This is a genomic window from Pseudomonas sp. GW823-FHT05G12, from assembly GCF_058795575.1.
The window spans coordinates 3,188,291-3,241,218 of record NZ_CM179501.1 but is presented as its reverse complement, the minus strand read 5'-3'; the positions used below and the strand labels follow the sequence as shown (position 1 = coordinate 3,241,218).

At 60.4% G+C, this 52,928-nt stretch carries 62 protein-coding genes and 1 pseudogene (2 of these 63 running past the window's edge); 34 read left to right on the top strand and 29 right to left on the bottom strand.

Translation table 11 applies throughout. The annotated features are described in order from the left end of the window. The 4 genes from AC3RCM_RS14750 to AC3RCM_RS14735 form a co-directional block, all read left to right on the top strand. Positions 1–289: the final stretch of a DAHL domain-containing protein gene (locus tag AC3RCM_RS14750; RefSeq protein WP_492628985.1), read on the top strand. The gene continues 1,526 nt to the left of window position 1, outside the view; only the last 289 of its 1,815 coding nucleotides appear in the window; its start codon lies off the left edge, out of view; it ends in the stop codon at positions 287–289. Continuing rightward, positions 286–1,689 (top strand): ATP-binding protein, encoded by a 1,404-nt coding sequence (locus AC3RCM_RS14745; RefSeq protein ID WP_064490628.1) that lies wholly within the window; start codon positions 286–288, stop codon positions 1,687–1,689. Before AC3RCM_RS14750 ends, AC3RCM_RS14745 begins: the two co-directional genes overlap by 4 nt. Before the next feature lie 157 nt (positions 1,690–1,846). Next, positions 1,847–2,260 carry an alternative ribosome rescue aminoacyl-tRNA hydrolase ArfB gene (arfB, locus tag AC3RCM_RS14740; protein WP_010953846.1) on the top strand — a complete coding sequence of 138 codons (414 nt, stop codon included), beginning with the start codon at positions 1,847–1,849 and terminating at the stop codon, positions 2,258–2,260. Positions 2,261–2,526: 266 nt separating this feature from the next. Then, positions 2,527–2,892, top strand: a complete 366-nt coding sequence (locus tag AC3RCM_RS14735) for a histone-like nucleoid-structuring protein, MvaT/MvaU family (protein WP_014591145.1) — start codon at positions 2,527–2,529, stop codon at positions 2,890–2,892. Positions 2,893–3,033: 141 nt separating this feature from the next. Here the strand turns inward: AC3RCM_RS14735 and AC3RCM_RS14730 are convergent, their stop codons facing one another. Next, positions 3,034–4,416, bottom strand: coding sequence for an aminotransferase-like domain-containing protein (locus AC3RCM_RS14730; RefSeq protein WP_336086141.1), 1,383 nt, complete (start codon positions 4,414–4,416; stop codon positions 3,034–3,036). 121 nt (positions 4,417–4,537) lie between these two features. On the opposite strand from AC3RCM_RS14730, the gene AC3RCM_RS14725 reads away from it, so the two are divergent. Then, positions 4,538–5,407 carry a DMT family transporter gene (locus AC3RCM_RS14725; RefSeq protein WP_064490626.1) on the top strand — a complete coding sequence of 290 codons (870 nt, stop codon included), beginning with the start codon at positions 4,538–4,540 and terminating at the stop codon, positions 5,405–5,407. A gap of 111 nt (positions 5,408–5,518) precedes the next feature. Here AC3RCM_RS14725 and AC3RCM_RS14720 read toward each other — a convergent pair whose 3' ends face one another. The 7 genes from AC3RCM_RS14720 to oxdA form a co-directional block, all read right to left on the bottom strand. Then, the gene (locus AC3RCM_RS14720) at positions 5,519–6,781 is read right to left on the bottom strand and encodes a GTP-binding protein (RefSeq protein WP_336085995.1); all 1,263 of its coding nucleotides are present in this window, start codon (positions 6,779–6,781) and stop codon (positions 5,519–5,521) included. Then, complete coding sequence (nthB, locus tag AC3RCM_RS14715) at positions 6,778–7,440, bottom strand: nitrile hydratase subunit beta (protein ID WP_064490624.1); 663 nt, start codon at positions 7,438–7,440, stop codon at positions 6,778–6,780. The genes AC3RCM_RS14720 and nthB overlap by 4 nt, the downstream gene beginning before the upstream one ends. A 41-nt stretch (positions 7,441–7,481) precedes the next feature. After that, positions 7,482–8,063 carry a nitrile hydratase subunit alpha gene (gene nthA / locus AC3RCM_RS14710; RefSeq protein WP_064490623.1) on the bottom strand — a complete coding sequence of 194 codons (582 nt, stop codon included), beginning with the start codon at positions 8,061–8,063 and terminating at the stop codon, positions 7,482–7,484. A gap of 88 nt (positions 8,064–8,151) precedes the next feature. Beyond that, the gene (locus AC3RCM_RS14705) at positions 8,152–9,666 is read right to left on the bottom strand and encodes an amidase (RefSeq protein ID WP_492628984.1); all 1,515 of its coding nucleotides are present in this window, start codon (positions 9,664–9,666) and stop codon (positions 8,152–8,154) included. Positions 9,667–9,855: 189 nt separating this feature from the next. Next, positions 9,856–10,380: a group I truncated hemoglobin gene (locus AC3RCM_RS14700; RefSeq protein ID WP_129932433.1), complete on the bottom strand. Its 525-nt coding sequence runs from the start codon at positions 10,378–10,380 to the stop codon at positions 9,856–9,858. Positions 10,381–10,434: 54 nt separating this feature from the next. After that, positions 10,435–11,301, bottom strand: a complete 867-nt coding sequence (locus AC3RCM_RS14695) for a transporter (protein WP_492628983.1) — start codon at positions 11,299–11,301, stop codon at positions 10,435–10,437. An 82-nt stretch (positions 11,302–11,383) separates the two neighbouring features. Further along, complete coding sequence (gene oxdA, locus AC3RCM_RS14690) at positions 11,384–12,442, bottom strand: aliphatic aldoxime dehydratase (RefSeq protein ID WP_492628982.1); 1,059 nt, start codon at positions 12,440–12,442, stop codon at positions 11,384–11,386. A 529-nt stretch (positions 12,443–12,971) separates the two neighbouring features. Here oxdA and AC3RCM_RS14685 point away from each other — a divergent pair. Continuing rightward, on the top strand, positions 12,972–13,913 hold the full coding sequence (locus AC3RCM_RS14685; RefSeq protein ID WP_409320013.1) for an AraC-like ligand-binding domain-containing protein: 942 nt from the start codon (positions 12,972–12,974) through the stop codon (positions 13,911–13,913). An 85-nt stretch (positions 13,914–13,998) separates the two neighbouring features. Here the strand turns inward: AC3RCM_RS14685 and AC3RCM_RS14680 are convergent, their stop codons facing one another. From AC3RCM_RS14680 to AC3RCM_RS14670, 3 genes are all read right to left on the bottom strand, one after another. Continuing rightward, a complete protein-coding gene (locus tag AC3RCM_RS14680) occupies positions 13,999–14,475 on the bottom strand; it encodes a nuclear transport factor 2 family protein (RefSeq protein ID WP_010953850.1) in 477 nt (158 codons plus the stop codon). A 53-nt stretch (positions 14,476–14,528) separates the two neighbouring features. Next, complete coding sequence (locus AC3RCM_RS14675) at positions 14,529–15,107, bottom strand: TetR/AcrR family transcriptional regulator (RefSeq protein WP_492628981.1); 579 nt, start codon at positions 15,105–15,107, stop codon at positions 14,529–14,531. A gap of 113 nt (positions 15,108–15,220) precedes the next feature. Beyond that, a complete protein-coding gene (locus AC3RCM_RS14670; protein ID WP_064490617.1) occupies positions 15,221–16,111 on the bottom strand; it encodes a LysR family transcriptional regulator in 891 nt (296 codons plus the stop codon). 105 nt (positions 16,112–16,216) lie between these two features. On the opposite strand from AC3RCM_RS14670, the gene AC3RCM_RS14665 reads away from it, so the two are divergent. Next, positions 16,217–17,224: a zinc-binding alcohol dehydrogenase family protein gene (locus tag AC3RCM_RS14665; protein WP_492628980.1), complete on the top strand. Its 1,008-nt coding sequence runs from the start codon at positions 16,217–16,219 to the stop codon at positions 17,222–17,224. Positions 17,225–17,338: 114 nt separating this feature from the next. Continuing rightward, positions 17,339–17,725 (top strand): putative quinol monooxygenase, encoded by a 387-nt coding sequence (locus AC3RCM_RS14660; RefSeq protein ID WP_129932428.1) that lies wholly within the window; start codon positions 17,339–17,341, stop codon positions 17,723–17,725. A 109-nt stretch (positions 17,726–17,834) separates the two neighbouring features. Here AC3RCM_RS14660 and AC3RCM_RS14655 read toward each other — a convergent pair whose 3' ends face one another. From AC3RCM_RS14655 to AC3RCM_RS14645, 3 genes are read right to left on the bottom strand one after another with little or no spacing between them, the layout of a single operon-like run. After that, the gene (locus AC3RCM_RS14655) at positions 17,835–17,978 is read right to left on the bottom strand and encodes a hypothetical protein (protein ID WP_177429898.1); all 144 of its coding nucleotides are present in this window, start codon (positions 17,976–17,978) and stop codon (positions 17,835–17,837) included. Between the two features lie 56 nt (positions 17,979–18,034). Continuing rightward, the gene (locus tag AC3RCM_RS14650; protein WP_492628979.1) at positions 18,035–18,946 is read right to left on the bottom strand and encodes a magnesium transporter CorA family protein; all 912 of its coding nucleotides are present in this window, start codon (positions 18,944–18,946) and stop codon (positions 18,035–18,037) included. A 3-nt stretch (positions 18,947–18,949) separates the two neighbouring features. Then, positions 18,950–20,530 (bottom strand): RimK family ATP-grasp domain-containing protein, encoded by a 1,581-nt coding sequence (locus tag AC3RCM_RS14645; RefSeq protein ID WP_336085970.1) that lies wholly within the window; start codon positions 20,528–20,530, stop codon positions 18,950–18,952. A 94-nt stretch (positions 20,531–20,624) separates the two neighbouring features. On the opposite strand from AC3RCM_RS14645, the gene AC3RCM_RS14640 reads away from it, so the two are divergent. Beyond that, a complete protein-coding gene (locus tag AC3RCM_RS14640) occupies positions 20,625–21,719 on the top strand; it encodes a GNAT family N-acetyltransferase/peptidase C39 family protein (protein ID WP_064490613.1) in 1,095 nt (364 codons plus the stop codon). 96 nt (positions 21,720–21,815) lie between these two features. Further along, a pseudogene (locus tag AC3RCM_RS14635) lies at positions 21,816–22,475 on the top strand (helix-turn-helix transcriptional regulator); the annotation flags it as partial. A gap of 62 nt (positions 22,476–22,537) precedes the next feature. On the opposite strand, the gene AC3RCM_RS14630 reads toward AC3RCM_RS14635, so the two are convergent. Next, positions 22,538–23,416 carry a LysR family transcriptional regulator gene (locus tag AC3RCM_RS14630; RefSeq protein WP_014591125.1) on the bottom strand — a complete coding sequence of 293 codons (879 nt, stop codon included), beginning with the start codon at positions 23,414–23,416 and terminating at the stop codon, positions 22,538–22,540. A gap of 107 nt (positions 23,417–23,523) precedes the next feature. Here AC3RCM_RS14630 and AC3RCM_RS14625 point away from each other — a divergent pair, with 107 nt between their 5' ends. After that, on the top strand, positions 23,524–24,525 hold the full coding sequence (locus tag AC3RCM_RS14625; RefSeq protein ID WP_064490611.1) for a zinc-dependent alcohol dehydrogenase family protein: 1,002 nt from the start codon (positions 23,524–23,526) through the stop codon (positions 24,523–24,525). A gap of 196 nt (positions 24,526–24,721) precedes the next feature. On the opposite strand, the gene AC3RCM_RS14620 is transcribed toward AC3RCM_RS14625, so the two are convergent. From AC3RCM_RS14620 to AC3RCM_RS14605, 4 genes are all read right to left on the bottom strand, one after another. Next, complete coding sequence (locus tag AC3RCM_RS14620; RefSeq protein ID WP_019438508.1) at positions 24,722–25,237, bottom strand: GrpB family protein; 516 nt, start codon at positions 25,235–25,237, stop codon at positions 24,722–24,724. A gap of 118 nt (positions 25,238–25,355) precedes the next feature. Further along, positions 25,356–25,904 carry a histidine phosphatase family protein gene (locus AC3RCM_RS14615; protein WP_081273118.1) on the bottom strand — a complete coding sequence of 183 codons (549 nt, stop codon included), beginning with the start codon at positions 25,902–25,904 and terminating at the stop codon, positions 25,356–25,358. A 17-nt stretch (positions 25,905–25,921) separates the two neighbouring features. Beyond that, positions 25,922–26,950, bottom strand: coding sequence for an SDR family oxidoreductase (locus AC3RCM_RS14610; RefSeq protein ID WP_492628978.1), 1,029 nt, complete (start codon positions 26,948–26,950; stop codon positions 25,922–25,924). Positions 26,951–26,953: 3 nt separating this feature from the next. After that, positions 26,954–27,142, bottom strand: a complete 189-nt coding sequence (locus AC3RCM_RS14605) for a hypothetical protein (RefSeq protein WP_129932425.1) — start codon at positions 27,140–27,142, stop codon at positions 26,954–26,956. A gap of 117 nt (positions 27,143–27,259) precedes the next feature. Between AC3RCM_RS14605 and AC3RCM_RS14600 the strand changes: the two genes are divergently transcribed. After that, the gene (locus tag AC3RCM_RS14600; protein WP_492628977.1) at positions 27,260–28,141 is read left to right on the top strand and encodes a LysR family transcriptional regulator; all 882 of its coding nucleotides are present in this window, start codon (positions 27,260–27,262) and stop codon (positions 28,139–28,141) included. Positions 28,142–28,206: 65 nt separating this feature from the next. Here the strand turns inward: AC3RCM_RS14600 and AC3RCM_RS14595 are convergent, their stop codons facing one another. Next, the gene (locus AC3RCM_RS14595; protein ID WP_020190213.1) at positions 28,207–28,650 is read right to left on the bottom strand and encodes a winged helix-turn-helix transcriptional regulator; all 444 of its coding nucleotides are present in this window, start codon (positions 28,648–28,650) and stop codon (positions 28,207–28,209) included. Between the two features lie 114 nt (positions 28,651–28,764). Between AC3RCM_RS14595 and AC3RCM_RS14590 the strand changes: the two genes are divergently transcribed. The 4 genes from AC3RCM_RS14590 (at position 28,765) to AC3RCM_RS14575 (ending at position 32,391) form a co-directional block, all read left to right on the top strand. Continuing rightward, entirely contained in the window at positions 28,765–29,763 is a 999-nt protein-coding gene (locus AC3RCM_RS14590) for an NADP-dependent oxidoreductase (protein WP_492628976.1), read from the top strand. A gap of 46 nt (positions 29,764–29,809) precedes the next feature. Next, on the top strand, positions 29,810–30,604 hold the full coding sequence (locus AC3RCM_RS14585) for an SDR family NAD(P)-dependent oxidoreductase (protein ID WP_020190215.1): 795 nt from the start codon (positions 29,810–29,812) through the stop codon (positions 30,602–30,604). Positions 30,605–30,644: 40 nt separating this feature from the next. Further along, positions 30,645–31,712, top strand: coding sequence for an alkene reductase (locus tag AC3RCM_RS14580; RefSeq protein ID WP_064490605.1), 1,068 nt, complete (start codon positions 30,645–30,647; stop codon positions 31,710–31,712). A 199-nt stretch (positions 31,713–31,911) separates the two neighbouring features. Then, positions 31,912–32,391, top strand: a complete 480-nt coding sequence (locus tag AC3RCM_RS14575; protein ID WP_104887557.1) for a MerR family transcriptional regulator — start codon at positions 31,912–31,914, stop codon at positions 32,389–32,391. Between the two features lie 15 nt (positions 32,392–32,406). Here the strand turns inward: AC3RCM_RS14575 and AC3RCM_RS14570 are convergent, their stop codons facing one another. Then, positions 32,407–33,333, bottom strand: coding sequence for an acetoacetate decarboxylase family protein (locus AC3RCM_RS14570; RefSeq protein ID WP_104887885.1), 927 nt, complete (start codon positions 33,331–33,333; stop codon positions 32,407–32,409). A 114-nt stretch (positions 33,334–33,447) separates the two neighbouring features. Then, the gene (locus AC3RCM_RS14565) at positions 33,448–34,251 is read right to left on the bottom strand and encodes a type 1 glutamine amidotransferase domain-containing protein (protein ID WP_064490604.1); all 804 of its coding nucleotides are present in this window, start codon (positions 34,249–34,251) and stop codon (positions 33,448–33,450) included. Between the two features lie 300 nt (positions 34,252–34,551). Here AC3RCM_RS14565 and AC3RCM_RS14560 point away from each other — a divergent pair, with 300 nt between their 5' ends. Both AC3RCM_RS14560 and AC3RCM_RS14555 read left to right on the top strand, forming a co-directional pair. Further along, on the top strand, positions 34,552–35,808 hold the full coding sequence (locus tag AC3RCM_RS14560) for an NADH:flavin oxidoreductase/NADH oxidase family protein (RefSeq protein ID WP_064490603.1): 1,257 nt from the start codon (positions 34,552–34,554) through the stop codon (positions 35,806–35,808). A gap of 167 nt (positions 35,809–35,975) precedes the next feature. Beyond that, positions 35,976–36,518 (top strand): AAA family ATPase, encoded by a 543-nt coding sequence (locus AC3RCM_RS14555; RefSeq protein ID WP_020190221.1) that lies wholly within the window; start codon positions 35,976–35,978, stop codon positions 36,516–36,518. 62 nt (positions 36,519–36,580) lie between these two features. On the opposite strand, the gene AC3RCM_RS14550 is transcribed toward AC3RCM_RS14555, so the two are convergent. Continuing rightward, positions 36,581–37,039 (bottom strand): hypothetical protein, encoded by a 459-nt coding sequence (locus tag AC3RCM_RS14550; RefSeq protein ID WP_274145253.1) that lies wholly within the window; start codon positions 37,037–37,039, stop codon positions 36,581–36,583. A gap of 230 nt (positions 37,040–37,269) precedes the next feature. Continuing rightward, positions 37,270–38,169: a LysR family transcriptional regulator gene (locus AC3RCM_RS14545; protein ID WP_064490601.1), complete on the bottom strand. Its 900-nt coding sequence runs from the start codon at positions 38,167–38,169 to the stop codon at positions 37,270–37,272. A 93-nt stretch (positions 38,170–38,262) separates the two neighbouring features. On the opposite strand from AC3RCM_RS14545, the gene AC3RCM_RS14540 reads away from it, so the two are divergent. From AC3RCM_RS14540 to AC3RCM_RS14510, 7 genes are all read left to right on the top strand, one after another. Further along, complete coding sequence (locus tag AC3RCM_RS14540; protein WP_020190223.1) at positions 38,263–39,210, top strand: ketopantoate reductase family protein; 948 nt, start codon at positions 38,263–38,265, stop codon at positions 39,208–39,210. Beyond that, positions 39,207–39,605 (top strand): VOC family protein, encoded by a 399-nt coding sequence (locus AC3RCM_RS14535; protein WP_010953899.1) that lies wholly within the window; start codon positions 39,207–39,209, stop codon positions 39,603–39,605. Before AC3RCM_RS14540 ends, AC3RCM_RS14535 begins: the two co-directional genes overlap by 4 nt. Continuing rightward, positions 39,602–40,057, top strand: a complete 456-nt coding sequence (locus AC3RCM_RS14530; RefSeq protein ID WP_060537967.1) for a MaoC family dehydratase — start codon at positions 39,602–39,604, stop codon at positions 40,055–40,057. Before AC3RCM_RS14535 ends, AC3RCM_RS14530 begins: the two co-directional genes overlap by 4 nt. Continuing rightward, positions 40,054–41,286 (top strand): CaiB/BaiF CoA transferase family protein, encoded by a 1,233-nt coding sequence (locus AC3RCM_RS14525; RefSeq protein WP_064490600.1) that lies wholly within the window; start codon positions 40,054–40,056, stop codon positions 41,284–41,286. The genes AC3RCM_RS14530 and AC3RCM_RS14525 overlap by 4 nt, the downstream gene beginning before the upstream one ends. Then, positions 41,283–42,101, top strand: coding sequence for a shikimate dehydrogenase (gene aroE / locus AC3RCM_RS14520; protein ID WP_064490599.1), 819 nt, complete (start codon positions 41,283–41,285; stop codon positions 42,099–42,101). The genes AC3RCM_RS14525 and aroE overlap by 4 nt, the downstream gene beginning before the upstream one ends. A 4-nt stretch (positions 42,102–42,105) precedes the next feature. After that, the gene (aroQ, locus tag AC3RCM_RS14515; RefSeq protein WP_010953903.1) at positions 42,106–42,543 is read left to right on the top strand and encodes a type II 3-dehydroquinate dehydratase; all 438 of its coding nucleotides are present in this window, start codon (positions 42,106–42,108) and stop codon (positions 42,541–42,543) included. A 241-nt stretch (positions 42,544–42,784) separates the two neighbouring features. Then, positions 42,785–43,042, top strand: coding sequence for a hypothetical protein (locus AC3RCM_RS14510; RefSeq protein ID WP_014591103.1), 258 nt, complete (start codon positions 42,785–42,787; stop codon positions 43,040–43,042). Positions 43,043–43,093: 51 nt separating this feature from the next. On the opposite strand, the gene AC3RCM_RS14505 is transcribed toward AC3RCM_RS14510, so the two are convergent. The 3 genes from AC3RCM_RS14505 to AC3RCM_RS14495 all read right to left on the bottom strand — a co-directional run bounded on the left by AC3RCM_RS14505 (position 43,094) and on the right by AC3RCM_RS14495 (position 44,962). Further along, positions 43,094–43,786 carry an anti-sigma factor gene (locus tag AC3RCM_RS14505; RefSeq protein ID WP_492628975.1) on the bottom strand — a complete coding sequence of 231 codons (693 nt, stop codon included), beginning with the start codon at positions 43,784–43,786 and terminating at the stop codon, positions 43,094–43,096. Further along, entirely contained in the window at positions 43,783–44,331 is a 549-nt protein-coding gene (locus AC3RCM_RS14500) for a sigma-70 family RNA polymerase sigma factor (protein WP_064490597.1), read from the bottom strand. Before AC3RCM_RS14500 ends, AC3RCM_RS14505 begins: the two co-directional genes overlap by 4 nt. 103 nt (positions 44,332–44,434) lie before the next feature. Further along, positions 44,435–44,962 (bottom strand): DUF3455 domain-containing protein, encoded by a 528-nt coding sequence (locus tag AC3RCM_RS14495; RefSeq protein WP_064490596.1) that lies wholly within the window; start codon positions 44,960–44,962, stop codon positions 44,435–44,437. 216 nt (positions 44,963–45,178) lie between these two features. Here AC3RCM_RS14495 and AC3RCM_RS14490 point away from each other — a divergent pair, with 216 nt between their 5' ends. From AC3RCM_RS14490 to AC3RCM_RS14480, 3 genes are all read left to right on the top strand, one after another. Further along, positions 45,179–45,466 (top strand): hypothetical protein, encoded by a 288-nt coding sequence (locus AC3RCM_RS14490; protein WP_012052457.1) that lies wholly within the window; start codon positions 45,179–45,181, stop codon positions 45,464–45,466. A gap of 403 nt (positions 45,467–45,869) precedes the next feature. After that, complete coding sequence (locus AC3RCM_RS14485) at positions 45,870–46,238, top strand: hypothetical protein (RefSeq protein WP_010953909.1); 369 nt, start codon at positions 45,870–45,872, stop codon at positions 46,236–46,238. Between the two features lie 200 nt (positions 46,239–46,438). After that, on the top strand, positions 46,439–46,747 hold the full coding sequence (locus AC3RCM_RS14480) for a hypothetical protein (RefSeq protein WP_064490595.1): 309 nt from the start codon (positions 46,439–46,441) through the stop codon (positions 46,745–46,747). Positions 46,748–46,972: 225 nt separating this feature from the next. Here the strand turns inward: AC3RCM_RS14480 and AC3RCM_RS14475 are convergent, their stop codons facing one another. Then, positions 46,973–47,173, bottom strand: a complete 201-nt coding sequence (locus AC3RCM_RS14475) for a hypothetical protein (RefSeq protein ID WP_020191126.1) — start codon at positions 47,171–47,173, stop codon at positions 46,973–46,975. Between the two features lie 169 nt (positions 47,174–47,342). On the opposite strand from AC3RCM_RS14475, the gene AC3RCM_RS14470 reads away from it, so the two are divergent. Then, the gene (locus AC3RCM_RS14470; protein WP_064490594.1) at positions 47,343–47,702 is read left to right on the top strand and encodes a hypothetical protein; all 360 of its coding nucleotides are present in this window, start codon (positions 47,343–47,345) and stop codon (positions 47,700–47,702) included. 42 nt (positions 47,703–47,744) lie between these two features. Here AC3RCM_RS14470 and AC3RCM_RS14465 read toward each other — a convergent pair whose 3' ends face one another. Then, entirely contained in the window at positions 47,745–47,951 is a 207-nt protein-coding gene (locus AC3RCM_RS14465) for a hypothetical protein (RefSeq protein ID WP_020191128.1), read from the bottom strand. A 226-nt stretch (positions 47,952–48,177) separates the two neighbouring features. Here AC3RCM_RS14465 and AC3RCM_RS14460 point away from each other — a divergent pair, with 226 nt between their 5' ends. From AC3RCM_RS14460 to AC3RCM_RS14440, 5 genes are all read left to right on the top strand, one after another. Next, complete coding sequence (locus tag AC3RCM_RS14460; RefSeq protein ID WP_019438486.1) at positions 48,178–49,158, top strand: quinone oxidoreductase family protein; 981 nt, start codon at positions 48,178–48,180, stop codon at positions 49,156–49,158. A 13-nt stretch (positions 49,159–49,171) separates the two neighbouring features. Beyond that, entirely contained in the window at positions 49,172–50,020 is an 849-nt protein-coding gene (locus AC3RCM_RS14455) for a TauD/TfdA dioxygenase family protein (RefSeq protein WP_012052451.1), read from the top strand. Between the two features lie 54 nt (positions 50,021–50,074). Then, on the top strand, positions 50,075–51,127 hold the full coding sequence (locus AC3RCM_RS14450) for a beta-keto acid cleavage family enzyme (RefSeq protein WP_409322047.1): 1,053 nt from the start codon (positions 50,075–50,077) through the stop codon (positions 51,125–51,127). 127 nt (positions 51,128–51,254) lie between these two features. Further along, complete coding sequence (locus AC3RCM_RS14445; protein ID WP_064490592.1) at positions 51,255–52,535, top strand: MFS transporter; 1,281 nt, start codon at positions 51,255–51,257, stop codon at positions 52,533–52,535. Between the two features lie 4 nt (positions 52,536–52,539). Then, positions 52,540–52,928, top strand: the 5' portion of a protein-coding gene (locus AC3RCM_RS14440; protein WP_409320008.1) for a DsbA family protein. 265 nt of this gene lie beyond the right edge of the window; 389 of the gene's 654 nt are visible here — the first part of the coding sequence; the start codon lies at positions 52,540–52,542; its stop codon lies beyond the right edge, outside the window.

Below are 52,928 nucleotides of genomic sequence, written 5' to 3'. Positions count from 1 at the left end.
CCCCGGCAGCGACCCGCGGACGATGATCCTCAGGACGCGCATCGTTGAGGGGGGCTTCCTGGAAATGAGCGTGCTGGACGAAGGCGAAGGCATTGCCCCTGAAAACCTGCAGAAGATCTTTGCCCATGGCTTCACCACGCGCAAGGACGGGCATGGCTTCGGCTTGCACAGTTGTGCCCTGGCCGCCATCGAGATGAATGGTCACCTGACCGCACACAGCGACGGCCCTGGCTTGGGTGCTGTCTTTACCCTGAGGATCCCGCTGATCGCGGTGACGGAGCCTGCATGAGTGACATGATCAATCGCCGGATCCTGCTGATCGATGACATGCCGACTATCCACGAGGACTTTCGCAAGATCCTTGCCCCGGCCAGATCGCAGAACTCTGAGCTGGACGAGATGGAAGGGTTGTTGTTCGGCGAGCAGGTCAAGAACGAACGACCGGTATTCGAACTCGATTCAGCCTATGGCGGTGAGGAAGGTCTCGGCCTGCTGAAGCGTGCGCTGCAGGCCAGCAAGCCCTACGCGTTAGCCTTCGTCGACATGCGAATGCCAGGTGGATGGGATGGCGCTCAGACCATTGAGCACCTGTGGGAAGAGGACCCGCTGTTGCAGGTAGTTGTCTGCACTGCCTACTCGGACTATTCCTGGGATGAGTTGCTCGACCGGCTGCAGGCCCACGATCGCTTGCTGATCCTGAAAAAACCGTTCGACAACATCGAGGTCCAGCAAATGGCCAGCACCTTGCTGACCAAGTGGGAAATGACCCAACGAGCCTCGCTGAAAATGCACCAGCTCGAACAGCGGGTAGAGCGGCGTACCCAGCAACTGACCCAGGCCAGCGAGGCGCTGCAGCTGGAGATCGAGGAGCGCAAGCAGCTGGAAAGCCAACTGGTGCAATCGGAGAAGCTCGCCTCGTTGGGGCAGATGGCCGCCGGCGTAGCGCACGAGATCAACAATCCGATCGGTTTCGTGTCCTCCAACCTGGGCACTCTGGGAGGGTACTTCCAGCAACTGGCAGCGATGCTCGACGCCTATCGCGAGGCCGAACTGATGCTCGGCGCAAACGAAACCACTGGGCGCTTGCAAAGGCTTCGTGAGCAGACGGAACTGGAGTTCCTCATGGAAGACATCCCGATCCTCATCAAGGAGTCCAAGGACGGAATCGGTCGAGTGGCGCATATCGTCAAGGACCTCAAAGACTTCTCGCGCGTTGATAGCGCTCAGCAGTGGCAATTAGCCGATTTGCAGCAGGGCATTGACTCCACGCTTAACATCGTCGCGAGCGAGCTGAAACATAAAGCCGACCTGGTAAAACGGTACCAACCGTTACCCCCTGTCGAATGCCTGCCGTCGCAGATCAACCAAGTGATAATGAACCTGGTGCTCAACGCCGCCCAAGCCATGGGCCCCGAGCGGGGCACCATCACATTGGGCACTGCTCATCAAGGCGCCTGGGTGTGCATCGAAGTTGCAGACACAGGCGCGGGGATAGCACCGGAGAACATCAAGAAAATCTTCGATCCTTTTTTCACCACCAAGCCCGTCGGCCAAGGTACAGGGCTAGGCCTGTCCCTTTCCTATGGCATTGTAAAGAAACACGGTGGGGAGATAACCGTATCAAGCCAGGTCGGAGTGGGAACAACGTTTCGTGTACAACTGCCGGTAAAGCAGAGCGCAACGCTGTGATGGCGCACGCGTTCTAGCTCTGGCTGGCATGAAGTGCACGGCCCCGACGAGGGGAGTGCTCGCTTGGGTCGGCTTGCGCACTGATTCAAAGAACCCTGCATTGTGCTATGGGGGAGCGGCGCAGTCTGTGATAATGGGCAATGACAAGGGCCCTATCATGCTGACTATCTCCAATAACGTGCATCTGCCAGATGCCGAAATCGAACTCACATACATCCGCGCGCAAGGCGCGGGTGGGCAGAATGTCAACAAAGTGTCCAGCGCGGTACACCTGCGCTTCGACATCCCGGCCTCATCGTTGCCCGAGTTTTACAAGGCGCGGCTGCTGGCGCTGCGTGACAGTCGCATCACCGGCGACGGCGTGTTGATCATCAAGGGCCAGCAGTACCGCACTCAGGAGCAGAACCGTGTTGACGCATTGGCGCGTCTTGCCGAGTTGATCATCACCGCAGGCAAGACCGAAAAGAAACGCCGCCCCACCAAGCCGACCCTCGGCTCGAAGACCCGCCGCCTCGAAGGAAAAGCCAGGCGGAGCACTGTCAAGGCGGGGCGGGGTAAGGTGGAGTTCTAGTGTCTGTATGAACAGCGTTGAGACGAAGTTCAGGCAAGGCGAAAACAGCCGAGGAAGCGGAGTTTACGGGTTGTAATTGAGCATTCCGAGGCTGTTTTCAACGCGGCCTTACCGAGTATCAAGGTATTTCATACAGCGCCAAGAAGGAGATATACCCAATGTCGTCGAGCTGACGGTAGATCTTTGCCGCTGATTTTTAATTTTGGTTTGAACTTGAACTGCGTTAGGATTCTCTAAACAGCATCCACGTATTCAGGAGTATGCACATGTCGCGTTTGGCAGAGTTTAGACAGCTTGAACAGAAGTTGGCGGCCCAGTTGGCCGAACTGGAAGCCATGAAAAGCAGCGGTGAGCTTCAGAAAGAGATCGAGTTCGAGACCAAGCTGCGTGACCTGCTAAGCAAATACGGTTACAGCCTGCGCGATATCATCAACATCCTGGATCCTCAGGCCAGTCGCCGGTCCGCAGCTCCTGCGGCTACAGAGAAAGCCCCACGCCGTGCTCGGCAAGTGAAGCAGTACAAGAACCCGCATAATGGAGAGGTCATCGAGACCAAGGGTGGCAACCACAAGCTGCTCAAGGAATGGAAAGCCCAGTACGGGGCAGAAGAAGTGGAATCCTGGGTGTCCTGATTTGTGCTGATGTCGCCCTCATTGCACTAGCTGAAACACTTTGTCCCTTTTCGAGGAAGCGACAGCGTCGCCTCCTCGAAACAGGGCGTTCATCGTGGGTGGGCGGAATGAGCTGACGTGGTTAAACAGGAAGTTTCGCCACTAAGCGCTCAGTGTCCGTTTCAATACTTCGTAAATTTTGGCATCAGCCGATTGGGCGACATTGAAACGGAGGAAGTCACCCGCAGCCATCGACTGGCTGAACGCATTTCCGGGCGCCAGTACTACACCTTCATTCAAGCAAGCCCGAGCCAGCGTTGCTGCATCCTTGCCTTGAGGAAGTTGGCACCAGACGTACATGCCTGACTGGGGCGTTATCCAGGGCTTGATACCAATGGCTTGAAGCCTCGCTACCGTTCTGTCCATAGCCTCGGCCAGCCTGAGGCGAACACTTTCCATGTGTTTCCGGTACCCGCTATCGGTAATCGCCAGATGGATGATGTCCGCGGCCAGGCGGCCACCCCCGAATGTGGTCGCAATCTTGAGATCGACCAGGCTCTCGATCCAGTCACTGCGAGCCGCGATGTAGCCGCATCTAATCGAAGCAGAGATGGTCTTTGAAAAGCTACCTATCTGGATGACACGAGAGAGGCCATCGAAGGCAGACAGCCGTGGCGCTGGTGCATTCTCGAAATCCCCGAAGATATCGTCCTCTACGATCACCAGGCTGGAGGTGTCGGCCAGCTTCAGCAACCTGTGTGCCGTGACCGGAGACAGTGTGGCGCCGGTCGGGTTGTGGATGCCTGAATTGGTTATGTACAACCGGGGAGAATGCGCGAGCAGGGCAGCGCCAAAAGCATCGATGTCCGGGCCCGTCGCGGTGTAGGGAACGCCTACGATGTTCACCCTGTGCGCTTTCAGCAATGCGTGAAAATTGAAATAGCAGGGGTCGTCGACCAGCACAGTGTCCCCCGGCTCCAGCAGAAAACGGCAGATCAGGTCGATGGCGTGGGTGCCGGACTCAGTGAGCATGATCTGTTCAAGTGGGGCTTCGATCCCGATGCCTGTCAGCTTCCGTGACAAGAATTGCCTGAGCGGCAGATGCCCAAGTGGCGAGGCATACTCCGTCAGTTTCGACGTGTCGGAACGGGCAACGGTGCGAAGCGCTTTGCGCAAGCCGGCATCGAACATCCACGAGGCAGGTAGCCACCCGCACCCTGGTTTCAATGCATCGCTAGCGGTGTCAAGAGACTGGCGCGAGATCCACAGCGGGTCCACTTCACGATCAAGCCTTGGGCCGAGTTCGGTGAGTACCAAGGGCGCCACTGGCCCGGCTACGTAAAAGCCGGAGCCAGGACGAGAATTGAGTACACCCTCAGCCATCAACCTTTCATAGGCCTCAAGCACCGTAGAAACCGACACCTGCATGGTCTGAGCCATCGCACGCACCGAGGGAATTCTCGCACCTGGTGTGTAGGTTCGAGAGGCTATCCGCGACTGGATTTCACCCATGACAGTTCGAATTCGCGTTCCGTCCCGTTTCATCGCACCCTCAACTGTGCTGGATTCATATGCATAACAGTTTGGTTTAAGTGTATTGGATTGTACATGGTCTGGGTGAGCCTGTCGGTGATGTACTGAGCCTTGGCTTATCGAGGACTTACCGATGGAAAAATCAGCAACCGGGTGGATCAACGGTTTCATAGGCGTCGCCATTTTTGCGGGTTCGTTGCCGGCAACCCGAGTGGCAGTGGCCGACTTCGAACCGACGTTTCTCACCTGTGCCCGGGCAACAATTGCCGCCATGCTGGGCGCGCTTTTTCTGATCGTGCTACGCCAGCCTCGACCCAAACGGCGGGATCTGTCGCCTTTGGCCGTAACAGCGCTCGGCGTTGTTATCGGTTTCCCGCTACTGACAGCATTTGCCCTTCAGCACATAAGCTCTGCTCACTCCATTGTCTTTGTCGGGCTCCTGCCATTGTGTACCGCAGGATTTGCGGTTTTGCGGGGCGGTGAACGACCTCGGCCATTGTTCTGGCTGTTCTCGTTGACAGGTGCCGGGTTGGTCGCTGGCTATGCGTTGATGAACGGAGGCGAGGCGTCGGCGGTGGGCGATCTGCTGATGTTGGCTGCGGTTGTGGTCTGTGGGTTGGGCTATGCCGAAGGAGCGCGCCTCTCGCGGACATTGGGTGGTTGGCAGGTGATCAGCTGGGCGTTGCTGGTAGCGTTGCCGTTCATGCTGCTGCTGACGGTAGTCAATCTTCCAGCCCCTGATGACTTTGCCAGGGTAAGTGCCCCTGCGTGGTTCAGCTTTGGCTACGTTTCACTGTTCAGCATGCTGATCGGGTTTGTGTTCTGGTACCGAGGGCTCGTCCAGGGGGGGATTGCGGCAGTGGGCCAATTGCAACTCTTTCAGCCGTTCATGGGGCTTGGGCTGGCAGCGTTGCTTCTGCACGAGCATGTCAGCTTGACGATGCTGCTCGTGACGCTGGGGGCTGTCATCTGTGTTTATGGGGCCAGGAAGTATGCCCAATAGATGAACAGCCAGGCAGAGCGCAATGTCGAGCTGATGGGGTTAACGGGGCCGGTTGTCTCGCCACTGCAAAACGGTTGCCGACTTTCGGCGAGACGTACTCCGCACCTCCAACTAGAAAATGGCATCAGCCGGTAATGACTGCGTCTTGCTGGCCGACAAGGCCCGGTTGTCGAACGCGCTGGCCCCCGGCAACCTTGCCCAGGCCAACGGACCGATGGCGATTTCTTCTGCACTCAACAGGCAATGGTCGAGTTCGCGTTGCAGTGTCTGGGTATCCAGGTCCTGGCCAATGAACACCAGCTCCTGACGGCAATCGCCGACGATGCTGTCCCACTTGGCCATGATGCCCTGCAAGCGATACTTGTCCTGCGGCCACTGTGACGGGTCGATGAAGTTCCACCAATGGCCAACGTAGTCCCATTGAAACTGCTGGCCGCTGTGTACCAGCAAGCCGATTTCGCGGTGGCGGCTGGCAAGCCAGAAATAACCTTTGCTGCGCAGAAGACGGCCGTTGCGCCAGGGCCGGGCGAGAAAATCAAGCAAGCGTTGCGGATGGAACGGGGCGCGCGCTCGGTACACCCATGACGTCACGCCATAGGTCTGCGACTCGCCGGCCGGGGCGTCGTGCGCGTCCATCTGTTTCATCCAGCCGGGCGCTGCGGCAAGGCTGGGCAAATCGAACAGCTGGGTGCCGAGGATGCTCGACAGCGCGACGTTGCCGGCCACCATCGGCAGGATCTGTGCGCCTGGATTGAGCCCGGCGAGAACTGCCAGCAGGGCCTGGTACTGCGCCTCATCGACCAGGTCGCGTTTGTTGACCAGAATCACGTTGGCATACTCGACCTGCTCGATCAGCAGATCGGCCAGCGGGCGCCTGCTGTCATCCGTGGCGACGTCGGCCCGCGCGACGGTTTCGGGTGAGTCGAGCATGGCCATGAACTGGCTGGCATCGACCACCGTCACCAGCGTATCCAGCCGCGCCAGTTCGCTGAGGCTGAAACCGTTGGCGTCGAGAAAGGCAAAGGTCTCGGCGACTGGCATCGGCTCGGAAATCCCGGTGGACTCGATCAACAGGTAATCGAAACGCTGCTGGCGCGCCAGCGCGCTGATCTGCTCAAGCAGGTCGGCGCGCAGGGTGCAGCAGATACAGCCGTTGCTCATCTCTATCAGTTCATCCTGGCCACGATACAGCGCAACGTCGCGCTGGACCTGGGCGGCATCGATGTTGACCTCGCTCATGTCATTGACGATAACCGCCACCTTCAGGCCCTGGCGGTTGCGCAGGATGTGGTTGAGCAGGGTGGTCTTGCCTGCGCCGAGGAAGCCTGAAAGGACCGTCACCGGCAGCCGGCCTGCCTGGGCGCCGGCAATCATGCGCGCACCACTCGCGGGCTTTCGACCTTGTCCAGATAGCTTTCGAACAGGTCTACCACCACCAGGCCGTCGTCCGCGGCATCGCCCCACAGGTCCCGCACGCGGAACTCGACATGGTAGGTCGGTTGATGCGCAGCGCTCTGGTCGCCATGGCCAATCGCGTCCGGAAACGGCCACTGTTCAGTGGTCCGGTGCAGCACTACGCCTTGCTTGCCGCGCACATATGCAGGCATGCGCACATGCCCGGCCACGTATTCATCGCGTACGATGACCCGGTCGCCCACTTCAAAAGGCGCTCGCCCGGTAATTGCAGCACGCCCTTGCGCATGGGCGGGGTTGGCCAGCTTGAAGTGCGAGCCGAGTGCTTCATCCAGTTCGGCCTGTGTGATGACGCCTGTTTCGACCAGCAGCGTGGCAGTGGCGATCACATAACGCTCGTAGTATTCGGTGCCGACGTGCTGGCGCACGTCAATGCGTTCGACGGCATGACGTATCTCGTCGACGCTGAACTTGTTCAGGTGGTCGACGCCAATGAACATCAGGCTGTAGGCAAGGTGTTCCCAGTCCTGCTTGAACACCTGCTTGTAGCTCAGGCTGTTGATGCGGTGGGGCACTTTGCCAAAGCCCTGGAAACCGCCGAGATCGTGAAAGCCATCCATATTGAACACTCCGGAAGTTGAATGGGGTTGGGCGGCCTTGCTCAGCCAACGCGGGGCAGGGCGACGCCGATCAGCACATCCTTGGTCACCAGTTGCCGCAACTGCTCTTCGTTCATATGCTCTGAGCCCGCTGGTCGTTGCGGCAGCACCAGGTAGCGGCTTTCAGCGCTGGTGTCCCAGACCTTGACCACCATGTCGCCGGGCAACTCAGTGCCCAGCTCGCGCAATACCGTGCGCCCCTCCCGGACCAACCGCGCACGGAACTCGAAGCCCTTGTACCACTCAGGTGGCAGGCCCAGCACCGGCCAGTTCGTGCAGGAGCACAGGCTGCAGACGATCACGTTTTTCAACTGCGGGGTGTCTTCCAGGGCGACGATGTATTCGCCCTGTGGGCCGGTGAAGCCGAACTGGGCGCAGGCGGCCGTACCGTCCTTGAGCAGCAGCTCGCGAAACTGCGGATCGACCCAGGCCTTGGCGACGATGCGCGCGCCGTTTTCCGGGCTCCAGCCGTGTTCCATCAGCTGGGTGAGCTGTTCAATGTAGCCCTCGGGGATGAGGTCTTTGCGCTTGAGCACTGCAAACAATGCGCGCGCGCGCTCACCAGGGGTTGAAGTTGCCGTCATGGGATTACTCCTCTCGTCCAACACGGTTGTTGAAATCTGTTGTTGTGCCAGCGGTATTTTTTCAGGGGCGCAGCGCCTGCTGCCTGGGTCACAGCGTGCGCCAGTCCACCGCGGCCTCGAACGCTGCCGCGGCCTGATAGATCGTGCCTTCGGCATAGTGCTTGCCGACCAGCATCAGCCCCACCGGCAGGCCGTCGACCAGGCCGCAAGGGATGGACATGGCCGGGTGACCGGTGATGTCTTGTGCGGCGGTATTGCCGAGCATCTCCAGCGCGCGCGAGACACTCTCGGTGATCGAGCAACCTGGCGCTGGCAGCGGCTGGGCGATGATGGGCACGGTTGGCATTACCAGCAGGTCGTAGCGCTCCAGCGCCTTGTCGTAGCCGGCGCGCGCGAAACGGGCGATGTTCTGCGCCTTCGCGTAGTAACGGCCGTGGTAGTGTTCCAGGCCAAACTGGCCAACCAGCATGCACAGCTTGAGCGAGGGCGACAGGGCGTCGGCCTGGGTCCGCCAGCCGGCCTGCTTGTCGAGCAAGGCGACGTCGTACAGGCCCTTCCAGTTAAAGCCCGCGCCGTTGCCGTGCATCATCTGCATGGTCAGGCCTTCGCAGCCGATCGGGCTCCATAGCGAGCCGGCCAGCGTATGCTCGGGAACCGATACTTCCTCGACCACTGCGCCCAACGCCTCGAAGCGGGCGATGGCGCTGCGCACCTTGTCGCCAACGCGCTGATCAAGGTTAGCGAGCTGGAAACCTTGCTGGAGGATGCCGATACGCAGCCCGCGTACACCGCGCTCGAGGTAGTTGCCATAGGTATCGACTTCGGGCACGCCTTGGCGTGGGTCAAGCCCGTCGGCACCGGCCATGACTTCGAGCATGAGCGCGTTGTCGCGCACGTTGCTGGTCATCGGGCCGACATGGTCGAAGGTGGCCTCGATCGCCATCACCCCGGTGTACGGCACCAGCCCGAAAGTCGGCTTCATGCCATAGATGCCGCACCACGCTGCGGGAATACGCGCCGAACCGCCCTGATCGCCGCCCACCGCCAGGTCAACTTCGCCCGCCGCAACCAGCGCGGCGCTGCCCGACGACGAACCGCCGGTGCTGAAACCAGGGCGCAATGGGTTGTGCACGGGTGCCGGGTCCGAGGTGTGGCTGGCGCCGGACAGGCAGTAGTGCTCGCAAGTGGCCTTGCCGAGGATGGTCACCCCGGCGTCGAGCAAACGCGTAACTACAGTGGCATCGAATGACGGCACAAAACCGGCCAGTGGCGCGGCACCGTTCATCATCGGCACGCCCGCCAGCGAGATGTTGTCCTTGAGTGCGACTGTTTTGCCGAGCAGTTTGCCGGTGCTGGCGCCCATCACCTCGGTACGGTAGTACCAGGCGTTCAACGGGTTCTCCCGGCTGGAGGGGCGGTAACCCGCAGTGCGCTCGTAGCGCACCAAGGGGATGAAGTCCGGCAGTTCGTCGACCAGGTCATAGGCGTCGAGGCTTGCCTGCATGAGCGCCAGGTATTCGCTGGCTTGTTCGGGGGTCAGCTGCATGTGCAGGCGGTTGGCGAGGGCCTGCAACTGTTCGAGCGTCGGGCGGATGATGGCCATGGGGTGTCCTGTTTCCGGTGGCAGGCCGCAGGGGCCGGTAAATGACTGTTCGAGAGGCTCGCCGCGGCTGGGCCTGGTAACAAGCTAGCGCCAGCGCGCGAGCGGTACTTGGTTGAGCAGGACAGTCGCTTTGTTGAGCAGGACTGCGTTGCGCCAAGTGGAGTGCGTCCTGAATGTGGCCGGGTGGGCTTACGGCTCCAGCTTGGGCACGGCTGCCTGCTCAGCCGAATCGGTGCGTGCGGGCCACACTACGCCGACGCTTTTCATGCCTTTGGCCGGGTCCATCGTGGGGTTGGCCAACACCACATCGCGGTAGGAGGGGCTGCCGATCACGGCGGGTTTGAACTTGACCAGGAAGTCGTTGACCTCCTTGCGCAGTTCCGGTGACAGGTTGTAGTCGTTGTAGCACTCCTCCAAGCAATCCAGCGTGGCTTGCCAATGAACCTCGGTAAGCCCCATGCCGCGGTGTGCGGTAACCATGTCCCGGCCGCGGTACTTGGCGCTGCCACCCCAGTGTTGCGAGAGGAAGTCGACGAAGTTGATGTGTTCCTTCTGGAAGGTCGATTCGGACATGTGTGCCCAGATATGACCGATCGCCGGGTGGGCCATGGTCTTGCGCAGTACCGCGCCGGCGAACTGGTAGATAGCGTCATAGCCGCCGAGGCGGGTATACAACGAAGGTTGCGGTTCAGGGGTTGCCTGTTGATCAGTCATGTACTGGTGCTCCGTATCTGCTGGGGAGGCTTGCTGGTGCCAACGGGCCTTGGGTTAAAAGACCCGCACGTACCTGAGGTTCAGGCGGAAGTTTTCCTTGGGGCCGTTTTCTACCGCGAGGTCACGGCCCAGTTGCACCTGCAGCTGGTCCTTGGCGGTGAAGAACTTGTTCGCGGTGACGCGCAAGTTGGTGGTTTCGGCGCGGTCGTCCTGCGCTATTCCGTCAATCTGGTTTTCCCCGCCCCAGGCGTGACCGAGGCCAATTGCCAGTGAAGTGCCTGGGTCTACGATGTAGCGCCCCATCAGTTGCGCCCCGTAGGAAACCTCCTGTTCACGGCGCGCAGAGCTGGAGCCGAAGTCGTCGTTGTCGCTGTACCAGATGGCATCACCGACCAGGTCGACAGCCCATTTTTCGCCCAAATGTTTGACGTAGGCGGCCTGCAGATCGACCTTCCAGCGGTTCTCGCCAAGGTTGAGCGCGTCGTCGCGGTCGTAAGTGCCAGTGGGGGCGGTGAGGTAAACGGTGGCGCCAAGGATGTCGTTGGCCTCGTTCAAGCGGTACTTGAGCGGTGCCGTCAGGGTGAGGTCGCCAACGCCGCTGGTGTCGCCCAGGGCCGAGGCATCGCCGCTGCTCGATACGCGGCCGAACGGCAGCAGAAATTGCGGCTCCAGGGTCAGTCGATCAGTCAATTGATAGACGTGCAGCAGCCGCAGGATGCCGACGTTGGAGGTCAGGTTGAAATCGGAGCTGACTTTGTGGCCGTTGGCGTAAGCGCTGTCGGTGGTGGAATGCTGGTAATAGACCACACCGATCGTTGCACCCACCGGCAGCGCTTCATAATCACCCGGATCAACTTCGAACGCTTGCGCACACACGCTTGGCACGGCTGCCGCGAGCATCAGGTAACGGAGCTGTTTCATGGACAGAGGTCCTTTATTCTGGGCAAAAAGAGCCCCACTGCCGCAGGGACGGCAGGTGCGGGGCTAAACGTGGAGTTGGGGGCTAGTTGGAACTGACTTTTGCGTCGCGCAACATGCCGGTGTGTGGGTGGCAGTTGATGTATTCGAACACCTGGCTGCTTGCATCCGACACGGAGACTTCGTGATAGAGCCGCAACTTCTCGAGCCCTGCCGCTACCCGAAAGAAGGTGACGAAAATACGCAGATGAGTGGGGTGCGATTCCGCCCAGCGTTCGAGTTTCTCCAATGAACGCCAGTGGCCGATGTTGTAACTCATGTCGAGCAAATTGCCGTTCGCGTCGATATTGCGTACAAAGCGATTGCTGTAACAGCCCAGCGGCTGGCCGTTATCGCGCAGAAAATCCATACCATCCTGCAAGGTCGGCAAGATTTCATCCAGGTACAGCGAGCGCTCAGCCGCTTCTGCCGCTGCCCAGTCCTGGCCCGAGCGAATCAAGGCAATATTGTCATGGCCGATCACCACCACCCGACCGCCTTTGGCCGGGTCGCCAGCCACGACTCGCAGTTCGCCGTTCGGCTTCATCCAGTCCGTTTGCGACACCGGGAAACGGTCGCGCATCGAGCCCCAGTAACCGTGTTCCTCAATCTCGCCACTGGTGTTGTCCATGATCGCCCCGACCCCGGGCAAATCGCTCTGGAACGCATACAGCGTCTCGAACTGCTCGGCCCGCGGCGCGGTGATTTCGCGGTAGTAACCAAGGCCATCATTCAGGCGTTGCGGCGACCTCCACCAGCCATCCACCTCAGGCGAGCGTAACCAGCGGCAGTAAGCGCCGGTATCTTTCCAGTAGCCGACGATCATCAGGTTGTCGTAGCCGCTGCTGTCGGTGTGGTGCGTCAGGTCGTGAGTCAGCGGGCCGTCGTTCAAGCCAAAGCTGTCGAGAATCTCGCGCATCGCCTGCAAGGCCCGCTCACGCTGACCATCACCCTGGTACTGCACCCCCAGATAGGCCATCACGACTTGCGTCAGCTGCTCATCAGCGCGGCCGACCCACATCGGGAAGGGCGGCTGGTAATCATCAGGCACCCGGCGCGATAACGTGCGCGGGCACATGAGGTGTTTGTCGATTGCAGATTCCATCACAGGCTCCTTGTTATTTTATGTTCAGAACACGCTCAGCATTGCCTGGTGCGTTCGCCAGCCGGGCGCGCAGTGCACACGCGGCCCACTCGAGCACCCACGATAAAAACTCTTCGGGCGCCAGGTCGTGCCTATACAGCCACCTGAACTCGTCGGCGATTCGCTGTTGTTGTAATTGCATGGGCTACCTCATCAGCGCAGTTGCTGGAAACAACGTGAGGTCAAAGTTAGGGAGGACTGGGCAACGTCGCTTTGTTCGCAAGGACAATCGTTTGGTTGGAAACGACAGCGCCGTAACACCCGCTTGAGCACGAACCGCGATGGTGCAGCGGCCAGAGAAAAGCTGCGTTTTTGCCCTGAAATGGGGAGCAATATTGGTGCTTTTGGAAAGCGCCAGTTGGCACTATGAGGACGAAGGCTGTGAGGGCTGCAGCCTGTGCCAGCGGATACCGCTGGCGTGAATATTGCCTATGCGAACCTTTGTAACAGTGCCCCTTTTTCAAGTTGCCACATGAAGGTGAGCGCCATCATGGCTGAGACCAACCACTATTCGACCCTTGCCGTTTCGCCATCCCGTCGCTTTGATTACTGGCGGGAGGTGGTCTGCCGCCATTGTTTGTCGGCAGACAGCAAACCCTCCTCGCAGAGCAACTTCGAGGGTGCGCTGCAGGTCAACGGCATCGGCCCGTTGGATGTCACGACGCTGTCGTCGCCGCTGCACCACTGGGTGCGCTCCGAGCAACACCTGCGCAGCGACCCCGCCGAAGACATATGGTTGGGAGTCACCCTCGACGGTTACGGCGAAATTGAACAACACAACCGCAAGGCCAGGCTCACGGCTGGCAATGTGTTTCTTTACGACGCAACCCAACCGTTTCGATTCAGCCTGGGTGGTACCGAAAACCACCTTATCCGCATCCCCCGGCCGTTGCTCGCACAGCGTGTCCCGCACATCGCTGACATCACCGCGCTGGTGCTGGAAGAGGGGCGCCCCGGAGTGATCCCGTTGCGGCAGATGATTGGCCAGGCGGCCAGTTCTGCGCCGTTGTTGCAGGACGAAGGCGTCTCCCGACGGTACTCCAACACCATCATCGACCTGCTGGTGCTCAGCCTTGAGTTGCAGGACCTGAAGACTACCCATCGGGAGCTGGATCTTTATGGGCGAATCATGAATTACATTCAACGCCATTTGACTGAGCCGGAGCTGTCGATCGAGTCGATTGCCCTGGCACATCACGTGTCGACACGGACGGTGACACGGGCGTTTGCCCGGTATCAGAAGTCACCGGTTGCCGAGATCTGGAAGGAGCGGCTGAATGCTAGCCGCGCGGCGATTGAGTGTGGGCAGGTAAAGAGTGTTTCGCAGGCGGCCTTGGAGTTTGGTTTTTCAGACTTTTCGCATTTTAGCCATGCGTTTCGCAAGGCGTTTGGCGTGGCGCCGCATTCGTTGTTACCGCGCAGTAGGGGGTGAGAATTGAAACCTGCGCTTGGCCATGCTCTGTGCCCCTCAAACAAAAAACCTGACCCCCTATGTAAAGGATCAGGTTTAACCTGACTTACAGGCCCAGTTCAGTCAGCCCTGGGTGATCATCCGGACGGCGACCCAGTGGCCAGTGGAACTTGCGCTCGCTTTCCTTGATGGGCATGTCGTTGATGCAGGCGAAACGGCGGTGCATCAAGCCATCGGCTTCAAACTCCCAGTTTTCGTTGCCATAGGAGCGGAACCAGTTGCCCGAATCGTCGTGCCACTCGTAGGCGTAACGGACGGCGATGCGGTTGTCGGTGAAGGCCCAGAGCTCTTTGATCAAGCGGTAGTCCAGTTCTTTCTTCCACTTGCGAGTTAGGAAGTCCCGTGCTTCTTCACGGTTGTTTGCAAACTCGGCACGGTTACGCCATTGGGTGTCCACCGTATAGGCCAGGGCAATCTTTTCGGGTTCGCGGGTATTCCAACCATCCTCAGCGAGTCGGACCTTTTCAATCGCCGATTCGCGAGTGAAAGGAGGAAGTGGCGGACGAGTGTGTTCGTTGGACATGGTGGTGCCTCCAATCTTTTGAATGGTTCAGTTGAGTGGGTATTTCTTTAACTTCAAGCGCTTGCGCGCTGCACGTCCTTGAGCAAAACCTTTGCGATTTCTCGTGCACTGTCGAGCGCGGTGTGATCACCCATGACGTGGGCCACGGTTATCGTGCCCTCTATAATCAAAAGAAGTTGCTTGGCCAAGCCAGTCGGATCGTTAACACCTAATTCGCTGGTCAGTTCTAGCGTGTAGTCCAGCAGCTTTTGTTTATGCAGTTTTGCGATCTGTCGAACAGGATCGTCTGCGTCACCCACCTCTCCGGCGGTGTTGATAAAAGCACATCCGCGAAAACCCTCTGACTCGAACCAACTTTTGAGGGCATCAAAAATGCCAAGGATGCGTGCCTCTGGCGTTTGCGCTTTTTCGCATTCACTTCTGAACCACGTCATCCAGCGTATATCGCGTGCATTGAGTGCCGCCGCTGCTACGTCGTCTTTATTCGCAAAATAGCGATAAATACTTTTACGGGCGACGCCCGAGGTCTTTACCAAGAGGTCCATGCCCGTGGCGTGAATCCCGTTCTCGTAAATAAGCTTCTCGGCAGTCGCCAGGATTTTTTCGCGTGTATCGATCATTGGCTTATCCATGTAGTCAGAGTAGAACGATCGTTCTCCCTGGTCAAGCAGCTCTTGAAATTATTCGATTGCGTGCAAGCGGGGCGCCGGCGTGCGTTCGATCAGAGTGGTTGGCTTCGCGCTGATCAGTCGCGCTCCAGTTCGGCGAAGCGGCTGGACAACCAGGCGTGCAGGTGCCTTACCGCAGGCGACAACTGCTTGCGGTGCGGGCACACCAGGCTCAGTGGCATGGCGGGCCCGGGGTGATCCTGCATGAGCACGACAAGTCTTCCCGCCAGCACATCGTCGCTCACATCCAGCCAGGACTTGTAGGTTATCCCTTCGCCGGCCACGGCCCAGCGCCGGGCAATATCGGCGTCGTCGCAGAGCAGGGCGCCACGCACTTGGACGGTCTGCGTTCCCAGTTGCCACTTGTCGTAGACCCGCCCCTGCTGCATGTACAGCAGGCACTGGTGTTCGAGCAGATCTTCGGGGGCTTGCACGGTGCCTTGCCGCGCCAGGTACTCGGGCGAGGCCACCAGCACCTTGCGGTTCCAAGGTGCCAGTGGCAGGGCTATATAGTTGGCGTCGGCGTTCAGGCCATAGCGGATGGCGATATCTACCGGATCGCGAAAAAGATCGGCGATCTGGTCGGAGAGAAACAAGCGCAGGTTCAACTGTGGATGCTCTCGGCGAAACGCCGTGAGCCAGGGCAACAGCACGTTGCGGCCCAGATCGGAGGGTGCAGCCACCTGCAAGGTTCCGCTGAGCTGGGCGCTTTCCTGACGCAGGTTGTCGCGCCCGTGCCTGAGGGCTTCCAGGGCGACAAGGGCCGAGGGCAGGTACTGCTCGCCTTCGGCTGTGAGGCGCAAGCTGCGCGTGGTGCGGGCAAACAATCGCACATCCAGTTCACGCTCCAGGCGCTTGACTGCCTCGGCTGCCTGGCCAGGTAGCAGGTCGGCCTCGTGGGCCGCCGCGGTAAAGCTGCCCAGCGCAGCGCTGCGAACGAAGATACCCAGGTCGTCGAGACGGATCATTATCACTCCTGCAATGAAAGTGTTGACGGGCAGGGCCCGTTTTTCCCGGACGCCTGGCACGCCAGACTCGATGCCAAATCAAACCACATTCAGCAGTGAGTGCCTATGAAAGCGATCAGTTTCATCCACAAAGGCTTGCCTATCGAAGACCCTGCGTCTCTCCAGGACATCTTCATGCCCAAGCCCAGCCCTGGGCCCAGGGACATTCTGGTCGAGGTCAAAGCCGTGTCGGTCAACCCCGTAGACACTAAGGTACGCGCGGGAACTTTCACGGGAGAGCCGAAAATACTCGGCTGGGACGCGGCCGGTATCGTCCGCGAAGTCGGGCGTCAGGTGACCCTGTTCAAGCCCGGAGACCAGGTGTACTACGCCGGTTCCATCGCCAGGCCCGGCAGCTACAGTGAATATCACCTGGTTGACGAACGCATCGTCGGGCATCAACCGCGCAGCCTGGGTGCGGCGCAGGCAGCCGCGCTGCCGCTGACGGCCATCACCGCCTGGGAACTGCTGTTCGATCGCCTGGGGATCGCGGAGGGCGGCGGGGAGGGCGATGCCCTGCTGATCGTTGGCGCTGCCGGCGGCGTCGGTTCGATGCTGGTGCAGTTGGCCCGGCAACTGACCCGCCTGACGGTTATCGGCACGGCCTCCCGCGCCGAGACCAGCAACTGGGTACGCGAACTGGGCGCCCATCACGTCCTCGATCACAGTGCACCGCTGCAAGGGCAGCTGCGGGCCCTGGGGATCGAGTCGGTCAGCCATGTCGCCAGCCTCACCCATACTGATCAGCACTTCGCGCAACTGGTTGAAGTGCTGCGCCCCCAAGGTCGCCTGGGCGTGATTGACGACCCGCAGATCCTGGACGTCATGCCGCTCAAGCGCAAGTCGCTGTCGCTGCACTGGGAGCTGATGTTCACCCGCTCGCTTTATGAAACCGACGACATGGTGCGCCAGCACGAGCTGCTCGAGCGCGTGGCCGGGCTGATCGATCAAGGCATCCTGCGTACCACCTTGGGCGAGCATTTCGGCGCCATCAATGCCGCCAACATGCGCCGTGCCCATGCGCTGGTCGAGAGTGGCAAGGCGCGCGGCAAGATCGTCCTGGAAGGCTTCTGAAACCTGTTTGACAGACAACGGCGGACCGGTCGATCCGGTCTGCCATGAGCATGCTTGAACGAACCGTGTTTCTCCGCGCCGCGCACATTCCCGGCGCTACGCCCGGTGAAACTCATGCACACATTGAAGCAGGCAGTACCGCGCCTGCTCTTTGCCACTGACCAGGAGCTTGATGTGAACCGACAAGATTACCCCCTCGTTTCCCTCGCCATCCTCAAGGCCAAGCCAGGCCAGGCCCCAAAGCTGAAAGCGGCCTTGCTGGCATTGATCGAACCGACTCGGGCGGAGCCCGGCAACCGCGACTACATGTTGTTCGAACGCAGCGACGAGCCTGGGACGTTCTACATGCGCGAGGCGTTCGACCATCAGCAGGCCCTGGACGCGCACCTGACCACCGCTCACTTCCAGCGGTTTGCCGAGCAGGCCGAACAGCTGTTGGCGGAGCCCTTGCAACTGATCTTCCTTGACCCGGTGTCATCTGCCGTTGCGCCCTGTCCCTGAGGCAGGCCAGGCAATGCGACCCGCCCTGGGGCACTGTTACCTCGACCGATGTGGATGGCTGTTCTCGAGGACGTTGGCGCCAGTTTGCGAGTGGGTCGCCATTTCACTTTCAAGGACGCCGCTGAACTTTGGTTGCCAGCTGCTTGATGCTGGGTTCTTTTGAACGTACGGCGCGGTGTTCAAACAGACTTATCAGGGTGCCCGTAATTGCAATCAGCGCCAGCATAAATAATCCGATGTCCGAATTTTCCATGGTCTCGTCCTGCGGGTTGATGGGTACAGGTTGACACTATTTCTTGGCACGGCGGGTCATGCCATACGCCGTAAAGCCACGGCCATGGCCCCGCCAAGTACCGCCATGGCCAGCAGCAGCGTAGGGAACGTCAACCACCAGGGCATGCCGGCGGTCATCATGCTGAACTCCGACATGCCGCCGATGCTGGCGAGCAGGTTCAAGGGCAGGAACACCACATTGATCATGGTCAGGTTGCGCAGCGCATGGTTCATGCCGTTGTTGGCCAGGTTGCCGCGGGCCTCGATCAGGTTGGTAAAGACCTGGGCATGGATCTTCGCCTGCTGGTAGCTTTGCTCGTTTTCGATGATCAGGTCATTCAGCACTTCCAGTTGCTCGGGCCCGAAGCCGTGTTTCTGGCCATGGCTGCGCAGCAGGGCTAGCACGGCGCCATTGCTTTGAATGGCGTTGACGTAATACACCAGGCTTTCGCTCAGGCTGTACATCTGCACCAGGTGCTGGTTGTCCATGGACCGATCGAACTGCAGCTGGATTTCGCGGGCCACCTGCTTTACCACCCGCAGGTGGCCCAGGTAGTGATGCACGCTCTCAGCCAGCATCGCCATCAGCACATCCAGTGGGGTACTCATGCCGGCCTGCCGGTCTACTCCGGCGAGTAGCGAGTTGGCGGCGCAGATCACCACCAGGCGCTTTTCGCTGAGTACAACGCCGAATGACGAGACATTGAATACCCGGCCATCAAAGCTTTCCGGGCGCTTCCAGATCAGGAACAGGTGATCGGGCTTGATCTCGATACGCGCCACTTCATCCGGGTCCAGGGAGGACTCCAGCGACTGGGCACTGACCCCCAGGCAATCGCACAACCGGGATTGCTCCGTTGCGTCCGGCGCGACACACAACCAGACGCTGGCTCGTTCCTCGGGGGCTTCAAGGAGGGCACCGTCTACGGCGAGGTAGTATTCGATCATCGTTTACCAGGCCTGGCCGAGGTGTTTACGTTCAAGCCGCTGCACGAAAGCCTGCAGCACTCGCTGGTAAAGCGCGTTACCCAGCACGGCATCTTCGGTGCCGGCATCGAGGTTGGGGTTGTCGTTGACTTCGATCACCAGTACACGGTCGCCGGTCTGCTTCAGGTCCACACCGTACAACCCTTGCCCGATCAGCCTGGCAGTGTCGACGGCCAGCTTTACGACTTCGGGCGGTGCCTGTTCCACCGGGACCGCGCGGCACAGGCCGTTGACTTCGCCGGCCTGGGCCTTGTGGTTGTAGATTTGCCAGTGGCCCTTGGACATGAAGTACTGGCAGGCATAAAGCGCTTCACCGTTGAGTACGCCGATACGCCAGTCGTATTCGGTGTAGCAGTACTCCTGGGCCAGCAGCAGTACCGAGTGTTCGAACAGCTCCTGTGCCGCCGAGGCCAGTGCCTGGGCGTCGGCGACCTTGATCACGCCTTTCGAGAAGCAGCCGTCGGGAATCTTCAACACCAGCGGAAAACCGAGGCGCCGGCCCACAAGTTCGAGTTCCTGCGGGCGGTCCTTGTACAGGATCTCCGTGGCCGGTGCGCCGAGGTTGTGGCGTTTGAGCAGATCGGCGAGGTACACCTTGTTGGTGCAGCGCAGGATGGAGGAGGGGTCGTCGATCACCACCAGGCCTTCGCTTTCGGCCTTTTTGGCAAAGCGATAGGTATGGTCGTCCACCCGCGTGGTCTCCCGAATGAACAAGGCGTCAAATTCGGCCAGGCGTGCATAGTCCTTCTTTTCGATCAGCTCTACATCGATGCCCAGCTGTTTACCGTTTTCGATGAATTGCTCCAGCGCCTTAGGATTGGACGGTGGCAGCGCCTCGGCCGGGTCATGCAGAATCGCCAGGTCGAACCGGGCCAGGCGTTTGGAGGCGGGCTGACGCCACGTCCGGCGGTTGAAGGCATCCAGCGCGTTGGCAAACAAGTACTGCTGCTCATCCCGCAGTTTGTGCAGCGCGCCGGCCTTGATCCCATCAATCTGCCAGGTATCACGCCTGCGAAACTCCACCAGCAAGACAGGGCAGGGGAACGACTCGAACAGCTGTCGACCGATATCCTGAAGGGGTTCAATGGCGGTCCGCCCGAAATACAAGGTGAGGGTGAAAGCCTCGGTGCTGCCATAGGGGTGATCGGCCAGGGCTCGCTCCAGTGTGCGTTCCAGGTCATCCAGCCCCACGCCATAGAGCGCCTTGCGGGTGAGCTCGCTGATGGTTCGCACCGACGGGAACACCTTGTGGCCCCGTGCCTCGGCGAGCAGCGAGCAGTAGTAGCCTTGCCCCAGATACTTGTAGCTGCGGCACAGGTTGATTACCTGCGTACGCCTCGCAACGTCGTCGCTGTGTTCAAAGTAATCCTGGGCCAGCATCAGGCTCTCGCTGGGAAAGTAGCTGGCCCAGTCTTCCTTGCGCTCCACCACGATCAACAAGCGGTTACCGGCGCTCCGCTTACTGGGTGGCTCCTCGGAGAGGGTTATTGTGGAAACTTCGGTTTTGGCCAATACTTCGGCCACGTTGGCTTGCACCGCTGACATGAGTATTCGATCCCTGTTGAAGAAGACGCCCCTTCAATAAATCACGGGTTTCCCGACCTGTCCCGGTTCGTTACTCAAACATTACGGTGTTGCCATGGCTTTTGATTTTCGCTTTGCATCGGTGGCCGATATCGATGCGCTGGTTGCCCTGGAGCAGGACTGTTTCACCCTCGACCGCCTGAGCCCGCGTAATTTCAACTGGATGGTGCGACGCGCCAATGCCAGCCTTATTGTCGCTGAACAACAGGGGCATCTGGCGGGCTACGCGCTGCTGCTGTTCCATCGCGGCACGTCACTTGCCCGTCTGTATTCAATTGCCGTAAGCCCGGCCTGGCGCGGCCATGGGTTGGGCCAGCAGTTGCTGGAGCAGGCCCAGGCAAGTGCGCTTGAGCGTAATTGCGCCTGGCTGCGCCTGGAGGTGCGTGCGGACAACCCTGCGGCCATCAGCTTGTACGAAAGCAATGGCTATCAACGCTTCGCTGTGGTTGAGAACTACTACGAAGACCACAGCCAGGCGCTGCGTTTCGAGAAGCGTATCCTGCGCAGTGCTCCGCCCCCTGCACGGCAAGTGCCGTACTACGCGCAAACGACCGAGTTCACCTGCGGAGCGGCCTGCCTGCTGATGGCCATGGCTGCGGTCGAACGGGGGCGGGCCATGCACCGCAGCGAGGAAATTCAACTGTGGCGAGAAGCGACCACCATCTTCATGACGGCAGGGCACGGCGGTTGCAGTCCGCAGGGGCTTGCACTGGCGGCCTGGCGCCGCGGGTTCGAGGTGTGCATGGTGGTCAGCCAGCCTGGATCGCTGTTCCTCGATGGAGTACGCAGTGCTCAGAAAAAAGACGTAATGCAATTGGTCGAGGACGGCTTTGCCGGAGCGTTGGCCGAAACCGACGTGCATCAGGTGCTGGCGCCCGGCCTTGATGTGCGGTCAGCGTTGCAAGACGGGTTCAGGCCGGTGGTGCTGATTAGCAGCTACCGTTTCACTCGTCTGAAAGCCCCGCACTGGATCTTGGTCACGGGTTGCGATGACGAATTCGTGTACCTGCATGATCCTGATGTGGATCACAGCCGCCAAAAACGCATCCTGGACTGCCAGCATCTGCCAGTAAGCCATGCCGAATTTCAGCGCATGAGCAGTTTCGGCAGGCAGCGGGTAAGGGCCGCTGTGCTGTTGCGCGGGCGATAGAACGGCTGTGCAGGTGGGTATGTATGGCATGGGCATGGAGTGAACATGAATAGTGCTCCGGATGGGATCGCATGCCGGAGCACTTTGCGCTTCAAGCGTGAAGCGACCGAACCCACCCTGATTCTGGCGGTGCGCCCGCAGGAGCATCACTTGCTTGCCACCGACGCCGATGAAGCGGAGTTAGTGTGCGCCACCCTGCAATTCGATGGCGGCGCCAACAATCCGCTGACCCTGGCTTTGCCGGACTTCATCATCAAGCCCCTCGGCGAATTGCAAGGCCTTGATGGCACCCTTGACTGGCTGTTCGAAGAAGCCTTTGGAGATGAGTGTGGTCGTGATGTCATTCTCAATCGCTTGTTCGAGCTGATGATCATTCAGCTGCTTCGCCACCTCATCGCCAGCCGCAGCATCGCCTCGGGAATGATGGCGGGTCTGGCCAACGCTCAGCTGTCTCGCGCGCTTGTGGGGATCCACGATGAGCCGCAGCGCAATTGGTCCGTGGCGGAACTGGCGAATCTTTCGGGCATGTCGCGGGCAAGCTTCGCTTCGCACTTTCGCGAGATCGTGGGTATTACGCCTGCGGACTACCTGGCGAACTGGCGCATCAGTTTGACGCAAAAACGCCTTCGCGAAGGGCGCCCCATTGCCCTGATCGCCGATGAGGTCGGCTACGAAAGTCCTTCTGCGCTAGCCCGAACCTTTCGCCGCAAGGTGGGTGCGAGCCCGAAACAATGGCTGCAGCAGGGAACGGTGTGACGCCTGGTCGACCGACTTGCACGCCAGGGAATGAGCAAGGTCCTGCGCCTCATCGGGGTGGCCTACACGTTCTCCCGAAGAAAATCGATGAACGCCATCGTCCTTGCCGAGCGGCGCCGCTCACGGCTGAACACGGCGCTGACCGGCAGCGCGGTCGTCTGGTATTCGTCGAGCAGGCTACACACGCCACCCTGCTCGAAGTCCGCAGCAAACAGCCACTGCGGAGACAGGGAGATGCCCAGGCCTCCGAGGACCATCTCACGAATGGCCTCGCTGTTGTTGCTGGTGACGTTGCCTTTGATTGCAACCTCAAGTGCTTCGCCACGATGGGTGAAGTGCCAGCGGTCGTAATGCTCAAGCAAGGTGAAGGCGATGCAGTTGTGGCCTGCCAGTTCGGCGGGCTCGCGTGGCTGGCCATGGCGATCGAGATAGGCCGGTGCAGCATAGACTCGCCGTGTGCTGGTGCCCAGGGGCACGGCCACCAGCCCCTCGCTCTTCACCACACCAATGCGGATGGCCAGGTCGATGTTTTCCATGAGCAGGTCTTCGTTGTAATCGTTCAGGCGCAGGTCAATCTGCACATCGGGGTGGCGCTGTAGAAAAGCCCCGATCAGGGGCGCTATGCACAGCCTCCCATAGCTGACCGGTGCGGCTATTCGCAGGGGGCCGGCGATCTGCTCCTGGCCGCTGGCGAAGCTGCGCGTGGCATGCTCCAGCTGGCTGAGAATCTCCTGGCAGTGGCTGTAGAAGCGTTGCCCTTGATCGGTGAGGGCGAGGTGCCGGGTGCTGCGGGCGAACACGGCTCCGCCCAGGTACTGCTCCAACGCACGGACCTGCTTGCTGACTGCCGGCTGCCCCATGTTCAGCTCCCGAGCCACTGCGGAAAACGAGCCGCGCTCCACGACGCGCACGAAGATGCGCATGCTGTCGAACAGGTCCATCGCTATTGGGCCTCTTTGGGGAATAAGTAATATCCAAATTTAGTTTCTTATCGGAATGAGGAAGACGGTGCAACCTGTAAGCGTCCACTCATTCAGAGGTTCCCGTCATGAATCAGACCATGCTTGCCGCTATCGCCGAATCCGCCCAGACCCCGCTGGTCGTGCGCCACATCGCCCGCCCTGTGCCCGGTAAGGGACAGGTTTTGGTGCGGATTCACGCCGCCGGGGTCAACCCGCTCGACACCAAGATTGCAATCGGTGCGGGTGCTCACGCCCGCCAGGAGTTGCCGGCCGTGCTCGGCCTGGATCTCGCCGGTACGGTCGTCGAACTGGGCGAGGCAGTTGATGGCTTCACGCCTGGCCAGGAGGTCTTCGGCATGGCCGGCGGAATCGGCGGCGCCCAAGGCACCCTGGCCGAATACATCGCTGTGGATGCCAGGCTGATTGCATCTAAGCCGCATGCACTCGGCATGCGTGAGGCTGCCGCGCTGCCGTTGGTATTCATCACCGCCTGGGAAGGTTTGGTAGATCACGCCAATGTTCGTAGTGGTCAGCGTGTGCTGATTCATGGCGGCGCAGGTGGCGTCGGCCAAGTTGCGGTGCAATTGGCCAAGGCTCGCGGTGCCGAAGTCTACGCCACCGGTTCCGCGGGCAGTCTAGACTTCATTCGCTCGCTGGGGGCCACGGCAATTGACTATCAGGCGCAGGGTGTAGAGGCCTATGTCGAACAATTTACGGCCGGGGAAGGTTTCGACATCGTTTATGACACCGTCGGCGGCAGCACGTTGGACGCGTCATTCAAGGCAGTAAAGCCTTATACCGGGCACGTACTCAGCTGCCTCGGTTGGGGCCAGCACAGTCTCGCGCCTTTATCCTTCAAAAGTGCCACCTACTCGGGCGTATTTACCCTGGCACCGCTGCTAACCGGCAAGGGACGCGAACACCATGGAAGCATCCTGCGCGAGGCTGCCGTTCTGGCCAATGCCGGGCAACTGGCGATCCGGGTGGACCCGCAACAGTTTGCATTGGATGAGGTCAACGACGCATTCCGACAGGTCGCCGAAGGTCGCGGCAGGGGCAAGACGGTTATCCAGTTGATAAGTGAATAGTCTCCTGAGCTTTATGTATCAGTAATTACCCGCCGGAAACGCCCGCTTCAAGCCTTGATGGCAAGTGATCATGAAAGTCCTTCCTTGATGTGAGGGCTTTGTTCCAGGCGGTGCCGGCGGCCGGCCAAGCTGGCCGCAATCGAAGTGGTGACTTCGTCGCTACTGTCGGGACGAAAGGGTGTGCCAGAAAAACCGATCATTCACGCGTGGTTATACCGGCATGAAGCAGCGCCGCGATAATGAAAGGAGCCTTTTTCTCTAGATACTCAGCCATCCCACCCGTATTGCTCGACTCCAACTGAAGCTTCAGCGTTTCATACTGTTGGCGGATCGAGGCATCGCGCCTAAGCAAATCTCTGAACCCCAGCATCTGAGTGATCGTCAGGTGGTCGCGGGTACAAACATGGAGCTTGTGCGTGCGAATCCCATCCACATTGCGCCGGTAGAAATGATGGCCCTCTGACAGATCACTTCCCCGTACATACCCCAAAGCCATCAACACCTCGTCCCGCGTCGAGGTATTGCGATGCGCGTGAACCTCAATGAGCACATCCAGTTCGGGCTTCGCCGCCAGCCCTGGGACAGACGTGCTTCCAACGTGGTGGATAGCAATCAGTTCAGCGTCGAATGCCGAGGCAATGAGTGGCTTGTCTGTCAGGAAACGGGCGGGCCATGTGGGATCGTAGGGGGTAATCTTGCTGGTCAGTGCCATGTCCGTTCCTTGGCGATAACTACATGAGGCGCCGGATTGTCCATCAAGGCGTGTGCATTTGCCACCGACTTACAGGGCAATCACTGTCGCCGAGATGTGTCTTCGGAATCCGGGCGATTCACGCTTCAACACCCGCATATCGATAGACCGTCGCACTCCAATACTGGCTGCCGCTACGCGTTTGGCGTTTCCATCCGTCTGCCATCAGTTGTTTGGAGATCATCCGGTTCATGAAACCGTGACCGAGCAATAGAACGGGACCTTCGCTGGCAAGCGATTGCAGCCGTTGCGCTGCCACGTTGGCGCGGATCCTCGCAGTGCTTGCAGATTCGACGCGGCGTGAGTAACCGCACAGCCATAAGACGCGAAGGATAAATGCCCAGGTAAACGGCGATAACCGTGGCAGCCTCCAGTGAGCATAAGGCAGTTGCGCTTCACAGAAGAGCGCGTCGACCAGGGTGGGCTTGAGACCGAGCGCCTGCAGGGAGGTCAGCGCACGTGGCGCACTACTTGAGACAATTACCGTGGCGGTTGCGGCGAGCTGCCTGCTGGCTTCCGGAACCGGCTGGTGGGTAATTTCGGACTGATTGTATTGTTCGATCCAGTCTTTCATTTGGAGCGCTGACATTTTCTCGGCTGCGACCAGTTTTGGCTGACCGTGGCGCATCAGGATTATTTCCCCGCTCACAGTAGGCTGCCTTTTTCAAACCAGCCGTGATCACGGTACCACGCCACGGTATCGGCGATTGTCAGCTCTAGTGCCCGGAAACTCAGCCCAAGCTCCTGTTCACTCTTGCGGTGGTCGAAACGGGTGCGGTCCTGCTCTCGAACCAGTAGACGCAACGTGGCCATGCTCAGCAGAATGGGTCTGCCGGTCAGGCGCGCGTAGATCTCCTGCACAGCCGCCAAGGTGTATAGAAAGGGCAGCGGTATTTGTCGGGCTGGTGTCTTGACGCCCGCCATACGTCCTAAAACAGGCATCAGTTCGCGCATTGTCATATGTCGACCCGCCGCGAGATAGCGCTCACCTCGGCGCCCATGTCTGGCTGCGGCAATTTGTGCCAATGCCACATCGCGGGCATCGACAATGGAAAAACTGCCAGGGATCAACCCGGGCAACTTGCCCTGTACCACATCGTTGACCAATTGCCCCGACGAGGTTGGGCCAACGTCGCCAGGCCCCCACATCCAGCCAGGCAGGACCATACAGGCATGCATCTGGGGGTGGCTCTCCAGGAACGACAATACGACACGGTCAGCGAGGATCTTGCTGCGGTAGTAGTCATCGGCGTCGGCGTCGGCCCTCAGGCAGTTCTCCTCGATGGACGTGCCAGGTGCGCCGTTGAGCACAGCAATGGAAGACGTATGGATGAACCGTCGTATGCCGGCCCCGTAGGCCTGCTCAAGCAGGCGCCGCGTACCCGACACGTTTATCTGTTCGAGTTCGTTCCAGTGGCTGCCGCCCTTGTAGTTATCGCGGAAGAACGCGGCTGTGTGAAATACCGTATCGCAGCCTTGCAGCGACGCTGCGAATGCGTCGACCTTGGCCATGTCCCCAACGACCAGTTCCACCCCCGGCAGATTGTTGAACTGCTGTTCACCTTTGGCTTTTGAGCGGACCAGGCCTTTGACCGTGTAGCCGCAAGCGACCAATTCACGCACCAGGTTGTTGCCCAGCAAGCCGGTTGCTCCGGTCACAAATACGCTGCGCATGGCTCAACACGCTCGCTGTTCGGTTAACGGCAGCAACACGGCGCTGTCGAAAAAGGCCTTGTCCATGACGACAAGACCCATGGTATCGAGGTGGATGCAATCGTTGCCAACCACTGCAAGCAACGCCTCTGGATCTGGTCGATTGAAAGCGCCAGAGGCGTGCTGCGCACAGGCGTTGGGGGTGATAGTCATAAAGTCCGGTCCATTCGTATCGAAGGGCTATAGATATACCTTTGAGGATGCTTTCGAAAAACAGCAATCACTGCATAATGGCTTTGCATATTCGCAAAGCCAGGAATGACTGACAGTATGACATCGCACGCAAATTGGGATGATCTTCGCCTTCTGCTGGCCGTTTCGCGACGTGGCAGCTTTCTTCAGGCGGGACAATTGCTCGGTATCGCAGCTTCTACCTTGTCACGCCGCCTGACCCAACTTGAGATTGCGGTGGGCGAGCCACTTGTCGAGCGCGGCGTTGAAGGGTGCCGGCTGACGTCCCGGGGGCAATCCCTGGTGGAAGTTGCTATCGCTGCAGAATCAGGCCTGAGGCGGCAAACCCTTTCTGGCACATCGCAGCAGCCTACCGAGCTGTCCGGCAGTGTGTTGGTCAGTGCAGGGGAGGGGTTCTCGGATTACGTTCTGGAGGCGATAAGGCGCTTTACATCCCTGCCCCCGCGTTGCTCCGTGGAGCTAACGGTGGCAGCCGAGTTTCACAAGATCGCCCGCGGCGTGGCAGATGTTGCTGTGCGCACCGCCCATCTGGGGGAACCGTCACTGATTTATCGACCCATTGGCCGGCTCGCCTACGGCATCTTTGCTGCCCTGGGTTATCTGAAGCAGTTTCCAGGCGTGACGCTTTCCACGGCGGTCAGTATTTCCTTGCTTCCCCCGCTGGATATCTTGCCGCAAATGCGAGCGGCAAAGGCCGCGGGTCTGGACCGCGCGCAGATCAGCGTGAACTCGTTCGCCGTGCAGCTCCAGTCGGTGAGGCGAGGGATGGGGGTGGCTGTGCTGCCCCGTATCGCGGCTACCGATTTGGTCCAGCTGTTCCCGCATCTCCAGCTTCCAGATATGGAGATCTATTTGGTGACCCGGCCTCAGGCCTTGAAGCAAGCTCACATCAAATGCTTTTTTGACACCTTGGAGCGGGTTCTGCTCGAAGCCCTGTCCTCGGCACATGTTGACGCTTGATCCAGCAGCACCCTGATCACTGCGCAGCACCTCACCGGCCGCTGACCAAGGCTGCAGAGGTCGTGTCAACTTTCCTCAGGTGTGACAATGCGCAGGGGGCGCGTGCCGATCTTTGCCCCCGTAATCTCGTCCACGGCGACAGCTTTGATTTCTGTGCCTGTTTGCGCATCGAAGAAGCGCGTCAGCTTACCACCGCCTCGGTATTGCCGGCCCCATGCACCAATCATGAACAGCACAGGCAGAAAATCGCGACCCGCAGCGGTCAGCAGGTACTCCTCCCTAGGCGGGTGCTCGGAGTAGCGCCGCTTCTCCAGTAATCCTTCCTCCGTCAGTGTCGCCAGCCGGCGGGTCAGCATTGTCGGTGCAATACCCAGGCTTTTCCTGAATTGGTCAAAGCGAGAAAGGCCGGCATGGGCATCACGCAGGATCAATATGCTCCAGGCATCACCGGCAACTGCCAGGCTGCGGGCGATTGGGCACGGGTTATCGCAACTATTTTTCACGTCCATACTATTTTGATAGTGACCTGCCTGCGAAAGGGTAGTATTGTCTATATCAAATCGATAGTAACACCTCGATGACGAGCCATCCACCCGCAAAAACCAATGATGAATAGCCGAACCATGCAAGCACTGACCTTCAAGCGCTACGGCAAGTCACCCGACATCGGGTTGGCCGACGTTCCCCGCCCCACGCCAAAGGCTGACGAATTACTGGTGCAAGTCCACGCTGCCGGCCTGAACCCGATCGACAACATGATTCCAACGGGGATGTTCAAGCCTGTATTGCATTTCCAGCTGCCAGCCACCCTGGGCAGCGATCTGGCCGGCATCGTGACCGAGGTAGGTAGCAATGTGACCCGCTTCAAGCCAGGCGATGCTGTCTTCGCCAGCATCTTCGATCTTGGCACAGGGGCGATTGCGCAATTCGCGGTTGTGCCGGAAAGCGCCGCCGCGCTGAAACCGGCCAATCTGAGCTTCGAGCAGGCGGCGTCGATCCCGATGGTCGGCCTCACCTCATGGCAAGCGCTGAAAGAGCGCCTCAAGCTTCAGGCCGGGCAGAAGGTGTTCATTCCTGCCGGGTCGGGCGGTATCGGTACGTTCGCAATCCAGTTGGCCAAACACCTCGGTGCAAAGGTGGGCACCACCACCAGTACAGGCAACGTTGACCTGGTGCGCGCTCTGGGGGCGGACGAGGTTGTGGACTACAAGACGCAGGATTTCGAGACCGTGCTGCGCGACTACGACGCGGTGCTCGGAACCGTAAGGGGGGATGCGATTGAAAAATCCTTGTCCATCCTCAGACCCGGAAGCCAGATTGTCTCGCTCATTGGCCCACTGGATGCTGCGTTCGCCCGGGCCAAACGCCTGAACCTCCTCCTGACCTTCGTGTTCGGCCTGATGAGCCGCAAGATCATGCGCCTGGCAAAGAGGCGGAATGTCCAGTACTCGTTTCTTTTCGTGCAGCCCGAGGGTGCCCAACTCGCCGAAATCGGCAAACTGCTGGACGCCCAGCAAATTCAGCCGGTGATCGACCGGGTATTTCCGTTCGAGGACGCAAAGGGTGCGCTTGAGTACCTTGCTCAAGGGCGCTCCAAGGGCAAGGTCGTAATCAAGATGTGACTGCCGCCGTATTTCTCACACAACCATCGACATAAAGGTAACTTCCATGACCACCCGTCCGACCGTACTCATTACTGGCGCCTCCAGCGGCATTGGCGCCACCTACGCCGAGCGTTTCGCCCGTCGTGGCCACGATCTCATCCTTGTGGCGCGCGACACATCGCGCATGGAGGCGCTTGCATTACGCCTGCGCGAGGAAAGCCATGTGGCCGTTGAGGTGCTGCCAGCCGACCTGACCAGCTCGGCAGACCTGTCCGTGCTTGAAAGTAGACTGCGCGACGACGCCAATATCGGCGTGTTGATCAACAACGCGGGTATGGCCCAATCGGGTGGTTTCCTCGACCAGTCCGCTGAAGCTATTGAGCGCCTTGTCACGCTCAACACTACCGCGCTGACGCGGCTCGCTGCTGCAATCGCGCCGCGCCTCGCGCAGTCGGGCACTGGTGCGATCGTCAACGTGGGTTCAGTGGTGGGTTTTGCGCCCGAGTTCGGCATGTCCATCTACGGCGCTACCAAAGCCTTCGTGCTGTTTCTGTCACAGGGGCTGAGTCAGGAGCTGTCACCCAAGGGCGTGTACGTGCAAGCGGTGCTGCCGGCAGCGACCCGCACCGAGATCTGGGCGCGTGCCGGCATTGACGTCAACACACTCCCGGAGGTGATGGAGGTCGGTGAGCTGGTCGATGCTGCACTTGTCGGTTTCGACCGTCGCGAGTTGGTAACCATCCCGCCACTTCATGTTGCCGAGCGCTGGGATGCACTGGAAGGTGCGCGTCAAGGGCTGATGTCTGACATTCGACAAACCCACGCGGCTGAACGATATCAGCGCCCACTGAACGCGTGATTGTGTACGAATGATCGAATCCGCCACCCAGGAGACTTCCATGAACGACCGCTTGTTCACCCCTGCGCAGCTCGGCAACCTCACACTGAAGAACCGCATTGTTATGGCGCCGCTGACCCGCAGCCGCGCGATCGGCAACCAGCCCAATGAACTGATGGCAGAGTACTACCGCCTTCGGGCGGATGCCGGACTGATCATCACCGAAGGCACCTCTCCATCACCCAATGGCCTGGGTTACCCACGTATCCCTGGCCTGTTCAACGAAGAGCACGTGCAAAACTGGCGACGCGTGACCGATGGCGTTCACCAAGCCGGCGGCAGGATTTTTGTGCAGTTGATGCACACCGGGCGGGTCAGCCACCCCGCGAACCTGCCGGCAGGCGCCCGCGTCCTGGCACCTTCGGCGATTGCCGCTCCCGGCGAGATGTGGACCGACAGCGAGGGCATGCAGCCGCATCCTGTCCCACACGCCATGAGCGAGGCGGACATCGCCCAGAGCATCAGCGAATACGCAGCTTCGGCCAAACTGGCGATACAAGCGGGTTTCGATGGCGTCGAATTGCATGCAGCCAATGGCTATCTGATTGACCAATTCCTCAATACCGCATCCAACCAGCGCAATGATCGCTGGGGAGGCCCGGTAGAAAACCGCATCCGCTTCGCGGTCGAAGTTGCCAAGGCAACGGTCGACGCCATTGGCGCGGAACGGGTTGGCATGCGTATCTCGCCGTATGGGGTTTTCAACGGCCAACTACCGGATGCCGATATGGACGCAATGTACCTGGGCCTGATTGAGGCATTGAATGCGCTTGGCCTGCTCTATATCCACATCGTCGATCACAGCGCCATGGGGGCGCCCGAAGTCAGCCCCGAATTGAAATCCGCGATCCGCGCCGCTTTCACCGGCCAGTACATACTCTCCGGTGGCTATGATGTCGCCCGCGCCAATGCGGACCTCGACGCGCAGCGTGGCGACCTGGTGGCTTTCGGTCGTCCGTTCATTTCGAACCCGGACCTGGTCGCCAAGCTAGCGTCGGGACAGCACTTGGTAGAACCTGACAGTTCGACCTTTTATACACCCGGAGAAAAGGGATATACCGATTATTGAGGTCTGTCGTCCTGTCAGACCCGACCCAGGCGGGCGGTTACCCATGCAGTGTCCATCCCAGACCCCAATCGTCCGCGCTGAGCGGCCTCCGCTTACCCCATGAATTTCCGTGGCGACCAAGTCACACGTTGTGCTTGGCCGCCCGATGACTTCAGGTTTAAAGTCAACTTTAAGGTCAATAGGTTTTTCAGGGTGAGGTATGAGAATAGGTGAACTTGCAAAAATCAGTGGACTGGCTCCGTCACGCATTCGATTCTATGAGGCCAGTGGCCTGATCAGCTCCGTCGAGCGCAAGGCCAATGGATACCGGGACTATGCGGCTGATACCGAATGGGTTCTGCAACTGATAACCAGCGCACAGGCGGCGGGTTTTTCTCTTGAGGAGATCCGGCAACTGATGCCGATGAACGCCAGTGGCTGGCGGCACGACGAGTTGCTCACTGGGCTCAAGCAAAAGGTTGAGGAAATCAGTGCGCTGGAGGAACGGCTAGCACAAAACAAAGCGCAACTTCTGCTCGTCATCGAAGGCATCGAGGGTAAGCCCGAAGGCATGGCGTGCGCGGACAATGCGCAAATGCTGATAAATCGTTTGCGTGAAGAAGGGGTTGGCCAAGCGTCCGGCAAGCGTGCGGTAACGTCTTCCACAAGAAAAAACACCCGCCAGGCTTCCGGGGCCTGACAGGCGCAAAAGGTCTCAACGCTCGCCAATCAGGCCGGCGAGCGGTTTGGGTGCATAGAGCGCACTCTGGAACTCTGGCACGTATTCGTACTTCATCATTTTCCCAAGCTTCAGGGTGCGGAGGTAATTCGACAGACTGCCGTCGCCTAGTGTGAGGGTGGCTGAATCTGCGTCGCGGCTCGAGCCGTGACGGAGTTGGCGGGAAACCGCATAACCGTATGCCAAGTGGCCCTGATGATCGAGATTGGTGAAGCTGCTGGTGACGATATCGACTTCGCGTGAGAGCTTGTCGAGTTTCTTCGCTTTGAAGGACACATCGACTTTTCCGGTCTGGCTGTCGGTGATGTCATAGACCACAGACTGGGCATCTTCTTTGCGGTCGATACCAGTCAGCCATTTAGGCAGGTTGTAACCGACGACACCACGCACCCGTGCAAGCTCGGTATTGACCGGCAGCTTGAGCACATAGCCCCAGAAGTCGCCGGACATCGACTGGCCAATCAGTGTGAACGGACCCAGATTGGCTTTGCCTGGCGTGTTGGTAATGATCGACACCGCCACTTCGTTATAGGCGTCGTTATCACAATGCTCATAGGTGTATGCAGTAAACGCAACCAAGCCACGGCCTGGCCAGACTTGCAGGGGAGATGCGGTTGCTAGTACTTCCGGCGGCATCAATGCCCGAAGTGCGTCCAAGTCGGCCGTGTAGACAGCCGTTACCCGACTGTTCTGGTAGTAAAAGTTCGGGGAGTATGACTCGAAGCCGATGTCGACCTTGTGCTTTTCCAGTCCTTTGAACCAGCTCAAATCAACACCCGGCAGCTCTGCTGCAATCACCGACAAGGGCGGGTTCGAGCGATAACGGTCGTACAGGCCGCCTTTGACGACCGGCACCGGGTGGCCTGCGATTTCGATTGTGTTGGTTTCAGTCGACGTGAGCATTTCAGGCGTCCCCGCCAACCCTTGGTTGGCAATTGAGCTGAACAGCAATCCTGTTAATGCGGTGCTTGCAAGTTTCAATCGGTCTTTCTCCGCGGGTGGGAACAACTTGAGGGTTCAGCGAGCTACGTTGTCGCCAGAGAGCACCGCCATCACCGCTTCAGCTACGGCTTTGGGTGATTGAGGGTTTTGGCCGGTGACAAGCCTTCCATCCGTGATGGCAAATGACGTGAAGGGCAGCCAGCCTTTGCGGTACCGAGCCCCCTGACTCACCAACTTGTCCTCAAGGAAGAAGGGCACCTGGCTTTTCATGCCGGAGAACAGTTCTTCGCGATCAGAGAAGCCGGTGATGTTCTTGCCCTTGATGATCAACTGGCCCTTTTCATCCTTCAGATCCAGCAGGCCCGCTACGCCATGGCAGACGGCCGAGACGATGCCACCCTGGTTGTAGATGGTTTCGGCGACACGTCGCAGGTCGGGATTATTGGGGAAGTCCCACATCACGCCATGGCCCCCGGTGAAGTAGATGACGCCGAACTGGGACGGATCGATATCGGCGATCGGCAGCGTGTTCTGCAAGCGGGCGCGAAAGGCCGGGGACTGCAAATGCTCACGCGCGGCTTTGTCCATGTACAGCCAACCGAGACTGCGCTCGTCCAGTGGCACCGCACCGCCTTTGGGACTGGCAAAAACTGTGCTGTAGCCAGCCGCCTCCACCACATCGGTGAAATGCGTCAGCTCAGTAAGCCACAACCCCGTGGAATCGGTGCGTGAGGGATATCTGGCGTGATTGGTCATGATCACCAGAATCTGGCGATTCTTGGCAGTCGTTGTGGAAGCGGCGGTGCCAGCATTTGCAAATGTCATGAAAGCGCTACCTATCAGTACCAACGCATAAGAAACAAAGGTCTTGAGCATCATCCGAGCTCCATCACTCAAGCAGGCCAGTGCATGCTCACCTTAAACCTCGCTTTAAGGTCAATCCCCTTGCTGCAAATAATGTCCGATGCATTTGGCGCTGGGTTTGATTCGCGCTCGAGCTTTTCACCCGGTACGGCCAAGACTTCGACTGAACACTCCCCACTCGGTTGTTGGACGCCCATCGGGTGACGCACTTGCCAGGTGCCGGCGTATTGGAAATCGACTGATCTTGAAAAAGGTATTGACCTTAAAGTTGACTTCAAACTTAAGGTGGCCTCATATCCAGTTGAGGACTGCTCCATGAATGTGTTCGACACCCTGATGCTTCCCAACGGTTCGACCGTCAAGAACCGTATCGCCAAAGCCGCCATGGAAGAGAACATGGCGGATGCCGACCAGGCGCCTTCCGAAGCACTCATGCGTCTCTATCAAGCGTGGGCCGACGGTGGTGCCGGCCTGATTATCACTGGCAATGTGATGGTCGACGGCCGCGCCATGACCGGGCCGGGTGGCGTGGTATTACAGGACGATCAGCAACTGGACAAGTTCAAGCGCTGGGCGCGTATTGGTCGATCCGGTGGTGCGCAGTTCTGGTTGCAGATTAACCACCCAGGGCGGCAGATGCAGTCCAATCTTGGGCAAAAAACCTGGGCACCGTCAGCCGTGCCGCTGGAACTGGGCAAATTGTCCAAGCGTTTTGCCACGCCTCACGCGATGCCACTCGGCGTGATCGAAGAGGTTATTCAGCGCTTTGCGAACACCGCACGCCTGGGCGAACAAGCCGGATTCACAGGTGTGGAGATCCACGCTGCCCACGGCTATTTGTTGAGCCAGTTCCTTTCGCCGCTGACCAACCAAAGGACGGACGAGTGGGGTGGCTCTCTGGAAAACCGGGCGCGCCTGTTGCTCGAAATCGTCAAGGCGGTCAGGGCCGTGGTTTCTGTGGATTTTGCAGTGGCGGTCAAACTCAACTCCGCCGATTTCCAGCGCGGAGGGTTCACCACCGAAGACGCGAAAAAGGTCGTTGAGTGGCTCAACGACCTGGGCGTAGACATGGTGGAGTTATCGGGAGGCAGCTACGAAGTACCCGCCATGCAGGGTGACGCGCGCGATGGTCGCACCCTGGCTCGCGAAGCGTATTTCGTCGAGTTCGCCCGTGATCTCCAAACCGTTGCCAAAATGCCGGTGATGGTCACTGGCGGTATACGTCGGCGCCCGGTGGCCGAAAGCGTCGTGCAGAGCGGTGTGGACATGGTGGGTATCGGAACGGCGTTAGCCATCGATCCGCACTTGCCTCGTGACTGGTTGCAGGGCAAGGACAACGCCCCTCAATTGCCGCCGATCACCTGGAAAAACAAGGCCATCGCATCCTTGGCGAACATGGCAGTAGTGAAGTTTCAACTGCGCAAACTCAGCCGGGCTAAAAAGCCCGATCCGAGCGTTTCGCCGTTGCGCGCGCTGATCCAGCAACAGCTCTTCATGGCCTGTCGCGCTCGCCAGTATCGAAGATGGGTTGAAACGTCTGCGCATTACAACGGCCTGGAAGACGCAAGATGACGCTGGCCAGACCTGCGTTGCACCAGACTACGCCCTGGTTCATGAAGATGTCCTCGGCGAGTTCATCACCCAATGCCGCGACGCTGTTGCCCGTGCCTTGACCGCGTCGCCCATTGCCGTAAAATCGCGCGCCCGAAATTCAGTAGGCATGGCGAGAGGGAGCTTCAATGCAACGGGTGATGATCATTGGTCAGCCAGGGTCTGGGAAAAGTACCCTGGCGCGCAAGCTTGGCGAGCGCACAGGCTTGCCGGTCGTGCATATCGACACGATTCATTGGCAGCCAGGGTGGGTCGAGCGGAGCCGCGACGAGAAGACGCGTCTTTGTCATGAGATCGAGGCCCGTGAGCGCTGGATCTTCGAAGGCGGGCATTCGACCACATGGAACAACCGGCTGGCCCGCGCTGACATGTTGATATGGATTGATCGCTCGGCGCCGCTCCGATTCTGGCGCGTGCTCCGCAGAACAATGTTGAACCGCGGTCGATCCCGGCCTGACTTGCCGGAAAACTGCCCGGAACTGCTGGCCAACCTGCCGGAGTTTTTCAGGTTCATGTGGCGGACGAAAACCTCGTCTCGGGAGGCGATGAAGCGATTCGTGGCGACGGCCCCGTCGGGCTGTCGCGTGGTCTGCCTGCGGACCAATCGGGATACCGATGTTTTTCTCGCGAGTATGGGCACGCAACCGGATCAGGTCGTGCAAGGTCATTGACTGAATCGCCGGTGGTTGCGAAGACATAGGAGTTGAAAAGTCGGATTTTCAGCCCGCCAGAACTAAGGCACAAACTGCTTTGATGCGCTGGCAATGCGTTGGTACTTACGCTGCTGCCGTTTAATGCTGCGGATATCCAGAAAAAATATCTCTGCGCTACGCCAGAGCAGCATCCACGCGGTGACAGTAACAACGCCCACCGGGATGGTGCCTTCAATGCCCAGCGCTGTGCCTGCCAGCACCAAGGCTAGCGCCAAGCCCAAGAGTGTCAGCGCCACCAGCCGTTGGGTGCGAATATCCCCTCCGAGCTGTTCCCTCTTTTGCGCAAAGGTATTTTTGATCGCTTGCTGCAGGCGTTCTCGCTCGTCTTCCGGGCAACGGATGTGCAGGCACAGTTCGGGGTGGTACCAGGCGCTATCTGACAGATAGTCCGCCAGTTCGGGGCTTAACTTGGGGTTGTCTGGCGAGGCAAACGGATTGAGGTAACCGTCGGTGATCGTCAGCTCGATTATTCTAGTCATAACGAACCTTTACCTGGTTGAGCTTTGAACGGAGATTTCAGTGTCCGAGGTAAAGCTAGTCGCAAGACAACTGCTCTGCCCGATCGGCAGTTGCGCGCGCGGTTGCAGAAGCGGATTTATCCGGGATCCGTGACTGATCTCTGTCCCTCCCGAAGATGGGCTTGCGGCCATGGCGGATGGCCTGAATCACATCAGCTATCCAAGTCGAAACGGGGTCATGCTTGGCTGGCTCACTGAAACAATCCGCGAACGACCTCCCTCAACCATCGATTTCCATTGTCCTGATGATAGCGGGCATGCCAATGCTGTTTGACCGTGAATCCCTCCACTTCGAACGGGCAGTCATGCACCTGTAGCCCATGCATATCGGCCAGTGTCTGCCCGATATGCCGCGGCAAGGTGCCCAGTAGGTCGGTAGTCCCGATTATCTTCCCCAACCCGAGAAACGCTGGCAGCTCGAGCATGATCCGCCGTTCGATCCCGGCCCGCGCCAATCCTGCTTCCAGCAGCTTCTGCCCGGTGCCGAAACTGATCTGCACATGCCCCTCGGCCCGATACCGCTCCAGGCTCATGCCATCGCCCAGGCGCGGATGCTGCGGGTTGCTCAGGCACACCCAGTCCTGCTCGAACAGCACCTGCTGATACATCCCCCCGCCCAGCCAGGGCACGAAGCCGATGGCCAGGTCCGCTTCGCCCGATTCCAGCGCGCTCTCGGTATTGCCGTCGATCCGCGCCGCCTCCAGGCGGATGCCCGGCGCATGGCTGCGCAGATGGTTGAGGATGCTGGGCAGCAAGGTGATGTGGCTGGCATCGCTGACACACAGGCGAAAACGCCGCTGCGCTGTGGCGGCGATGAACTGCGGCTCCCAGGCGGTCAGCCGGCGCAGCGATTCCAGCACCTCGCGGCACGGCCCTATCAGTTGATCGGCGCGCGGGGTAGGGGCCATGCCGCCCGGCGTGCGCACGAACAGCGGGTCGTTCAATTGCTCGCGCAGGCGCGCCAGCCAGATGCTGATGGTCGGCTGGCTCTGCCCCAGCTGTTCGGCGGCACGGGTCACGTTGCGGCATTGGTACAGCACGTCGAACAGCTGCAGCAGCTTGGGTTCGGGCAGGGCCTCCAGGGCAGTCATTATTGAAATTCTCAATAGCCGTATTGAGGCCATTGTATAGCGCAAATAAACCCCGCTGCATAAGGTGATCGCAAATCACAGGAGGTCTGCGACGTGAAAATCTGCATTCTGGGCGCCGGTGCACTGGGTTGCGCCATCGGCGCGGCCCTGAGCGAGGCAGGGCATGAAACCTGGCTGCTGAACCGTGGCCGCGCGCATGTCGAGGCGATGAACCAGCATGGGCTGCGGGTGCAGGACGAACGGGGCGAGCGCTATATACCGGTCAACGCGGCCATCGAAGCCGAAGACGTTGGCGTGACCGATTTGGTGGTGGTGCTGGTGAAGTCGTTTCACACTGCCGAGGCCATCGCCGGTGCCCTCGCGCTGATAGGCCCACAGACGCTGGTGCTGTCGCTGCAGAACGGGCTCGGCCACGAGGACATCCTGGCCGAAGTGGTGGGTCGCGAGCGGGTGCTGGCTGGCAAGACCTATGTCGGCGGCGTGCTCCTCGCACCGGGCTCGATCCGCGCCGGTGTGGCCGGCAAACAGACTTTCATCGGCGAGCTCGACGGCCAGCTGACGCCCCGCGTGCAGGCCATCGCCGAAGCGTTCAACAATGCCGGGCTGGCCACCACGGTCAGCGACAACATCCTCGGCACCATGTGGGACAAGCTGCTGGTCAACGTCGCCACCGGTGCGTTGAGCGGCATCACCAGGCTCAGCTACGGCCAGCTGTACAGCGAGCCGCTGTTGGAAAGCACCGCCAAGGCCGCCGTGGCCGAGGCCATCGCCGTGGCCGAGCGCGCCGGCATCCGCTTGAGCCTGACCAGCCCCGAGGCTGCCTGGTCACTGGCCGCCGAAGGCCTGCCGGCGAGCTTCCGCACCTCGATGCTGCAGAGCCTGGAAAAAAACTCGATCACCGAAATCGACTTCATCAACGGCTCCGTCGTGCGCTGGGGCCAGCGCCATGGCGTGGCCACGCCGGTCAACGCGACCCTGGTGGCCTGCATCAAGGGTATCGAGCGCGCCATGGCCGATCACCAGAAGGGAGAAACCCCATGAGCCAGCCAAAAGCCTACCTCGAACACGTGGCGTTCTGGGTGCAGGACATTCAGTGGCATATCCGCTTTTTCAGCGAGGTGTGCGGCATGACCATGCGTGAAGTGCAGGGTGACGTCGAGCAACCGGCGCAGTACTGGACACTCGGCGGCCTGCAGTTCATTCACCAGCCGGACTTCGCTGGCCCGGAAGGGCGCCTGGCGCACCTGGGCATCATGTGCGAAGACCTGGAAGCGGCGCTGGCCGCCGCCCAACGCTTTGGCGTCAGTGAGATGCCCCAGGGCCGCAACTGGCTGCGCCTGCCTGATGGCCTGGCGGTGGAGTTCATCCAGGCGCTGCCGGCCAAATGCGTAGCCCAGGCACTGGCCATCGACCCGCGCGCGGAGGTGCAGGCATGAGCGTGATTGAAAAGTACTGGGACGATGCCCGCGAAGGCGATGAGTGCATCAGCCCGACCTACACCGTGACCCGCGAACGCATCCTGGCCTACGCCGACCTCACCGGCGACCACACCCCGGTGCATGTCGATGAGGCCTACGCCAACGCCAGCCACTTTGGCTGCCTGGTCGCCCACGGCCTGTTCGGGCTGTCGATCGCCGATGGCCTGAAGACCCAGTGCGAGTACCGCTTCGTGCCGGGTATGTCGCTGGGCTGGACCTGGGACTTCGTGCTGCCGATCAAGGTCAACGACGTGCTCCACGTACGTATGCGGGTGGGGGCGATGCGTCCGAGCAACAGCCGACCTGGCTGGGGCATCGTGGTGCTGCCTTCGGAGCTGATCAACCAGCACGGTGAAGTCGTGCAACGTGGCGAGCACCGGTTGATGGTGCCGCGGAGGGCAGCAGCATGAACCAGGCATTGCCATTGGCGGGTATCCGCGTCATTGACTACAGCCACTTCCTCGCCGGCCCCTATGTCGGCCGTTGCCTGGCGGCGCTCGGCGCAGAGGTGATCAAGGTCGAGCGGCCGGGTAGCGGCGACGCTGGCCGCCAGCATGCGTTCACCCTGGACGACCAGCAGAGCGGCTATTTCCTGCAGCTGAACATGGGCAAGCAGGGCGTCAGCGTCAACATGAAGGACCCGCGCGGCAAGGCGTTCATGCAGCGCCTGACCGATTCGGCCGACGTGTTCATCGAGAACTACCGCCCCGGCGCCCTGGACAAGCTGGGCCTGGGCTACGCCGAGCTGTCGGCGCGCAACCCGCGCCTGGTGTACTGCTCGATTTCCGCCTACGGCCATACCGGGCCGGACGCCCACCGCGCCGGCTTCGGCCTGATCGCCGAGGCCAAGAGCGGGATCATGCAGATGGTTGGCGTGCCGGGCGAGGCACCGCCGCTGCTGCGTATTTCCCTGGGCGACATGTACACCGGCATCCACGCGGTGGCGGCGATCAATGCCGCGCTGCTCGGTCGGGTGAGCAGTGGCCGTGGCCAGCACATCGACATGGCGCTGTACGACACTCTGGTGTCGATGCACGAATACGCGGTGCAGTGTTACACGCTGTCCGGTGGCACTGTGTTGCCCCAGCAGACCGGCCACGACATGCCCACCTCGACCCTGTACGGCGTGTTCCGCGCCACCGACGGCGACCTGGTGATCGCCGCCCAGGTCGATGATGCCTGGCAGCGCTTCGCGGTCATGCTCGAAGCCAACGGCGGCCCGCCCGGGTTCGGCAGCGACCGCCGCTACCACAGCCTCAACGGCCGCAACGCCCACCGCGAGGCGATCCTGGCGGTGGTCCGCGACTGGGTCGGCGCGCGTCGGGTGGCCGAGATCCTCGCGTTGCTCGATGCCATCGACATCCCCAGTGCCAAGGTCCAACGCATCGACGAAGTGCTGGCCGACCCGCAGATCCAGGCACGCAACATGGTCATCGAGCAGCAGCACCCACGCTACGGCACGCTGCGCCTGGCCAACCTGCCGTTCCGCTTTTCCGACTGCGATACCACGATTCACCAAGTAGCCCCGGACCTTGGCCAGCATAACGCCGAAGTGGCCGCCGGGCTTGGCTTCAGCCCTGAAGAAATCACTGCCTTGCAGGCGGATGGCGTGTTGTTTACCCACGGAGATGCACGATGAGCGACCGCTACGCAGTGATCGGCCGACCGATCAACCACACCAAGTCCCCGCTGATTCATGGCCTGTTCGCCCAGGCCAGCAACCAGCAGCTGGAATACGGAGCTATCGAAGGCTCGCTGGACGACTTCGAAGCCCAGGTACTGCAGTTTCGTAGCGAAGGCGGGAAGGGCATGAACATCACCGCCCCGTTCAAGCTGCGTGCCTTCGAGCTGGCCGACCGGCGCAGTGAGCGGGCGCAATTGGCACGGGCGGCCAATGCGCTGAAGTTCGAGGATGGCCGCATCGTCGCCGAGAACTTCGATGGCATCGGTTTGCTGCGGGACATCGAGGAGAACCTTGGCGAGCCGCTGCGCAACCGCCGTGTGCTGCTGCTGGGCGCTGGCGGCGCGGTGCGCGGGGCATTGCTGCCGTTCCTGCAGGCGGGGCCTCGCGAGCTGGTGATCGCCAACCGGGACATGGCCAAGGCGCTGGCGCTGCGTAACGAGCTCGATCACCCGCGTCTGCGCATCAGCCGCTACGAAGCGCTGGAAGGGCAATCGTTCGACATCGTGGTCAACGCCACCTCGGCGAGCCTGACCGCGGACTTGCCGCCACTGCCGGCTGATGTGCTGGGTGAGGCGGCCCTGGCCTACGAGCTGGCCTATGGCAAAGGCCTCACGCCTTTCCTGCGCCTGGCTCGCGAGCAGGGCCAGGCGCGCCTGGCCGATGGCGTCGGCATGCTGGTGGAGCAGGCCGCCGAGGCGTTCGCCTGGTGGCGCGGGGTGCGGCCCGACACACGTGCGGTGATCGATCAGCTGACGATTCCCCTGGAGTAGGTCGATGGTCGCCAATGTACTGATGCTGCATGGCATCAACCACAACATGTTCGGCAAGCGCGACCCGCGCCAGTACGGCACAGCGACCCTGGCCGACATCGACCAGGCGTTGCAGGCCCTGGGCGAGGAGCTGGGGGCGCAGGTCGAGAGCTTCCAGAGCAACTTCGAGGGCGCCATGTGCGAGCGCATCCATCAGGCCTATGAGGACCGGGTGGATGCCGTGCTGATCAATGCCGGTGCCTGGACCCATTACAGCTACGGCATTCGTGATGCGTTGGCCATTATCGAAGTGCCGGTGGTTGAAGTGCACATGTCCAACATTCATGCCAGGGAGCCATTCCGCCATCACTCGGTATTTGCCGAGGTGGTGCGCGGGCAGATCTGCGGGTTTGGTGTCGAAACCTACCTGCTGGCGCTGCGCGCGGCGATGAGCATGGTCTGAGCAGGGCGCAGGGGGCGGATCTCCGAGCGCGTCTACCCGCGAAGCAGGTGGCGCGGGGCATGCGGCGACGGCGCCTGAAGTGACCGTAGGTGTGGCGGGTGTCGTGCTGCCTACCCATCCAGCATGGATGGAAAGCCAGTAGCGACTTCCGTGACTGCATAGTACGGTCCGCCTTCAACAAGCCACCCGGTTCGTTGCCTCCAACCCCACGGACCGGGGCTCTCATGACCTGGGAGGTCGAATGGACGTCGCTACAACGATCAGTCAACAAGAACTGGATAACGCCTTGGTCGCGTTTGCACGCTACAAAATCGGAGAAATCAAGATCTTCGACCTGGAGCAGGCAATGAGCTTCGAAGCAGGCCAAGCCTTGTCCCAAAGCGGGCTGGTCCGGTTCTCAATTACCAAAATGGTGTCAGGACGTTATCGCATCAGCGATGAAGGAGAGAACGCCATCACAGAGGCTGGGCGGGATCGCCTTGAGGTGATCCGCGCCTGACCATAGGTCCAGCTTGCGAAGGCCGCAGTCGCGTTCTGCGGCCCTGTCGTGTCATATCACTTTCACCGCGCGACCAATGAACTTCACCGGCCCTGTCGGCAGACCGGTCGGCGAGCCACCGGCTTTCTCCAGCGTCAGCTCGAACAGTTGATTGGCCTCCAGGGGTGGCAAACTTTCCAGCGGAACTCGATAGGGTTCGCCCGGTTTGACCAGGCCAAGCGAAACCGGGGCACGCCATTGCTCGCCCTTGGTCCAGAACTGCAGGGCCATGCCGTCGGGGACCTTGTCCTTACCCAGCGGCAGCAGTTCGATCATGTGGCTGTCGCTGGCCTGCACCACCCAGCCGGGGGCCTGGCTGTTCGGCGCCACCAGCACCACCAGGTATTCCGTGGTTGAGGGGGGCGTGGTCAGCAAGGTAAACGCCAGCAGCAGGCTTGCCGCCAGCCCTGCGGCGCTGAGCCCTTGCCACAGGCCGAGGCGTTGCCACCAGCGAGCCTGCGTGCGCGGTGCGGGTAGCTCATCGAGGCTGCGCTGGATGCGGCGCCACAGGCGGGGGCTAGGGGGCTGCGGGGTAGACAGCGCGGTCAGCTCCAGCAGCCGGGCCTCCCAGGCATCCACGGCGGCGCGAAGCTCGGGGTCGGTACGCAGGCGTTCGGCCGTTGCGGCATATTGCTCCGGCGACAAGGTCCCCAGCACGTATTCCCCGGCGAGGCTGTCCAGTTCTTCGGCAGAATCGGGCTTCATTCCAGACACTCCCGTAGCGCTTTGAGGCTGCGTTTGATCCAGGCCTTGACAGTGCCCAGTGGCGCACCCAATAAACCGGCTATCTCGGCGTGGCTGCAGCCGTCCACGTAGGCGTGCAGGATGCAGCGTTGCGGTGCGGGCTGCAGTTGTTCAAGGCAGCGGTAAATCTTTGCTGAGCCGGACCAGAGGTCAAGGTCATCAACCCTCCCGCGCAATGTTGACGCAGTTTCGGTGTCGGCATCGGTCAGTACAGTTTCACGGCGGGTATCGCGTATCGAGTTCAGCGCCAGGTGGCGGGTAATGCTGTAGATCCAGCCTCGAGCCGAGCCGCGCGCCGGGTCGTAGCTGGCTGCGCGGGTCCAGATGCGGATGATCGCATCGTGGACGATGTCTTCTGCGGTGGCGTCATCACGTGCGATACGCCGGGCAACGCCCAGCAGGCGCGCGCCTTCGTGATCGTAGAGCGCCTGCAGGGCCCGCCGGTCACCCTGTGCACAGGCTAACAGGCAGCGGTGGAAGTCGAAGGGGGCGGCCGGCGAGTTCAACGTGTGTGGCTTCCTTGTGAAAGGCAAGTACCCCGGCCATCCAGCCGGGGGGCTTGCCATCGAGCGTAGATCATCACTCGCAGGGCGTAGGGTCAGGTGCGTGTCACTTGGCTGTCCAGAACACATAGTCAGCCTGGTACTGGACGACCTGTCTGGCACCTTTGTTCTGCGCCGTGCAGTCGACTGACGGCGCCACACCGCCGCGGGTAGCCAGGCGCTGGATATAGCTGACCCCCTGCATGGCGCCTTTGCCTTCGGCCGGGTTGGCCTTGACCAGTTGATAGGGGATGGCGCCTTTGTCCGCCGGTGCCACTGCCAGCTGGGTGCCGGTGACCTTCGAGCCATCCTTGGCCTGCCAGGTAGCGGGTGGGCCAAAGTAGTCGCCCACCTGTTTACCGGTACGGTCATTGAGCACTGCCTTGGGGCCGACGAAAGTCCATTCGGTCTGACCGGGGGTGTTGGCCTTGTCGCGGCACTCGTAGGTGATCTCGCCGACGCCGACGGTTTCGAGCAGGACGCGATGGCCATCAGGGACTTTGACTGCGTCTGGCAGCGCGGTCTGGGCGAGGGCGGGCGGCAGCGCAAGGGCGAGGCTGCAGGCAAGCAGGCAGGCGGAGTATTTGAAGTTCATTTGCAGTGCTCCTGAAAGTCATTGGGCCGGGCAGTCAAAGGCCGCCCACTAGCAATACCCGCCAACGGGTGTACTGGATGCACGGGATGAAAAAAAATGCGTAGCGAGATGACCCTGCATGTGCTTGCCTACCATCTCGAACGAGCGATGAGCCTCTTCGTCATCGCAGGACTGCTTTAACGCGCGCACCCCGACAACCCCACGAGGACACTGCAAATGAAGCGTTTGTTACTAGGCCTGTTGCTTGCCGCATCGGGCGCTGCCCACGCCGGTATTCCGCTGTTGAACGCAACATGCCCCGGCAATATCGAGGTCCATGCCGATAAAGGTGGGCCTGTTTACATCAACGGCAAGGAAGCCACGCTGAAGAAATTCAATGACAACTATTTCGAGGCCAAAGGTGGCGGGGTAACGGTATCGTTGTCGATCAACCCGGACGGCTCGCCTGACGTCTCGTATACCGGTAAGAACAAAGCCAATGGCGTATGCCAGATCAAGGACTGACTGCGCGATTGCGCGGTTGGGCTGGCGCAGTGTCAGCGGGCTGCATCAGGGCGCTGGAACGGGAATTGCTGTGACCCCTGAGACATTGATCATGCGGAGTACGCAGAAATGACTCAGGATGACCGCTATTACATGATTTTCAGCGTGGTTGCTGTGCTGGTACTGGATCTGGCGGCGACATATGTGTTTCTCAATGCCATTCCCTGACCCCGGTTATGGGGCAGGCCTTACTCGTAATCGGGGGCAAGGCAGGGCGTGAGGGAAACGCCCCGAACCCTATATAGCAAACAAACCTGATGCCCTGTTGTCGTTGAGCAGTAACATGGGCAGGACAAAAACCAAAAAAGGGCAGGCTGCTTGGCAACATTTCCCAGTTTTCGATGGGGCTGCAGGAGCGTGTCGCGTGAAAAACTCAAGATCGCTGGCAGGTGCAATACTGGTAATCGGGGCAGCCTCGCTGTTCGTCGCAGGCTGCGCACAAAACCCTGATGTGCGTGACAGCCACGATTATACCGCTGGCACTACCGTGAAAAGCCCACCCGCTTATCTGGGCTGCGTCAAAGGCGAGCTACAAGGTAATGTGAAAACCTATGAAGTCGAGGGTGATAACGCGGTCAGGCTTTTCGTCGAAAGCACTGACCCCGACAAGGCAGAGGGTCTTGTAGAGTTGCGGGGCACGGGAAGCGAGCGCCACTTCACGGCCTATCAACGTGATGCCTGGTACGACCATGGCAGGTTGCTGGATGCTGCACTGATGTGTTCAAAAGCGTAATCATCCAACCCCCACACCAATAGCCCGCCGTCGAGAGCGGGCTTTTTGTCTGCCCATCGCCTGCCCGGCAACGTTCAAGAATGGCGGGTGGAGCCGGTATGGCCTGAGCAGCGTTGCTTTGCATTTGCCGGCCCCGCCCGTAATAATCGTTGTATTTGGATGGAGAGTCGCAGGTGGAAGCAAGAAGCGTAGTTGCCGAAATGTTCATTGGGATTCCGACGCATTTCTGGGTTTTGCCTGTTGCCGGCCTGGTTGCCTACTACGGGCTGAAGTGGTCCGCCAGATCCAGTAAACGTGCCACCCTGCTACAAGCCTCGACTTACCTGTTATTGCTGGTACTGGCCGTTCTGCCCAACGGCTTTTATGCACTGTTTCCTCCCGCGCCCGAGCCGGATGTGCTGTTGAATCAATCACCGTTGCCCAACTATGCAGGGCGTTTCTACCTGGATGCGTTCTATGTCTTCAGTGGCTGGGCGCTGAGCAAAGTGGTCAAGTTGAAGTTCAGCTGAGTCTCAGCTCGCATTCCTGATGCACTGACTGGATCAGTATTTGCTTACCCCTTTTTAAACCGGTGCATCTGGGGGATACGGCAATGCTCTCTGAAGATCTGTACATCATGTTCGTGATTGTCGGCGGTGTGTTGGCCCTGGATATAGCAGCCATCGTGTTGTACAGAGGAGCCAAGCCTTGAGCCCGCGTTTGGTTCGCAATGGGGCCGGAGCATCATGAGGACTTCAGCTTTTCTGCTGTACCTGCAGCACCGAACCCTTGTCGTCAGTTGCCAGCAATCCGCCGGCGTCGGTGTCGTCTGATTGTCGCTCGGCAAGTGGTACGTCCGGCGAGCGAAAGATGCTACGGCCTTGTTCACCGGTTTTAAGGGTGACGAGTTTGCCATTCTGATAGAAGAACTGAGTGTGGTTGGCGTTGGTTTGCATGGTCTGAAGCCCCTGCCGAGTCGTGGTGTGATGTGCCGTGGGCAGTTTCACTGTTGCAGCGGGACCTTGCTACTGGCAGAAATATCAGGTGCGCTGCACGAATCCCGCTTGGGCGCCGTCCTGCAGCAAGACTTTGGTTGATTAGTAACGCGGCGTCACCCCCGTTAAAATGCAGCCTATCCATAACGGCCGATTGCAAATGCCTGACTTTCGTATTTTTATCGCTACTGTGTTGGTTGCCAGCCTCGCCGGTTGCGCAACCCCCGGCAAACCCACTGCCAGCCAACTGACCAAAAAATCGCCGCAGCAGTACGTCGCCTGTGTCCTGCCAAAATGGCAGGCGCTGGCGCCACAGGCCACGCAGAAGTCGATAGCCCACGGCTACCGGCTGACGGCGCCAAGCGCCGTGGCAAGCGACGATGTGCTTGACGTGGTCGACGCTCGCGAGGGCAGCCGTGCGACCTTCTACAAGGGCAGCTTTCTGTCTGGCGACAAGTTACGCCAGGCTGCCAGGCAATGCCTGGATTGAATCAGTGACCCGAGCGGGTTGTGCCGCCCCGATCGCCTGCAGTTACCCCAACTCATCCCGCTTGTTCAAATGCTCGCACTTCACCTGCGCCTCCATCCGGCTCGGATAGCTCGGCTTGAGCCGCTCCTTTGCCTGATTGTCATAAATGTCGAACCCTCCACACACGGTCGCGGCGTAGTAGCGGCTGCCAACGCGGAACGATTCCTTTTCGATCGGCACAGCGGGAACGATAACGAATCTTGGTTGCATTTTTCGTGCCTCCCCAGGCAGAGATTTAAGTATTAGTCTCGCAAGAGGTAACCATCAAGCAGCCTCATGAATAAAGGCGCTGGTCCGAACGCCGGTGGGTCGACAGTACTGTCATCAAATGAAAACCCGCTGTCGTCCGATGCGAAGCACCCCGCAAGCCAAGGGCATACAGTCCAATCACCAGCACTGACGCCTGACGTCCAGATCGATGATTGGAGAGACAAGCATGTCCAAAGTGGTACGTTTCCATCAGACCGGTGGCCCCGAGGTTTTGCGCTACGAGGACGCCGAGGTTGGCGAGCCCGGCCCTGGGCAGGTACGTTTGCGCCAGGTGGCGGTGGGCCTGAACTATGCTGACACCTACTTTCGCAACGGCACTTACCCGATCACGCTGCCCAATGGCATCGGCGTGGAAGCTGCCGGGGTGGTGGAGGCGGTGGGCGAAGGCGTGACCCAGGTGGTGGTCGGTGACCGGGTCACCTATACCGGTTTCCTCAATACCCTGGGTGCCTATTGCACCGAGCGCCTGATCCCCGCAGCGGCGCTGATCAAGCTGCCGGAAACCATTGCCTTCGAGACTGCTGCCGCCATGACCATGCGTGGCCTGACCTCGGCCTACCTGTTACGCCGGCTGTATGACTTCAAACCCGGTGACAGCGTGCTGCTGCATGCGGCTGCTGGCGGGGTGGGCCTGATTGTCGCGCAGTGGGCGCGGCTGCTTGGGCTGAACGTGATCGGCACGGTCTCCACCGAGGCCAAGGCCGAGGTGGCCCGCGCCCATGGCTGCAACCACATCATCAACTACAGCGTCGAAGACGTCGCCAGCCGCGTACGCGAACTGACCGACGGAGTAGGGGTGAACGTCGTGTTCGACAGTGTCGGCAAGACCACCTTCACCGGCTCGCTCGATTCGCTCAAGCGTCGTGGGCTGATGGTTTGCGTCGGCACGGCGTCGGGCAGCATCCCGCCGTTCGACCCGCAGTTGCTGGCCATCAAGGGCTCGTTGCAGCTTACCCGCCCGGCACTGGCCGACTTCATCGCCGATCCGGCAGAAAAGGCTGACCTGGCCGGCGAATTGTTCGACCACGTCAGCAGCGGGCGCATTCGTATCGAAATCAATCAGCACTACGCCCTGCAGGACGCGGTACAGGCCCACCGTGACCTGGAAGCCCGCAAAACCACGGGCTCGTCGATCTTCGTCATCTGAAGAGGGCAACAGCATGCACATCGAACAACTGACCTGCGCGATCGGTGCCGAGGTGAGTGGCGTCAACCTGGCCGATGCGATTCACGACGACGAACTGTTCGCCCAGTTGCGTCAGCAGTTGCTCCAGCACCGTGTGCTGTTCCTGCGCGACCAGCACTTCAGCCGTGCCGAGCATGTGGCCTTCGCCCGCCGCTTCGGCGAGCTGGAGGACCACCCGGTGGCCGGGAGCGACCCGGAGCACCCGGGGCTGGTGCAGATCTACAAGCGCCCGGACCAGCCCAACGACCGCTATGAAAATGCCTGGCACACCGATGCCACCTGGCGTGAGGCGCCGCCCATGGGGTGTGTGCTGCGCTGTGTGGAATGCCCTCCGGTAGGCGGCGATACCCTGTGGGCAAACATGGTACTGGCCTATGAAAACCTGCCAAACGATGTAAAGGCCAGAATCGAAGACCTACGCGCTCGCCACAGCATCGAGGCCAGCTTCGGCGCTGCAATGCCGCTGGACAAACGGCTGGCACTCAAGGCGCAGTTCCCCGACGCCGAGCACCCGGTCGTACGCACCCACCCGGAAACGGGCGAGCAGGTGCTGTTCGTCAACGCCTTCACCACCCACTTCAGCAACTACCACACCCCGCAGCGGGTGCGTTTCGGCCAGGATGCGAACCCCGGTGCCGGCGACCTGCTGCGTTACCTGATCAGCCAGGCCTACCTGCCCGAATACCAGGTGCGCTGGCGCTGGAAGCCCAACAGCGTGGCGATCTGGGACAACCGCAGCACCCAGCATTACGCGGTCATGGACTACCCGCCATGCCATCGCAAGATGGAGCGTGCCGGGATCAAGGGCAGCCGCACGTTCTAAGCCTGCCGCCGTCACTGGCGGTAACCGCACAATAACAATAGCGAGGACTACAGCATGCAATTCTTCGACGATTCGTTGCACCCGGAAAACATGGAAAAGGTGGTCATCACCGTCGCCCCTTATGGCCCGGAGTGGATGCCCGAAGACTTCCCTGAAGACATTCCGCTGACCATGGACGAGCAGGTGCAGAAGGCCGTCGACTGCTACGAGGCAGGCGCCACCGTGCTGCACTTGCATGTGCGTGAGCTGGACGGCAAAGGCTCCAAGCGCCTGTCCAAGTTCAACGAGCTGATCGCCGGGGTACGTGAAGCTGTGCCGGACATGATCATTCAAGTTGGTGGTTCGATTTCCTTCGCCCCGGAAGGTGAAGGCGAGGCGGCCAAATGGCTGTCGGATGACACCCGGCACATGCTTGCCGAGCTGACGCCACGCCCCGACCAGGTGACCGTGGCCATCAACACCACGCAGATGAATATCATGGAGTTGCTGTACCCCGAGTACCTTGAAGGCACCTCGCTGGCCAGCCCCGCAATCCATGCCGCCTACAGCGAAATGACCGTGCCGGCCGGCCCGGCCTGGGTCCGCGAGCACTTGCGCCGCCTGCAGGCCAGCCATATCCAGCCGCATTTCCAGCTGACCGGCATGCATGCCCTGGAAACCCTCGAACGCATCGTGCGCCGGGGTGACTACATGGGGCCGCTGAACCTGACCTGGATCGGTATTGGCGGCGGTTTCGACGGCCCCAACCCGTTCAACTTCTTCAACTTCATCCACCGCGCGCCGGACGGCTGCACCCTGACTGCCGAATCGTTGCTCAAGAACGTGCTGCCGTTCAACACCATGGCGCTGGCCATGGGCCTGCACCCGCGCTGCGGCAATGAAGACACCATCATCGACCAGCACGGCAAACGCTTCACCTCGGTGCAGCAGGTCCAGCAGACCGTGCGCGTGGCCCATGAGCTGGGGCGCGAGATTGCCAGCGGCAAGGAGGCCCGCGCCATTTACCGCATCGGGCAGCAGTACGACAGTGTCGAGCAGACGCTGAAAGCCAATGGCATGGCGCCGAACCGCCAGGCGGGTGAGAAGGGCGTGCCGCAGCGCGTTTGATGCGGTTATGGCAGGCCCGGCCTCTTCGCGTGCGTACCCGCGAAGAGGCCACAAAACGCAACGTGAGTTCTGGCGGTTACCCATAACAACAAAAACGACACCCACGCTTCACACCCAAGGAGGCAACATGGCCACCTATCTCGTCAGCGCCGAAGACTCCGGCACCGACACTGCCAACAGCATCCCCCGGCGCTATGCCTGGGTCGTCTTCGCCTTGACCTTCGGCCTGTTGATCTCCGACTACATGTCGCGCCAGGTGCTCAATGCGGTGTTTCCGCTGCTCAAGGGCGAATGGGCATTGAGCGACAGCCAGTTGGGCTTGCTCAGCGGCATCGTCGCGCTGATGGTCGGCCTGCTGACCTTCCCGTTGTCGCTGCTGGCCGACCGCTTCGGCAGGGTACGCAGCCTGGTGCTGATGGCCGTGCTGTGGAGCCTGGCCACGCTCGGCTGTGGCCTGGCGGAAAACTATTCGCAAATGTTCATTGCACGCTTCCTGGTCGGGGTCGGCGAGGCCGCCTATGGCAGTGTCGGCATTGCCGTGGTGGTCGCGGTATTCCCCCGCGACATGCGCTCGACGCTGGCCGGGGCGTTCATGGCGGGCGGCATGTTCGGCTCGGTGCTGGGCATGGCCTTGGGCGGGGTGTTGGCCCAGCACCTGGGCTGGCGCTGGGCATTCGCCGGCATGGCATTGTTCGGCCTGGTGCTGGCGATGCTCTACCCAGTCATCGTCAAAGAGGGGCGCATTGCCCCCAAGTGCGCGCAGCAGGCGCTGGACAAGGCCAGCCACCCGCTGCGCACCCTGTACAGTAGCCGTTCGGTCATCGCCGCCTATGTCGGCAGTGGCCTGCAGTTGTTTGTCGGCGGCACCCTGATCGTGTGGATGCCCAGCTACCTGAACCGCTATTACGCCATGGGCACCGACCGCGCGGGGGCGATCGCCGCCGTCATCGTGCTGTGCAGTGGTATCGGCATGATTCTCTGCGCCATGCTCTGCGATCGCCTTGGGCGGCAGCGCCCGGACCGCAAGATCAGCCTGGCCATCGGCTATTGCCTGGGCAGTTGCGCGCTGCTGAGCATAGCCTTTGCGTTGCCTGCCGGTACTGCGCAACTGGTGCTGATCTGCCTGGGCATGATGATAGCCGCCGGCACCAATGGCCCGTCCAGTGCCATGGTCGCCAACCTTACCCACGCTGCTGTGCATGGCACGGCATTCGCCACCCTGACCTTGGCCAACAACCTGCTGGGCCTGGCCACCGGGCCGCTAATCACCGGTCGGGTGTCTGACCTGATCGGGCTTCAGGCGGCGCTGCAGTTGGTGCCACTGACAAGCATTGCAGCGGCGGCTGTGTTCTTGGTTGCCAAACGTCACTACCACCGCGACATGGATCGTCTGCGCGCCAGGAGTTGAAACTGTGAAACAGCAATTGTCCATCGAAATGCTCTTCGATTTCGTCTGCCCCTGGTGCCTGATTGGCCAGCGGCACTTGCAGGCTGCGTTGTTGCTGTTGCAGCGTGAGCAGCCACACGTGCAAGTGCAGGTTCACAGGCAGGGCGTGCAGTTGCTGCCGGGGCTGCCAGCCAATGGGGTACCCTTCAAACAGTTCTACCTTCAACGCCTGGGGAGCGAGCAGGCAGTGCGCGAGCGCCAGGCTCAGGTGCGCGCCGCTGCCCGCGTAGTGGGGGAGGATATCGACTTCTCGCGCATCTGCCGCATGCCAAACACCGGCAACGCCCACCGGTTGATGCAGCGGGCCGGCAGTCTGCTTGGCGCGTCGCAACAGCAAGCGTTGCTGGAGCGGCT

What these genes read in the sequence shown, in the direction of transcription:
- AC3RCM_RS14745 (WP_064490628.1), top strand. Translation starts at nt 286, where the DNA reads ATGAGTGACATGATCAATCGCCGGATCCTGCTGATCGATGACATGCCG.
- arfB (WP_010953846.1), top strand. Translation starts at nt 1,847, where the DNA reads ATGCTGACTATCTCCAATAACGTGCATCTGCCAGATGCCGAAATCGAA.
- AC3RCM_RS14735 (WP_014591145.1), top strand. Translation starts at nt 2,527, where the DNA reads ATGTCGCGTTTGGCAGAGTTTAGACAGCTTGAACAGAAGTTGGCGGCC.
- AC3RCM_RS14730 (WP_336086141.1), bottom strand. Translation starts at nt 4,416, where the DNA reads ATGAAACGGGACGGAACGCGAATTCGAACTGTCATGGGTGAAATCCAG.
- AC3RCM_RS14725 (WP_064490626.1), top strand. Translation starts at nt 4,538, where the DNA reads ATGGAAAAATCAGCAACCGGGTGGATCAACGGTTTCATAGGCGTCGCC.
- AC3RCM_RS14720 (WP_336085995.1), bottom strand. Translation starts at nt 6,781, where the DNA reads ATGATTGCCGGCGCCCAGGCAGGCCGGCTGCCGGTGACGGTCCTTTCA.
- nthB (WP_064490624.1), bottom strand. Translation starts at nt 7,440, where the DNA reads ATGGATGGCTTTCACGATCTCGGCGGTTTCCAGGGCTTTGGCAAAGTG.
- nthA (WP_064490623.1), bottom strand. Translation starts at nt 8,063, where the DNA reads ATGACGGCAACTTCAACCCCTGGTGAGCGCGCGCGCGCATTGTTTGCA.
- AC3RCM_RS14705 (WP_492628984.1), bottom strand. Translation starts at nt 9,666, where the DNA reads ATGGCCATCATCCGCCCGACGCTCGAACAGTTGCAGGCCCTCGCCAAC.
- AC3RCM_RS14700 (WP_129932433.1), bottom strand. Translation starts at nt 10,380, where the DNA reads ATGACTGATCAACAGGCAACCCCTGAACCGCAACCTTCGTTGTATACC.
- AC3RCM_RS14695 (WP_492628983.1), bottom strand. Translation starts at nt 11,301, where the DNA reads ATGAAACAGCTCCGTTACCTGATGCTCGCGGCAGCCGTGCCAAGCGTG.
- oxdA (WP_492628982.1), bottom strand. Translation starts at nt 12,442, where the DNA reads ATGGAATCTGCAATCGACAAACACCTCATGTGCCCGCGCACGTTATCG.
- AC3RCM_RS14685 (WP_409320013.1), top strand. Translation starts at nt 12,972, where the DNA reads ATGGCTGAGACCAACCACTATTCGACCCTTGCCGTTTCGCCATCCCGT.
- AC3RCM_RS14680 (WP_010953850.1), bottom strand. Translation starts at nt 14,475, where the DNA reads ATGTCCAACGAACACACTCGTCCGCCACTTCCTCCTTTCACTCGCGAA.
- AC3RCM_RS14675 (WP_492628981.1), bottom strand. Translation starts at nt 15,107, where the DNA reads ATGGATAAGCCAATGATCGATACACGCGAAAAAATCCTGGCGACTGCC.
- AC3RCM_RS14670 (WP_064490617.1), bottom strand. Translation starts at nt 16,111, where the DNA reads ATGATCCGTCTCGACGACCTGGGTATCTTCGTTCGCAGCGCTGCGCTG.
- AC3RCM_RS14665 (WP_492628980.1), top strand. Translation starts at nt 16,217, where the DNA reads ATGAAAGCGATCAGTTTCATCCACAAAGGCTTGCCTATCGAAGACCCT.
- AC3RCM_RS14660 (WP_129932428.1), top strand. Translation starts at nt 17,339, where the DNA reads ATGCACACATTGAAGCAGGCAGTACCGCGCCTGCTCTTTGCCACTGAC.
- AC3RCM_RS14655 (WP_177429898.1), bottom strand. Translation starts at nt 17,978, where the DNA reads ATGGAAAATTCGGACATCGGATTATTTATGCTGGCGCTGATTGCAATT.
- AC3RCM_RS14650 (WP_492628979.1), bottom strand. Translation starts at nt 18,946, where the DNA reads ATGATCGAATACTACCTCGCCGTAGACGGTGCCCTCCTTGAAGCCCCC.
- AC3RCM_RS14645 (WP_336085970.1), bottom strand. Translation starts at nt 20,530, where the DNA reads ATGTCAGCGGTGCAAGCCAACGTGGCCGAAGTATTGGCCAAAACCGAA.
- AC3RCM_RS14640 (WP_064490613.1), top strand. Translation starts at nt 20,625, where the DNA reads ATGGCTTTTGATTTTCGCTTTGCATCGGTGGCCGATATCGATGCGCTG.
- AC3RCM_RS14630 (WP_014591125.1), bottom strand. Translation starts at nt 23,416, where the DNA reads ATGGACCTGTTCGACAGCATGCGCATCTTCGTGCGCGTCGTGGAGCGC.
- AC3RCM_RS14625 (WP_064490611.1), top strand. Translation starts at nt 23,524, where the DNA reads ATGAATCAGACCATGCTTGCCGCTATCGCCGAATCCGCCCAGACCCCG.
- AC3RCM_RS14620 (WP_019438508.1), bottom strand. Translation starts at nt 25,237, where the DNA reads ATGGCACTGACCAGCAAGATTACCCCCTACGATCCCACATGGCCCGCC.
- AC3RCM_RS14615 (WP_081273118.1), bottom strand. Translation starts at nt 25,904, where the DNA reads ATGCGCCACGGTCAGCCAAAACTGGTCGCAGCCGAGAAAATGTCAGCG.
- AC3RCM_RS14610 (WP_492628978.1), bottom strand. Translation starts at nt 26,950, where the DNA reads ATGCGCAGCGTATTTGTGACCGGAGCAACCGGCTTGCTGGGCAACAAC.
- AC3RCM_RS14605 (WP_129932425.1), bottom strand. Translation starts at nt 27,142, where the DNA reads ATGACTATCACCCCCAACGCCTGTGCGCAGCACGCCTCTGGCGCTTTC.
- AC3RCM_RS14600 (WP_492628977.1), top strand. Translation starts at nt 27,260, where the DNA reads ATGACATCGCACGCAAATTGGGATGATCTTCGCCTTCTGCTGGCCGTT.
- AC3RCM_RS14595 (WP_020190213.1), bottom strand. Translation starts at nt 28,650, where the DNA reads ATGGACGTGAAAAATAGTTGCGATAACCCGTGCCCAATCGCCCGCAGC.
- AC3RCM_RS14590 (WP_492628976.1), top strand. Translation starts at nt 28,765, where the DNA reads ATGCAAGCACTGACCTTCAAGCGCTACGGCAAGTCACCCGACATCGGG.
- AC3RCM_RS14585 (WP_020190215.1), top strand. Translation starts at nt 29,810, where the DNA reads ATGACCACCCGTCCGACCGTACTCATTACTGGCGCCTCCAGCGGCATT.
- AC3RCM_RS14580 (WP_064490605.1), top strand. Translation starts at nt 30,645, where the DNA reads ATGAACGACCGCTTGTTCACCCCTGCGCAGCTCGGCAACCTCACACTG.
- AC3RCM_RS14575 (WP_104887557.1), top strand. Translation starts at nt 31,912, where the DNA reads ATGAGAATAGGTGAACTTGCAAAAATCAGTGGACTGGCTCCGTCACGC.
- AC3RCM_RS14570 (WP_104887885.1), bottom strand. Translation starts at nt 33,333, where the DNA reads ATGCTCACGTCGACTGAAACCAACACAATCGAAATCGCAGGCCACCCG.
- AC3RCM_RS14565 (WP_064490604.1), bottom strand. Translation starts at nt 34,251, where the DNA reads ATGATGCTCAAGACCTTTGTTTCTTATGCGTTGGTACTGATAGGTAGC.
- AC3RCM_RS14560 (WP_064490603.1), top strand. Translation starts at nt 34,552, where the DNA reads ATGAATGTGTTCGACACCCTGATGCTTCCCAACGGTTCGACCGTCAAG.
- AC3RCM_RS14555 (WP_020190221.1), top strand. Translation starts at nt 35,976, where the DNA reads ATGCAACGGGTGATGATCATTGGTCAGCCAGGGTCTGGGAAAAGTACC.
- AC3RCM_RS14550 (WP_274145253.1), bottom strand. Translation starts at nt 37,039, where the DNA reads ATGACTAGAATAATCGAGCTGACGATCACCGACGGTTACCTCAATCCG.
- AC3RCM_RS14545 (WP_064490601.1), bottom strand. Translation starts at nt 38,169, where the DNA reads ATGACTGCCCTGGAGGCCCTGCCCGAACCCAAGCTGCTGCAGCTGTTC.
- AC3RCM_RS14535 (WP_010953899.1), top strand. Translation starts at nt 39,207, where the DNA reads ATGAGCCAGCCAAAAGCCTACCTCGAACACGTGGCGTTCTGGGTGCAG.
- AC3RCM_RS14530 (WP_060537967.1), top strand. Translation starts at nt 39,602, where the DNA reads ATGAGCGTGATTGAAAAGTACTGGGACGATGCCCGCGAAGGCGATGAG.
- AC3RCM_RS14525 (WP_064490600.1), top strand. Translation starts at nt 40,054, where the DNA reads ATGAACCAGGCATTGCCATTGGCGGGTATCCGCGTCATTGACTACAGC.
- aroE (WP_064490599.1), top strand. Translation starts at nt 41,283, where the DNA reads ATGAGCGACCGCTACGCAGTGATCGGCCGACCGATCAACCACACCAAG.
- aroQ (WP_010953903.1), top strand. Translation starts at nt 42,106, where the DNA reads ATGGTCGCCAATGTACTGATGCTGCATGGCATCAACCACAACATGTTC.
- AC3RCM_RS14510 (WP_014591103.1), top strand. Translation starts at nt 42,785, where the DNA reads ATGGACGTCGCTACAACGATCAGTCAACAAGAACTGGATAACGCCTTG.
- AC3RCM_RS14505 (WP_492628975.1), bottom strand. Translation starts at nt 43,786, where the DNA reads ATGAAGCCCGATTCTGCCGAAGAACTGGACAGCCTCGCCGGGGAATAC.
- AC3RCM_RS14495 (WP_064490596.1), bottom strand. Translation starts at nt 44,962, where the DNA reads ATGAACTTCAAATACTCCGCCTGCCTGCTTGCCTGCAGCCTCGCCCTT.
- AC3RCM_RS14490 (WP_012052457.1), top strand. Translation starts at nt 45,179, where the DNA reads ATGAAGCGTTTGTTACTAGGCCTGTTGCTTGCCGCATCGGGCGCTGCC.
- AC3RCM_RS14480 (WP_064490595.1), top strand. Translation starts at nt 46,439, where the DNA reads ATGTTCATTGGGATTCCGACGCATTTCTGGGTTTTGCCTGTTGCCGGC.
- AC3RCM_RS14475 (WP_020191126.1), bottom strand. Translation starts at nt 47,173, where the DNA reads ATGCAAACCAACGCCAACCACACTCAGTTCTTCTATCAGAATGGCAAA.
- AC3RCM_RS14470 (WP_064490594.1), top strand. Translation starts at nt 47,343, where the DNA reads ATGCAGCCTATCCATAACGGCCGATTGCAAATGCCTGACTTTCGTATT.
- AC3RCM_RS14465 (WP_020191128.1), bottom strand. Translation starts at nt 47,951, where the DNA reads ATGCAACCAAGATTCGTTATCGTTCCCGCTGTGCCGATCGAAAAGGAA.
- AC3RCM_RS14460 (WP_019438486.1), top strand. Translation starts at nt 48,178, where the DNA reads ATGTCCAAAGTGGTACGTTTCCATCAGACCGGTGGCCCCGAGGTTTTG.
- AC3RCM_RS14455 (WP_012052451.1), top strand. Translation starts at nt 49,172, where the DNA reads ATGCACATCGAACAACTGACCTGCGCGATCGGTGCCGAGGTGAGTGGC.
- AC3RCM_RS14450 (WP_409322047.1), top strand. Translation starts at nt 50,075, where the DNA reads ATGCAATTCTTCGACGATTCGTTGCACCCGGAAAACATGGAAAAGGTG.
- AC3RCM_RS14445 (WP_064490592.1), top strand. Translation starts at nt 51,255, where the DNA reads ATGGCCACCTATCTCGTCAGCGCCGAAGACTCCGGCACCGACACTGCC.